Source organism: Streptomyces sp. NPDC014006, from assembly GCF_043088925.1.
In the GTDB taxonomy this organism is placed as follows: Bacteria; Actinomycetota; Actinomycetes; order Streptomycetales; family Streptomycetaceae; genus Streptomyces.
On record NZ_JBICAJ010000002.1, the window covers coordinates 913,601 to 969,786 of the forward strand.

48 protein-coding genes and 4 pseudogenes (2 of these 52 running past the window's edge) are annotated in these 56,186 nt (G+C 72.2%); 20 read left to right on the forward strand and 32 right to left on the reverse strand.

Annotated elements, in window-relative coordinates:
• Positions 1 to 263 carry the beginning of a TetR family transcriptional regulator gene (locus tag ACF1GV_RS10630; RefSeq protein WP_391679063.1) on the reverse strand. The gene continues 403 nt to the left of window position 1, outside the view, so 263 of the gene's 666 nt are visible here — the first part of the coding sequence; its start codon is at positions 261 to 263; its stop codon lies beyond the left edge, outside the window.
• Between the two features lie 137 nt (positions 264 to 400).
• Here ACF1GV_RS10630 and ACF1GV_RS10635 point away from each other — a divergent pair, with 137 nt between their 5' ends.
• Together ACF1GV_RS10635 and ACF1GV_RS10640 are read left to right on the forward strand one after the other, a co-directional pair.
• On the forward strand, positions 401 to 1,279 hold the full coding sequence (locus ACF1GV_RS10635) for a shikimate dehydrogenase (protein ID WP_391679061.1): 879 nt from the start codon (positions 401 to 403) through the stop codon (positions 1,277 to 1,279).
• 8 nt (positions 1,280 to 1,287) lie between these two features.
• Positions 1,288 to 3,087, forward strand: coding sequence for a bifunctional sugar phosphate isomerase/epimerase/4-hydroxyphenylpyruvate dioxygenase family protein (locus ACF1GV_RS10640; protein ID WP_391679059.1), 1,800 nt, complete (start codon positions 1,288 to 1,290; stop codon positions 3,085 to 3,087).
• Here ACF1GV_RS10640 and ACF1GV_RS10645 read toward each other — a convergent pair.
• Genes ACF1GV_RS10645 through tkt form a run of 8 tightly spaced genes read right to left on the reverse strand, consistent with a single transcriptional unit; the run spans position 3,079 to position 12,394 of the window.
• Complete coding sequence (locus ACF1GV_RS10645) at positions 3,079 to 3,537, reverse strand: SRPBCC domain-containing protein (protein ID WP_391679057.1); 459 nt, start codon at positions 3,535 to 3,537, stop codon at positions 3,079 to 3,081. The genes ACF1GV_RS10640 and ACF1GV_RS10645 overlap by 9 nt on opposite strands.
• A 10-nt stretch (positions 3,538 to 3,547) precedes the next feature.
• The gene (locus ACF1GV_RS10650) at positions 3,548 to 4,132 is read right to left on the reverse strand and encodes a histidine phosphatase family protein (protein ID WP_391679055.1); all 585 of its coding nucleotides are present in this window, start codon (positions 4,130 to 4,132) and stop codon (positions 3,548 to 3,550) included.
• Between the two features lie 6 nt (positions 4,133 to 4,138).
• Positions 4,139 to 5,020: a phosphogluconate dehydrogenase (NAD(+)-dependent, decarboxylating) gene (gene gnd / locus ACF1GV_RS10655; protein WP_391679052.1), complete on the reverse strand. Its 882-nt coding sequence runs from the start codon at positions 5,018 to 5,020 to the stop codon at positions 4,139 to 4,141.
• A 2-nt stretch (positions 5,021 to 5,022) separates the two neighbouring features.
• Positions 5,023 to 6,669, reverse strand: a complete 1,647-nt coding sequence (pgi, locus tag ACF1GV_RS10660) for a glucose-6-phosphate isomerase (RefSeq protein ID WP_391679051.1) — start codon at positions 6,667 to 6,669, stop codon at positions 5,023 to 5,025.
• Positions 6,662 to 7,597: a glucose-6-phosphate dehydrogenase assembly protein OpcA gene (gene opcA, locus ACF1GV_RS10665; RefSeq protein ID WP_391679049.1), complete on the reverse strand. Its 936-nt coding sequence runs from the start codon at positions 7,595 to 7,597 to the stop codon at positions 6,662 to 6,664. The genes pgi and opcA overlap by 8 nt, the downstream gene beginning before the upstream one ends.
• Positions 7,594 to 9,156 (reverse strand): glucose-6-phosphate dehydrogenase, encoded by a 1,563-nt coding sequence (gene zwf, locus ACF1GV_RS10670; protein WP_391679046.1) that lies wholly within the window; start codon positions 9,154 to 9,156, stop codon positions 7,594 to 7,596. Before zwf ends, opcA begins: the two co-directional genes overlap by 4 nt.
• On the reverse strand, positions 9,157 to 10,299 hold the full coding sequence (tal, locus tag ACF1GV_RS10675; protein ID WP_391679044.1) for a transaldolase: 1,143 nt from the start codon (positions 10,297 to 10,299) through the stop codon (positions 9,157 to 9,159).
• A gap of 19 nt (positions 10,300 to 10,318) precedes the next feature.
• A complete protein-coding gene (gene tkt / locus ACF1GV_RS10680) occupies positions 10,319 to 12,394 on the reverse strand; it encodes a transketolase (protein ID WP_391679042.1) in 2,076 nt (691 codons plus the stop codon).
• Between the two features lie 146 nt (positions 12,395 to 12,540).
• Here tkt and ACF1GV_RS10685 point away from each other — a divergent pair, with 146 nt between their 5' ends.
• From ACF1GV_RS10685 to ACF1GV_RS10695, 3 genes and pseudogenes are all read left to right on the forward strand, one after another.
• Complete coding sequence (locus ACF1GV_RS10685) at positions 12,541 to 13,446, forward strand: helix-turn-helix domain-containing protein (RefSeq protein WP_391679040.1); 906 nt, start codon at positions 12,541 to 12,543, stop codon at positions 13,444 to 13,446.
• A gap of 317 nt (positions 13,447 to 13,763) precedes the next feature.
• Positions 13,764 to 14,216: pseudogene (locus tag ACF1GV_RS10690) on the forward strand (MFS transporter); the annotation flags it as partial.
• 109 nt (positions 14,217 to 14,325) lie between these two features.
• Positions 14,326 to 15,078, forward strand: a complete 753-nt coding sequence (locus ACF1GV_RS10695) for an MFS transporter (protein WP_391679658.1) — start codon at positions 14,326 to 14,328, stop codon at positions 15,076 to 15,078.
• Positions 15,079 to 15,131: 53 nt separating this feature from the next.
• Here ACF1GV_RS10695 and ACF1GV_RS10700 read toward each other — a convergent pair whose 3' ends face one another.
• Positions 15,132 to 16,538, reverse strand: coding sequence for a glycoside hydrolase family 16 protein (locus ACF1GV_RS10700; protein WP_391679035.1), 1,407 nt, complete (start codon positions 16,536 to 16,538; stop codon positions 15,132 to 15,134).
• Positions 16,539 to 16,852: 314 nt separating this feature from the next.
• Here ACF1GV_RS10700 and ACF1GV_RS10705 point away from each other — a divergent pair, with 314 nt between their 5' ends.
• Complete coding sequence (locus ACF1GV_RS10705) at positions 16,853 to 18,361, forward strand: DUF4246 domain-containing protein (protein ID WP_391679032.1); 1,509 nt, start codon at positions 16,853 to 16,855, stop codon at positions 18,359 to 18,361.
• 53 nt (positions 18,362 to 18,414) lie between these two features.
• Here ACF1GV_RS10705 and ACF1GV_RS10710 read toward each other — a convergent pair.
• A pseudogene (locus tag ACF1GV_RS10710) lies at positions 18,415 to 18,742 on the reverse strand (MarR family winged helix-turn-helix transcriptional regulator).
• Between the two features lie 194 nt (positions 18,743 to 18,936).
• On the opposite strand from ACF1GV_RS10710, the gene ACF1GV_RS10715 reads away from it, so the two are divergent.
• Complete coding sequence (locus ACF1GV_RS10715) at positions 18,937 to 20,274, forward strand: 6-phospho-beta-glucosidase (protein WP_391679030.1); 1,338 nt, start codon at positions 18,937 to 18,939, stop codon at positions 20,272 to 20,274.
• Between the two features lie 237 nt (positions 20,275 to 20,511).
• Here the strand turns inward: ACF1GV_RS10715 and ACF1GV_RS10720 are convergent, their stop codons facing one another.
• Both ACF1GV_RS10720 and ACF1GV_RS10725 read right to left on the reverse strand, forming a co-directional pair.
• Entirely contained in the window at positions 20,512 to 22,206 is a 1,695-nt protein-coding gene (locus tag ACF1GV_RS10720; protein ID WP_391679027.1) for a carbohydrate binding domain-containing protein, read from the reverse strand.
• A 165-nt stretch (positions 22,207 to 22,371) separates the two neighbouring features.
• Positions 22,372 to 23,457: an ATP-grasp domain-containing protein gene (locus ACF1GV_RS10725; protein WP_391679024.1), complete on the reverse strand. Its 1,086-nt coding sequence runs from the start codon at positions 23,455 to 23,457 to the stop codon at positions 22,372 to 22,374.
• A gap of 281 nt (positions 23,458 to 23,738) precedes the next feature.
• On the opposite strand from ACF1GV_RS10725, the gene ACF1GV_RS10730 reads away from it, so the two are divergent.
• A complete protein-coding gene (locus ACF1GV_RS10730) occupies positions 23,739 to 24,599 on the forward strand; it encodes a metallophosphoesterase family protein (protein ID WP_391679022.1) in 861 nt (286 codons plus the stop codon).
• The gene (locus ACF1GV_RS10735) at positions 24,596 to 25,276 is read left to right on the forward strand and encodes a 4'-phosphopantetheinyl transferase (RefSeq protein ID WP_391679019.1); all 681 of its coding nucleotides are present in this window, start codon (positions 24,596 to 24,598) and stop codon (positions 25,274 to 25,276) included. The genes ACF1GV_RS10730 and ACF1GV_RS10735 overlap by 4 nt, the downstream gene beginning before the upstream one ends.
• Before the next feature lie 117 nt (positions 25,277 to 25,393).
• Here the strand turns inward: ACF1GV_RS10735 and ACF1GV_RS10740 are convergent, their stop codons facing one another.
• The 3 genes from ACF1GV_RS10740 to ACF1GV_RS10750 all read right to left on the reverse strand — a co-directional run bounded on the left by ACF1GV_RS10740 (position 25,394) and on the right by ACF1GV_RS10750 (position 26,937).
• On the reverse strand, positions 25,394 to 25,624 hold the full coding sequence (locus ACF1GV_RS10740) for a hypothetical protein (RefSeq protein ID WP_391679017.1): 231 nt from the start codon (positions 25,622 to 25,624) through the stop codon (positions 25,394 to 25,396).
• Between the two features lie 93 nt (positions 25,625 to 25,717).
• Positions 25,718 to 26,248 (reverse strand): toxin-antitoxin system, toxin component, encoded by a 531-nt coding sequence (locus ACF1GV_RS10745; protein WP_391679621.1) that lies wholly within the window; start codon positions 26,246 to 26,248, stop codon positions 25,718 to 25,720.
• Positions 26,249 to 26,280: 32 nt separating this feature from the next.
• Positions 26,281 to 26,937: a helix-turn-helix domain-containing protein gene (locus ACF1GV_RS10750; protein ID WP_391679619.1), complete on the reverse strand. Its 657-nt coding sequence runs from the start codon at positions 26,935 to 26,937 to the stop codon at positions 26,281 to 26,283.
• Between the two features lie 239 nt (positions 26,938 to 27,176).
• On the opposite strand from ACF1GV_RS10750, the gene ACF1GV_RS10755 reads away from it, so the two are divergent.
• The gene (locus tag ACF1GV_RS10755) at positions 27,177 to 27,845 is read left to right on the forward strand and encodes a hypothetical protein (RefSeq protein WP_391679015.1); all 669 of its coding nucleotides are present in this window, start codon (positions 27,177 to 27,179) and stop codon (positions 27,843 to 27,845) included.
• Positions 27,846 to 28,900: 1,055 nt separating this feature from the next.
• On the opposite strand, the gene ACF1GV_RS10760 is transcribed toward ACF1GV_RS10755, so the two are convergent.
• Positions 28,901 to 29,695, reverse strand: coding sequence for a cache domain-containing protein (locus ACF1GV_RS10760; RefSeq protein ID WP_391679014.1), 795 nt, complete (start codon positions 29,693 to 29,695; stop codon positions 28,901 to 28,903).
• Positions 29,696 to 29,727: 32 nt separating this feature from the next.
• Entirely contained in the window at positions 29,728 to 30,474 is a 747-nt protein-coding gene (locus ACF1GV_RS10765) for a FadR/GntR family transcriptional regulator (protein WP_391679011.1), read from the reverse strand.
• Positions 30,475 to 30,595: 121 nt separating this feature from the next.
• Here ACF1GV_RS10765 and ACF1GV_RS10770 point away from each other — a divergent pair, with 121 nt between their 5' ends.
• The 4 genes from ACF1GV_RS10770 to ACF1GV_RS10785 are packed head-to-tail and all read left to right on the forward strand — an operon-like array spanning position 30,596 to position 34,616.
• A complete protein-coding gene (locus ACF1GV_RS10770; RefSeq protein ID WP_391679009.1) occupies positions 30,596 to 31,675 on the forward strand; it encodes an ABC transporter ATP-binding protein in 1,080 nt (359 codons plus the stop codon).
• Positions 31,676 to 31,692: 17 nt separating this feature from the next.
• A complete protein-coding gene (locus ACF1GV_RS10775) occupies positions 31,693 to 32,886 on the forward strand; it encodes an ABC transporter substrate-binding protein (protein WP_391679006.1) in 1,194 nt (397 codons plus the stop codon).
• 4 nt (positions 32,887 to 32,890) lie between these two features.
• Positions 32,891 to 33,784: an ABC transporter permease gene (locus ACF1GV_RS10780; RefSeq protein WP_391679004.1), complete on the forward strand. Its 894-nt coding sequence runs from the start codon at positions 32,891 to 32,893 to the stop codon at positions 33,782 to 33,784.
• Positions 33,785 to 33,800: 16 nt separating this feature from the next.
• Positions 33,801 to 34,616, forward strand: a complete 816-nt coding sequence (locus ACF1GV_RS10785) for an ABC transporter permease (RefSeq protein ID WP_391679002.1) — start codon at positions 33,801 to 33,803, stop codon at positions 34,614 to 34,616.
• Positions 34,617 to 34,625: 9 nt separating this feature from the next.
• Here ACF1GV_RS10785 and ACF1GV_RS10790 read toward each other — a convergent pair whose 3' ends face one another.
• On the reverse strand, positions 34,626 to 35,912 hold the full coding sequence (locus ACF1GV_RS10790; RefSeq protein WP_391679000.1) for an MFS transporter: 1,287 nt from the start codon (positions 35,910 to 35,912) through the stop codon (positions 34,626 to 34,628).
• A gap of 169 nt (positions 35,913 to 36,081) precedes the next feature.
• On the opposite strand from ACF1GV_RS10790, the gene ACF1GV_RS10795 reads away from it, so the two are divergent.
• Together ACF1GV_RS10795 and ACF1GV_RS10800 are read left to right on the forward strand one after the other, a co-directional pair.
• Positions 36,082 to 38,136 carry a phosphocholine-specific phospholipase C gene (locus tag ACF1GV_RS10795; protein WP_391678997.1) on the forward strand — a complete coding sequence of 685 codons (2,055 nt, stop codon included), beginning with the start codon at positions 36,082 to 36,084 and terminating at the stop codon, positions 38,134 to 38,136.
• Positions 38,137 to 38,235: 99 nt separating this feature from the next.
• Positions 38,236 to 39,102 carry a phospholipid scramblase-related protein gene (locus ACF1GV_RS10800; RefSeq protein WP_391678994.1) on the forward strand — a complete coding sequence of 289 codons (867 nt, stop codon included), beginning with the start codon at positions 38,236 to 38,238 and terminating at the stop codon, positions 39,100 to 39,102.
• Between the two features lie 50 nt (positions 39,103 to 39,152).
• Here ACF1GV_RS10800 and ACF1GV_RS10805 read toward each other — a convergent pair whose 3' ends face one another.
• Both ACF1GV_RS10805 and ACF1GV_RS10810 read right to left on the reverse strand, forming a co-directional pair.
• A complete protein-coding gene (locus ACF1GV_RS10805; RefSeq protein WP_391678991.1) occupies positions 39,153 to 40,139 on the reverse strand; it encodes a hypothetical protein in 987 nt (328 codons plus the stop codon).
• Positions 40,136 to 40,975, reverse strand: a complete 840-nt coding sequence (locus ACF1GV_RS10810; RefSeq protein ID WP_391678988.1) for a phosphatase PAP2 family protein — start codon at positions 40,973 to 40,975, stop codon at positions 40,136 to 40,138. Before ACF1GV_RS10810 ends, ACF1GV_RS10805 begins: the two co-directional genes overlap by 4 nt.
• 165 nt (positions 40,976 to 41,140) lie before the next feature.
• Between ACF1GV_RS10810 and ACF1GV_RS10815 the strand changes: the two genes are divergently transcribed.
• Positions 41,141 to 41,755 carry a TetR/AcrR family transcriptional regulator gene (locus ACF1GV_RS10815; RefSeq protein WP_391678987.1) on the forward strand — a complete coding sequence of 205 codons (615 nt, stop codon included), beginning with the start codon at positions 41,141 to 41,143 and terminating at the stop codon, positions 41,753 to 41,755.
• 150 nt (positions 41,756 to 41,905) lie between these two features.
• Here the strand turns inward: ACF1GV_RS10815 and ACF1GV_RS10820 are convergent, their stop codons facing one another.
• A complete protein-coding gene (locus ACF1GV_RS10820; protein WP_391678986.1) occupies positions 41,906 to 42,889 on the reverse strand; it encodes a DUF2510 domain-containing protein in 984 nt (327 codons plus the stop codon).
• 395 nt (positions 42,890 to 43,284) lie between these two features.
• Here ACF1GV_RS10820 and ACF1GV_RS10825 point away from each other — a divergent pair.
• Positions 43,285 to 45,977: pseudogene (locus tag ACF1GV_RS10825) on the forward strand (ATP-binding protein).
• A 62-nt stretch (positions 45,978 to 46,039) separates the two neighbouring features.
• Here the strand turns inward: ACF1GV_RS10825 and ACF1GV_RS10830 are convergent.
• From ACF1GV_RS10830 to ACF1GV_RS10870, 9 genes and pseudogenes are all read right to left on the reverse strand, one after another.
• The gene (locus ACF1GV_RS10830; protein ID WP_391678985.1) at positions 46,040 to 46,846 is read right to left on the reverse strand and encodes an SDR family NAD(P)-dependent oxidoreductase; all 807 of its coding nucleotides are present in this window, start codon (positions 46,844 to 46,846) and stop codon (positions 46,040 to 46,042) included.
• A gap of 94 nt (positions 46,847 to 46,940) precedes the next feature.
• On the reverse strand, positions 46,941 to 48,062 hold the full coding sequence (gene pcaD, locus ACF1GV_RS10835; RefSeq protein ID WP_391678982.1) for a 3-oxoadipate enol-lactonase: 1,122 nt from the start codon (positions 48,060 to 48,062) through the stop codon (positions 46,941 to 46,943).
• Positions 48,059 to 49,393, reverse strand: a complete 1,335-nt coding sequence (gene pcaB / locus ACF1GV_RS10840) for a 3-carboxy-cis,cis-muconate cycloisomerase (protein ID WP_391678981.1) — start codon at positions 49,391 to 49,393, stop codon at positions 48,059 to 48,061. Before pcaB ends, pcaD begins: the two co-directional genes overlap by 4 nt.
• A complete protein-coding gene (gene pcaG, locus ACF1GV_RS10845) occupies positions 49,390 to 49,992 on the reverse strand; it encodes a protocatechuate 3,4-dioxygenase subunit alpha (RefSeq protein ID WP_391678979.1) in 603 nt (200 codons plus the stop codon). Before pcaG ends, pcaB begins: the two co-directional genes overlap by 4 nt.
• Positions 49,993 to 49,998: 6 nt before the next feature.
• Positions 49,999 to 50,772 (reverse strand): protocatechuate 3,4-dioxygenase subunit beta, encoded by a 774-nt coding sequence (gene pcaH / locus ACF1GV_RS10850; protein WP_391678977.1) that lies wholly within the window; start codon positions 50,770 to 50,772, stop codon positions 49,999 to 50,001.
• Between the two features lie 26 nt (positions 50,773 to 50,798).
• On the reverse strand, positions 50,799 to 51,524 hold the full coding sequence (locus tag ACF1GV_RS10855) for a thiolase family protein (RefSeq protein WP_391678975.1): 726 nt from the start codon (positions 51,522 to 51,524) through the stop codon (positions 50,799 to 50,801).
• 149 nt (positions 51,525 to 51,673) lie between these two features.
• Positions 51,674 to 51,997: pseudogene (locus ACF1GV_RS10860) on the reverse strand (3-oxoadipyl-CoA thiolase); the annotation flags it as partial.
• The gene (locus tag ACF1GV_RS10865) at positions 51,994 to 52,638 is read right to left on the reverse strand and encodes a CoA transferase subunit B (protein ID WP_391678973.1); all 645 of its coding nucleotides are present in this window, start codon (positions 52,636 to 52,638) and stop codon (positions 51,994 to 51,996) included. The gene ACF1GV_RS10865 and the pseudogene ACF1GV_RS10860, both read right to left, overlap by 4 nt.
• A complete protein-coding gene (locus ACF1GV_RS10870; RefSeq protein ID WP_391678971.1) occupies positions 52,638 to 53,393 on the reverse strand; it encodes a CoA transferase subunit A in 756 nt (251 codons plus the stop codon). Before ACF1GV_RS10870 ends, ACF1GV_RS10865 begins: the two co-directional genes overlap by 1 nt.
• Positions 53,394 to 53,566: 173 nt before the next feature.
• Between ACF1GV_RS10870 and ACF1GV_RS10875 the strand changes: the two genes are divergently transcribed.
• The gene (locus ACF1GV_RS10875) at positions 53,567 to 54,034 is read left to right on the forward strand and encodes a MarR family winged helix-turn-helix transcriptional regulator (RefSeq protein WP_391678968.1); all 468 of its coding nucleotides are present in this window, start codon (positions 53,567 to 53,569) and stop codon (positions 54,032 to 54,034) included.
• 77 nt (positions 54,035 to 54,111) lie between these two features.
• Here the strand turns inward: ACF1GV_RS10875 and ACF1GV_RS10880 are convergent, their stop codons facing one another.
• Entirely contained in the window at positions 54,112 to 55,188 is a 1,077-nt protein-coding gene (locus tag ACF1GV_RS10880) for a DUF3048 domain-containing protein (RefSeq protein WP_391678965.1), read from the reverse strand.
• Positions 55,189 to 55,383: 195 nt separating this feature from the next.
• Between ACF1GV_RS10880 and ACF1GV_RS10885 the strand changes: the two genes are divergently transcribed.
• On the forward strand, positions 55,384 to 56,186 hold the 5' portion of the coding sequence (locus ACF1GV_RS10885) for a zinc-dependent alcohol dehydrogenase (protein WP_391678963.1). The gene runs 388 nt beyond the window's last position; the window shows 803 of its 1,191 coding nt (coding positions 1–803); the start codon lies at positions 55,384 to 55,386; its stop codon lies beyond the right edge, outside the window.

Consider the following 56,186-nt stretch of genomic DNA (forward strand, 5'->3'; position numbering starts at 1 on the left):
TCGACGTCCAGCTGCTGCTCGGCCTCGCGGATCACCGCGTACGCCCGCTCCAGCACGGCCGTGAACAGCTGCTCCTTGCCGCCGAAGTAGTAGTAGATCATCCGCTTCGTGGTGCGGGTGCGGGCGGCGATCTCGTCGACGCGGGCCCCGTCGTAGCCGGCCCGGGCGAACTCCTGGGTCGCCACGTCGAGGATCTCGGCCCGGGTGCGGGCGGCGTCGCGGGTGCGTCCGCCGGTGCGTGCCGGTTCGTCGACGCTGGTCATGGGCTTCCCCCGGTGCGTTGGGCCAGTGCCGCAGATTGTAGAAGGCGGCGGGTCCGCGGCGGGCCGGGGCTTTTCGTGGGTCCGCTGGACTGGTATAGCTAACGTACTGGTTCGTACATTAGCTCCGGAGGTCAGCAGTGCCCGGTGACTCCTTCCTCGTCGGACTGATCGGTTCCGGCATCGGCCCGTCGCTCAGCCCGGCCCTGCACCAGCGGGAGGCCGACCGCCAGGGGCTGCGCTACCTCTACCGGCTCCTCGACCTCGACACACTCGGGCTGCAGCCCGAGGCCGTCGGCGACCTGGTCCGCTCCGCCCGCGACCTCGGCTACGACGGGCTCAACGTCACGCACCCCTGCAAGCAGCTGGTGATTCCCCATCTCGACGCCCTGGACCCGCAGGCCGAGGCGCTCGGCGCGGTCAACACCGTCGTCTTCGACGGCGGCCGGGCAGTCGGCCACAACACCGACGTCACCGGCTTCGCCGCCTCCTTCGCGCGCGGCCTGCCCGATGCCCCGCTGGAGCGGGTCGTACAGCTCGGTGCGGGCGGCGCCGGCGCGGCCGTCGCGCACGCCGCGCTCACCCTCGGCGCCGAACGGATCACCCTCGTCGACGCCCAGCCCGAGCGAGCCGCCGCCCTCGCCGCGTCCCTCACCGGGCACTTCGGCGCCGGCCGGGCCGTCGCCGCGGGCCCGGACGAGCTGCCCGCACTGCTCACCGGCGCCGACGGCGTCATCCACGCCACCCCGACCGGCATGGCCGCCCACCCCGGGCTGCCGCTGGCCGCCGAGCTGCTGCACCCCGGCCTGTGGGTCGCCGAGGTGGTCTACCGCCCCCTTCGGACCGAACTGCTGCGCATCGCGCGGGCGCTGGGCTGCACCACCCTGGACGGCGGCGGGATGGCCGCCTTCCAGGCCGCCGACGCGTTCCGCCTGTTCACCGGGCGGGAACCCGACAGCGCGGCGGTGCTCGCCGACCTCGCCGCCCTGACCGGCGCCGCCGCGACCACCACCCCGTGAGGCCACCGATGCGTACCTGTATCGCCACCGTCTGTCTGAGCGGCTCCCTCACCGAGAAGCTCACGGCCGCCGCCCGGGCCGGCTTCGACGGTGTCGAGATCTTCGAGAACGACCTGCTCGCCGGCCCGCTCGGTCCCGAGGAGATCCGCGCCCGCTGCGCCGACCTCGGTCTGACCGTCGACCTCTACCAGCCGATGCGGGACGTCGAGGCGCTGCCCGAGGAGGAGTTCACGCGCAGCCTGCGCCGCGCCCGGCACAAGTTCGAGCTGATGCGCCGGCTCGGCGCCGACACGGTCCTGGTCTGCTCCAGCGTCCACCCGCTCGCCGTCGACGACGACGCCCTCGCCGCCGCCCAGCTCGCCCGGCTCGCCGACCTCGCCCAGGACTTCGGCGTCCGCGTCGCCTACGAGGCACTGGCCTGGGGGCGGCACGTGTCGACGTACGACCACGCCTGGCGGATCGTCGAGGCCGCGGACCACCCGGCGCTCGGCACCTGCCTGGACAGCTTCCACATCCTGTCCCGTGGCTCGGACCCCAAGGGCATCGAGGACATCCCCGGCGACAAGATCTTCTTCCTCCAGCTCGCCGACGCGCCCCGGCTCGCCATGGACGTCCTGCAGTGGAGCCGCCACTACCGCTGCTTCCCCGGCCAGGGCGGCTTCGACGTCGCCGGCCTGGTACGGCACGTGCTGCGCACCGGATACACCGGCCCGCTGTCGCTGGAGGTCTTCAACGACGTCTTCCGGCAGGCCGACCCCGGCCCCACGGCCGTCGACGGCCGCCGCTCACTGCTGGTCCTGCAGGAGGAGACCGGCGCGGCGGCACCGCCCGCGCCCGTCGTGCCCACGGGCGTCGCCTTCGCCGAACTCCTCACCCCCGACCCCGCCCCCGCCGCCGCGGTGCTCGGCGCCCTCGGCTTCACCCGCACCGCACGCCACCGCGGCAAGCCGGTCGACCTGTGGGAGCAGGGAGACGCCCGGATCCTGCTCAACACCGGCCCGGCCGCCCGCCGTGACGGCACCCGGCTCGCCGCGATCGGCCTCACCTCGCCCGACCCGGCCGGCGCCGCCCGTCGCGCCGAGGCCCTGCTCGCGCCCGTACTGCCCCGCCGGCGCGCACCCGAGGACGCGCCGCTGGAGGCGGTGGCCGCACCCGACGGCACGGAACTGTTCTTCTGCGCCACCGGCCGGGCGCCCGAACTCCCCGACTGGCGCGCCGACTTCGCGGACGTGACGGCAGCCCCGCGGGACACCGGCATCCGCGGCATCGACCACCTCGCGCTCACCCAGCCCTGGCACCACTTCGACGAGGCCGCCCTCTTCCACCGCTCCGTCCTCGGCCTGGACGCCCAGGAGAGCGTGGACCTGGCCGACCCGTACGGCCTGATGCGCAGCCGCGCCGTAGCCACCGCCGACGGCAGCGTCCGCCTCGCCCTCACCGTGGGCGCGGCCCCCGGCGACGCCACCGCGCACGCCCGGCACATCGCACTGGCCTGCGACGACGTGGTCGCCGCGGCCCGGCGTTTCCGCGCGGCGGGCGGCCGATTGCTGCCGGTGCCCGCCAACTACCACGACGACCTGGCCGCCCGCTTCGACCTCCCCGAGGAGGACCTGGCGGCCTATCGCGACCTCGGCATCCTCTACGACCGCGACCAGCAGGGCGGCGAGTTCCGCCACTGCTACACCCGGACCGTCGGCCAGGTCTTCTTCGAACTGGTCCAGCGCGACGGCGGCTACGGCGGCTACGGCGCCCCGAACGCACCGATACGCCTGGCCGCGCAGCACACGGCACACGACGTCTCAGGGTGACGCAGCCGATGACACCAGTTCCTCGAGCTTGTCGAGGGCCTGGGTCCAGCCTTCCTCGTGGAGGGCTCGTCGCCGCTCGGTCAGGAAGTCGCCCTGGGTGAGGGTCAGTTCGGCAGACGCGGCACCGATGTCGCGAAGCGTCAGCCGCACGACCGTCTCCTGGTCCTCGGGATCGGGATCCTCCCAGCGGAAGGTGTAGGACAGGCCCACCGGAGGAGCGACCTCGAGGTATTCACCCACGAGGTGGAATGCGTCGCCCTCCGGTGGCTGCATCGCCATGCGATAACCGCCGCCCGGCCGCAGATCGCACTCCACGCTCGGGATGGTGAACCCCTCGGGTCCCCACCACCTGGCCAGCTCCCGTGGTTCGGTCAGGGCGCTGAACACGACAGGGGATGGCGCGGCGAGAACACGCCGCAGATGCAGTCGCAGACCACCGTCGTGCGTCATCACCGTCTCCTTACGCCCGCACGTTCCACTCCGCGACCACCGGTCGCCCGTGTTCCGTCGACAGCCGGCTCAGTGTGCCCGTCGCCAGCTGGAGCAGCCGCCCCTTTGACGGCGGCAGGCCCAGGCGGCGGGCCGTCAGGACGCGCAGGAAGTGGGCGTGGGCGACCAGGACGACGTCGCCGGCCGCCAGGGCCGGGACCACCCGGGACAGGACCCGGTCCGCGCGACGGCCCACTTCCTCCGGCGACTCCCCACGGCTGCCGGTGCCGGGCGGGACGCCGTCGGTCCACAGGTCCCAGCCCGGACGGGTGCGGTGGATGTCGACGGTGGCGACGCCCTCGTACCCCCCGTAGTCCCATTCGTGCAGGTCGGGCTCCGGGACGGCCCCGAGCACGCCCGCGAGTTCCGCCGTGCGGACGGCCCGCCGCAGCGGGCTCGTGAGAGCCAGCGCGAAGGGCCGTCCGGACAGGAGCGGAGCCAGGGACTTGGCCTGCTCCTCACCATGGGTGGTGAGGGGCAGGTCGGTGAAGCTGGTGTGCTGTCCCGTCAGGCTCCACTCGGTCTCGCCGTGGCGGACGAGGAGAAGATCACCCACGCAGGGTCACTTCTTCGAGGACTCGACGGCGTGGCCGCCGAACTGGTTGCGCAGCGCGGCGATCATCTTCATCTGCGGCGAGTCGTCCTGGCGGGAGGAGAACCGGGCGAACAGGGAGGCCGTGATCGCGGGCAGCGGCACCGCGTTGTCGATGGCCGCCTCGACCGTCCAGCGGCCCTCGCCGGAGTCCTCGGCGTAGCCGCGCAGCTTGTTCAGGTGCTCGTCCTCGTCGAGGGCGTTGACGGCGAGGTCCAGCAGCCAGGAGCGGATGACGGTGCCCTCCTGCCAGGAGCGGAAGACCTCGCGGACGTTCTCCACGGATTCGGCCTTCTCCAGCAGCTCCCAGCCCTCGGCGTAGGCCTGCATCATGGCGTACTCGATGCCGTTGTGGACCATCTTCGCGAAGTGCCCGGCGCCGACCTTGCCCGCGTGGACGTAACCGTAGGGGCCTTCCGGCTTCAGGGCGTCGAAGATGGGCTTGAGGCGGTCGACGTGCTCCTTCTCGCCGCCGACCATCAGCGCGTAGCCGTTCTCCAGGCCCCACACGCCGCCGGAGACACCCGCGTCGACGAAGCCGATGCCGCGCTTGGCGAGCTCCTCGGCATGCTTCTCGTCGTCGCTCCAGCGGGAGTTGCCGCCGTCGATGACGGTGTCGCCGGGCTTGAGGATGCCCGACAGCTGGTCGATGACGTTCTGGGTGACCGCGCCGGCCGGGACCATGACCCACACCGCGCGCGGTGCGGCGAGGCGGTCGGCGAGCTCGACCAGGTTGTCGACGTCGGAGAGCTCGGGGTTGGTGTCGTATCCGACGACTTCGTGGCCGGCGTTGCGCAGACGCTCGCGCATGTTGCCGCCCATCTTGCCGAGACCAACAAGACCGATCTGCATGGTTACTTCACTTCCTTGAGGTCGCGGTAGGCCGCGACGAGCGCTGCGGTGGACGGGTCGAGACCGGGCACGTCCGCGCCCTCGGTGAGGGCGGGTTCGACCCGCTTGGCGAGGACCTTGCCCAGTTCCACGCCCCACTGGTCGAAGGAGTCGATGTTCCAGATCGCGCCCTGGACGAACACCTTGTGCTCGTAGAGGGCGACCAGCTGGCCGAGCACGGACGGGGTCAGCTCGCGGGCCAGGACGGTGGTGGTGGGGTGGTTGCCCTGGAAGGTGCGGGCGGTGACCTGCTCCTCGGGCACGCCCTCGGCGCGCACCTCGTCGGCGGTCTTGCCGAAGGCGAGGGCCTGGGTCTGGGCGAAGAAGTTGGCCATCAGCAGGTCGTGCTGGCCCTTGAGGCGGTCGCTCAGCTCGGCGACGGGACGGGCGAACCCGATGAAGTCGGCCGGGATGAGCTTGGTGCCCTGGTGGATCAACTGGTAGTAGGCATGCTGGCCGTTGGTGCCCGGCGTGCCCCACACCACCGGCCCGGTCTGCCATTCCACCGGGCGCCCGTCGCGCTGCACCGACTTGCCGTTGGACTCCATGTCCAGCTGCTGCAGGTACGCGGTGAACTTCGACAGGTAGTGGCTGTACGGCAGGACCGCGTGCGACTGGGCGTCGAAGAAGTTGCCGTACCAGATGCCCAGCAGGCCCAGCAGGAGCGGGGCGTTGGCCTCGGCGGGCGCGGTGCGGAAGTGCTCGTCGACGGTGTGGAAGCCGTCGAGCATCTCCCGGAAGCGGTCCGGGCCGATGGCGATCATCAGCGACAGGCCGATCGCGGAGTCGTAGGAGTAGCGGCCGCCGACCCAGTCCCAGAACTCGAACATGTTGTCGACGTCGATACCGAACTCGGTGACCTTCTCCGCGTTCGTCGACAGCGCGACGAAGTGCTTGGCCACCGCCTTGTCCTCGCCGCCCAGGCCCTGAAGCAGCCAGGCGCGGGCCGAGGTGGCGTTGGTGATCGTCTCGATCGTCGTGAAGGTCTTGGACGCGACGATGAACAGCGTCTCCGCCGGGTCCAGGTCGTGCACGGCCTCGTGCAGGTCGGCGCCGTCGACGTTGGAGACGAAACGGAACGTCAGGTCACGGGCCGTGAAGGCGCGCAGTGCCTCGTACGCCATCGCCGGGCCGAGGTCCGAGCCGCCGATGCCGATGTTGACGACGTTGCGGATGCGCTTGCCGGTGTGGCCGGTCCACTCGCCGGAGCGGACCCGCTCGGCGAAGGCGCTCATCCTGTCGAGCACGGCGTGCACCTTCGGCACCACGTTCTCGCCGTCGACCTCGATCACGGCGTCGCGCGGGGCACGCAGCGCGGTGTGCAGCACCGCCCGCCTTTCGGTGACGTTGATCTTCTCACCGCGGAACATCGCGTCGCGCAGCCCGAACACGTCGGTGGCGGTGGCCAGTTCCCGCAGCAGGGCGAGGGTCTCGTCCGTGATCAGGTTCTTCGAGTAGTCGATGCGCAGGTCACCGACGCGCACCACGTACCGCTCGGCGCGCCCGGGGTCGCTCGCGAACAGCTCCCGCAGGTGCGCCTGCCACTGGGCGCGGTGGTCCTCCAGGGCGGTCCACTCGGGCCGCCGGGTCAGCAACGGGGTCTCAGACATGTGCGGGAGTCTCCTTGCTGCCCTCGCCGCGCAGGGCGATGGCGTACATCTCGTCGGCGTCCAGGCGGCGCAGTTCCTCGGCGATGAGTTCGGAGGTGGCGCGGACCTTCAGCGCCAGGGTGCGCGAGGGCTGGCCCGGCAGGGTCAGCGTGGCCAGCGGGCCCTCGGGCCGGTCGATGACGAGCTCGCCCTCGGCCGTGCCCAGGCGTACGGCGGTGACGACCGGACCGGCGGTGACGACCCGGTCCACGGTGACCCGGAGGCGGGCCTCCAGCCAGCGGGCCAGCAGCTCGGCGGCCGGGTTGTCGGCCTCGGCCTCGACGGCCGCCGAGATCACCTTCGCGCGGGCCTGGTCCAGGGCGGCGGCCAGCATCGAGCGCCACGGGGTGAGCCGGGTCCAGGCGAGGTCGGTGTCGCCGGGGGCGTAGGTGCGTTCCCGGGTCTGCAGCATCTCCAGCGGGTTCTCGACCGCGTACAGGTCGGTGATGCGGCGCTGGGCCAGCGCGCCGAGGGGGTCCTTGGAGGGGTTGTCCGGCGCGTCGACCGGCCACCACACGACGACCGGGGCGTCCGGCAGCAGCAGCGGCAGGACGACGGAGTCGGCGTGGTCGGACACCTCGCCGTAGGTGCGCAGCACGACCGTCTCGCCGGTGCCGGCCTCCGAGCCCACCCGGACCTCGGCGTCCAGCCGGGAGGCCTGGCGGTCGCGCGGGGTGCGGGCGTGCCGCTTGATGACGACCAGGGTGCGCGAGGGGTGCTCGTGCGAGGCCTCCTCGGCCGCCTTGATCGCGTCGTAGGCGTTCTCCTCGTCCGTGACGATGACCATCGTCAGGACCATGCCCACCGCCGGGGTGCCGATGGCACGGCGCCCCTGGACGAGCGCCTTGTTGACCTTGCTTGCCGTGGTGTCGGTCAGGTCGATCCTCATGGCCTGCGCCAGCTCCGTCCGTCTCGTGCGAGCATCTCGTCCGCTTCCTTGGGTCCCCAGCTGCCCGACGGGTACTGCGCCGGCCTGCCGTGCGCGGCCCAGTAGCCCTCGATCGGGTCGAGGATCTTCCAGGACTCTTCCACTTCCTGGTGACGCGGGAACAGGTTGGCGTCGCCGAGCAGCACGTCCAGGATGAGGCGCTCGTACGCCTCCGGGCTGGACTCCGTGAAGGACTCGCCGTACGCGAAGTCCATCGTGACGTCCCGGATCTCCATCGAGGTGCCCGGCACCTTGGAGCCGAACCGGACGGTCATGCCCTCGTCGGGCTGCACCCGGATGACGATCGCGTTCTGGCCCAGCTCCTCCGTCGCCGTGGAGTCGAAGGGGGAGTGCGGGGCGCGCTGGAAGACCACCGCGATCTCCGTGACCCGGCGGCCCAGCCGCTTGCCGGTGCGCAGGTAGAACGGCACCCCGGCCCAGCGGCGGTTGTCGACGCCGAGCTTGATCGCGGCGTAGGTGTCGGTGGTGGAGTTCGGGTCGATGCCGTCCTCCTCCAGATAGCCGCGCACCTTCGTACCGCCCTGCCAGGCGGGCGCGTACTGGCCGCGCACGGTGTGCTTGCCGAGGTCGTCGGGCAGCCGTACGGCCTTGAGGACCTTGAGCTTCTCGGTGAGCAGCGACTCGGCGTCGAACGCGGCCGGCTCCTCCATGGCGGTGAGCGCCATCAGCTGGAGCAGGTGGTTCTGGATGACGTCACGGGCCGAGCCGATGCCGTCGTAGTAGCCGGCGCGGCCGCCGATGCCGATGTCCTCGGCCATCGTGATCTGGATGTGGTCGACGTAGGACCGGTTCCAGATCGGCTCGAACATCTGGTTGGCGAAGCGCAGCGCCAGGATGTTCTGGACGGTCTCCTTGCCCAGGTAGTGGTCGATGCGGAACACCTGGTCCGGCTCGAACACCTCGTGCACGATCGCGTTCAGCTCACGGGCGCTGGTGAGATCATGGCCGAACGGCTTCTCGATCACCGCGCGCCGCCAGGAGTCCTCGGGGCCGTCCGCCAGGCCGTGCTTCTTCAGCTGCTGGACGACCTTCGGGAAGAACTTCGGCGGCACCGACAGGTAGAAGGCGTAGTTGCCGCTGGTGCCGCGGGCGGCGTCCAGCTCCTCGACGGTCTGGCGCAGCTGGTCGAAGGCGTTGTCGTCGTCGAAGTCGCCGGGGATGAACCGCATGCCCTCCGACAACTGCTGCCACACCTCCTCACGGAAGGGGGTGCGGGCGTGCTCCTTGACGGCGTCGTGCACGACCTGCGCGAAGTCCTGGTCCTCCCAGTCGCGGCGGGCGAAACCGACCAGGGAGAAGCCCGGCGGCAGCAGCCCGCGGTTGGCCAGGTCGTACACGGCCGGCATCAGCTTCTTGCGGGACAGGTCACCGGTCACGCCGAAGATGACGAGCCCCGAGGGGCCCGCGATCCGCGGCAGCCGGCGGTCGCGCGGATCGCGCAGCGGGTTGGCCCAGCCTGCGGCCGGAGCCGTCAGTTCCATCAGCGGTGTCGCGGTCATTTACGCTGCCACCCCCTTGCTGTCCATGGCCTTCGCCACGGCCGTCAGCAGGTCCTGCCAGGCCGTCTCGAACTTGGCGACGCCCTCGTCCTCCAGCTTCTGCACCACCGCGTCGTAGGAGATGCCGAGCTTCTCCACCGCCGCGAGGTCGGCGCGCGCCTGCGCATAGCCGCCGGACACCGTGTCGCCGGTGATCTCGCCGTGGTCGGCGACGGCGTTCAGGGTGCCCTCAGGCATCGTGTTGACGGTGCCCGGGGCGACCAGCTCGTCCACGTACAGGGTGTCCTTGTACGCCGGGTCCTTCACACCGGTCGACGCCCACAGCGGGCGCTGCTTGTTCGCCTTGGCGCCGGCCAGGGCGAGCCAGCGCTGACCGGCGAAGACCTCCTCGTAGGCCGCATAGGCGAGGCGGGCGTTGGCGAGGGCGGCGCGGCCCTTGAGCCCGAGCGCCTCGTCGGTGCCGAGGACGGTCAGGCGCTTGTCGATCTCGGCGTCCACGCGGGAGACGAAGAAGGACGCCACGGAGTGGATCGCGGACAGATCCAGGCCCTTCGCGGCGGCCTTCTCCAGGCCCGCGAGGTAGGCGTCCATCACCGCGCGGTAGCGCTCGAGGGAGAAGATCAGCGTGACGTTTACGCTGATGCCCTCGGCGATCACCTCGGTGATGGCGGGCAGACCGGCCTTGGTCGCCGGGATCTTGATCATGACGTTGGGGCGGTCCACCAGCCACGCGAGCTGCTTGGCCTCGGCGATCGTGGCCGCCGTGTGGTGCGCGAGACGGGGGTCGACCTCGATGGAGACCCGGCCGTCGCGGCCGCCGGTCGACTCGTACACCGGGCGCAGCACGTCGGCGGCGGCCCGTACGTCGGCGGTGGTCATCATGCGGACGGCCTCGTCGACCGTCACGCCGCGCACGGCCAGCTCGGTGAGCTGGGCCTCGTAGCCCTCGCCGGAGCCGATGGCGGCCTGGAAGATCGACGGGTTGGTGGTGACGCCGACGACGTGCTTCGTGGCGATGAGCTCGGCGAGGTTGCCGCTGTCGATGCGGGTGCGCGAGAGGTCGTCCAGCCAGATCGACACGCCCTCGTCGGAAAGGCGCTTGAGGGCTGCCGCGGGAGCGGTTGCTTCGGTCACAGTGATCATCTTCCTTCTGGCGATCGGATCAACCGCGCACGGCAGCCAGCGATTCCCGGGCTGCTGCGGCGACGTTCTCGGGGGTGAAGCCGTACTCGGCGAACAGGGTCGTGGCGTCGGCGGAGGCGCCGAAGTGCTCCAGGGACACGATGCGGCCGGCGTCGCCGATGTAGCGGTACCAGGTCAGACCGATGCCGGCCTCGACCGCGACCCGGGCCTTCACGGCCGGCGGCAGGACGGACTCGCGGTAGGCGCGGGGCTGCTCCTCGAACCACTCCACGGACGGCATCGACACCACGCGCGTGCCGATCCCCTCGGCCTCCAGCCGCTCCCGCGCGGCGACGGCGAGCTGTACCTCGGAGCCGGTGGCGATGACGATCACCTCCGGGGTCTTCGTGGACGACTCGCGCAGCACGTAGCCGCCCTTCGCCGCGTCCGGGTTCGGCGCGTACGTCGGCACGCCCTGGCGGGTGAGCGCGAGCCCGTGCGGGGCCGGACGGGTGGCGTGCCTCTTCAGGATCTCGGCCCAGGCGGCCGCGGTCTCGTTGGCATCGGCCGGGCGGACGACGTTCAGACCCGGAATGGCGCGCAGCGAGGCCAGGTGCTCCACCGGCTGGTGGGTCGGCCCGTCCTCGCCGAGGCCGATCGAGTCGTGCGTCCACACGTAGGTCACCGGCAGCTGCATCAGCGCCGACATCCGCACGGCGTTGCGCATGTAGTCGGAGAACACCAGGAAGGTGCCGCCGTAGACGCGGGTGTTGCCGTGCAGGGCGATGCCGTTCATCTCCGCGGCCATGGAGAACTCGCGGATCCCGAAGTGGACGGTACGGCCGTACGGGTTCGCCTCGGGCAGCGGGTTGCCCTCGGGGAGGAACGAGGACGTCTTGTCGATGGTGGTGTTGTTGGAGCCTGCCAGGTCGGCGGAGCCGCCCCACAGCTCGGGGATGACCCCGCCGAGCGACTGCAGGACCTTGCCGGAGGCGGCGCGGGTCGCGACGGCCCTGCCCTCCTCGAACGCCGGCAGGGCCTCCTCCCAGCCCTCGGGGAGCCGGCCGGCGACGATCCGGTCGAACAGCTCGGCGCGCTCCGGCCGCTCCTCGCGCCAGACGGCGATCTGCTTGTCCCAGGCGGCGTGCGCGTCGGCGCCCCGGTCCAGGGCGGCGCGGGTGTGGGTGAGGACGTCGGCGTCGACCTGGAAGGCCTGCTCCGGGTCGAAGCCCAGCAGGCGCTTGGTGGCGGCGACCTCCGCCTCGCCGAGCGCGGAGCCGTGGGCGGCCTCGGTGTTCCGGGCGTTCGGGGCGGGCCAGGCGATGACCGTGCGCATCGCGATGATCGACGGCCGTTCGGTCTCGGCCTGCGCGGCCTTCAGGGCGGCGTACAGGGCGTGTACGTCGACGTCGCCGTCCCCGGCGGGCTCGATGCGCTGGGTGTGCCAGCCGTAGGCCTCGTACCGCTTCAGCACGTCCTCGGAGAACGCGGTCGCGGTGTCGCCCTCGATGGAGATGTGGTTGTCGTCGTAGAGGAAGACCAGGTTGCCGAGCTTCTGGTGGCCGGCGAGGGAGGAGGCCTCGGCGGAGACGCCCTCCTGGAGGTCGCCGTCGGAGACGATCGCCCAGATCGTGTGGTCGAAGGGGGACTCGCCGGCCGGGGCCCCGGGATCGAACAGGCCGCGCTCGTAGCGGGCGGCCATCGCCATGCCGACGGCGTTCGCGACGCCCTGGCCGAGCGGGCCGGTGGTGGTCTCCACACCGGCCGTGTGCCCGTACTCGGGGTGGCCGGGCGTCTTCGAGCCGTGCGTGCGGAACGCCTTCAGATCGTCCAGCTCCAGCTCGTACCCGGCGAGGTACAGCTGGGTGTAGAGGGTCAGCGACGTGTGGCCGGGGGAGAGGACGAAACGGTCACGGCCGGTCCACTCCGGGTCGGCGGGGTCGTGCCGCATCACCTTCTGAAAGATCGTGTACGCCGCCGGGGCCAGGGCCATGGCGGTGCCGGGGTGGCCGTTGCCGACCTTCTGCACGGCATCCGCGGCCAGCAGCCGTGCGGTGTCGACGGCACGCCGGTCGAGTTCGGTCCACTCGAGGGTGTCGGGTGTCTGCGTGCTCATCTTCAAGAAGTCCTCGCAAGAAGCGCTGCTTATGCTCTGACGTGTTCAAACTTAAAAGTCTGACTTTTTCTCCGGAAGGTCTGCGTGTGTCAGCCTGTGGTGAAAGTGGGACACCGAGCGCGCGACCGGGACGGCACGAGAAGGACATGGCGGACACAACCAGGCAAGACGGCGACGCCGGCGAGGATGCGGACGGGATCAGAACGTTCCCCTTCCCGGTGGGTCTGAGCGTCGGCGGTGTGGGCATGCAGGTCGGCCCGATGGGCAGCGGTCGCACCTGGCACTCCGAGGCTCCTCTCGACCGCGTCCACCGCATCGACTTCCACGTCGTCATGCTCTTCACGCACGGCCCCGTCCGCCACATGGTCGACTTCGCCGAGTACGAGGCGAACGCCGGTGACGTCCTGTGGATCCGCCCGGGTCAGGTCCACCGCTTCTCGAAACAGAGCGAGTACCGCGGAACCGTCCTGACCATGCAGCCCGGCTTTCTGCCCCGCACGACCGTCGAGGCCACCGGCCTGTACCGCTACGACCTGCCGCCCCTGCTCCACCCCGCCGCGGCCCAGCTCACCGGGTTGCGCACGGCATTGGAGCAGCTCCGGCGCGAGTACGAGGACACGGACACCCTCCCGCTGAGCCTGCACACGGCGGTGCTGCGGCACACCCTGACCGCGTTCCTGCTGCGCCTCGCGCATCTCGCCGCCAGTTCCGCGGAGGCGGCGCGGCACCCGAGCGACACCACCTTCACCCGCTTCCGGGACGCGGTGGAGGGGGGCTTCGCCACCAACCACAGCGTCAGCGCCTATGCCGACGCCCTCGGTTACTCCCGCCGCACCCTGGTCCGCGCGGTGCGCGCCGCCACCGGGGAGACACCCAAGGGCTTCATCGACAAACGGGTCGTCCTGGAGGCCAAGCGGCTGCTGGCCCACACCGATCTGCCCATCGGCCGGGTCGGCGCGGCGGTCGGCTTCCCCGACGCGGCGAACTTCTCCAAGTTCTTCCACCAGCACACCGACCGGACGCCGGCGGCGTTCCGGGCGGAGCTGCGGTAGGGGGCGGTCGGCGGGCCGATCACGTGCCACACGTGCCACACGTGCACATGTGTCACGCGTGGTGTCGGCGTGGGAAGGCCGTCGGCGGCGGTCGCCGCCGGCCTGCCGCCCAGGCTCAACACCCAGGTGCGCAGGGCCCGTTTTGCCGCCACCGCAAAAACTCTCGGAGGGGGCCGCCACCCGGCCGCAGCATGGCCGGGCACCCGCCCCCGCATCCGAGAGGTGAAGCCATGACCATCACCGCGCCGGCGCTCTCCGCGCCGCCCTCGCTGAGCAGGCGAAGACGCCGGACCGTCCTGGCCGTCTGCTGTCTGAGCATGTTTCTGGTCGGCCTGGACACCACCATCGTCAACGTGGCGCTCCCCGCCGTCGGCGACGGCCTGGACATCGGCACCCGCGGCCTGGAATGGACCGTGGACGCCTACACCGTCGTCCTGGCCGGTCTGCTGATCTCCGCCGGCGCGCTGGCGGACCGGCTGGGCCGCCGCCGGGTGTTCCAGTGCGGCCTGGCCGTCTTCGGAGTCGCCTCCCTGGCCTGTGCTCTCGCTCCGTCGGCGGGCGTGCTCGTCGCGGCCCGTGCCGTGCAGGGCGTCGGCGCCTCGATGCTCAGCCCCGTCGCCCTGGCGATCGTCGTGAACGTGATGCCCGATCCCCGGGAACGGGCCCAGGCCATCGGCGTGTGGGCGTCGGTGTTCGGCCTCAGCATGGCCGCAGGACCGGTCACCGGCGGCGCGCTCGTCGCCGCGCTCGGCTGGCGGTCGGTGTTCTGGATCAATGCGCCGGTCGTCGTCGCCGCTCTAGTGCTCAGCGCGCTGCTGGTGCCCGAGTCCCGGGCGGCAGGGCGGGCGCGTCGGCTCGATCTGCCCCGGCCAGTTCCTGCTGACCGCGGTCATCGCCGTCACGATCGGCCTCCTCATCGAAGGGCCGCACATCGGCTGGACCTCGCCCTGGATCCTCGCGGGCTACACGTGCGCGGCCCTGGCGGCCGCGGCGTTCGCGTGGGCCGAGCTGCGGCGCGGCGAGCCGCTGATCGACCCACGGCTCTTCCGGCGCCCGGTGTTCACCGGAGCGGTCCTCGGAGCGGTGGCCGTGTTCGTCGCCCTCAACGCGACCCTGCTGCTCAACACCCTGTACCTCCAGCACACCCGGGGCTGGACTGCCTTTCAGGCCGGAGCGGCCACCCTGCCCATGGCCGTCGGCGCGACGCTGTGCGCCCCCTGGTCCGGGTACCTGGTCGGACGCGTCGGCCCCCGGCGTCCCCTCGCCCTGGGCGGCGCGTTCATCGCGGCCGGCGGTCTCAGCCTCGCCGCGCTCGACCGGGACACCGGCGTCCTCCTGCTGCTGACGGCCTATCTGCTCATCGGCACCGGATTCGGATTCGCCAACGCCCCCCTCACCAACACCGCGGTCGGCGCGCTGCCGCGCAGCCGCGCCGGCGTGGCGGGAGCCATCACCTCCACCGCACGCCAGCTCGGCTCCGCCCTCGGCATCGCCCTGGCCGGCGGCCTGGTGGCCGGCGCCGGTGCCGCCGAACTCGCGCACGCCTCCCGTCCGGGCTGGCTCATGGTCACCGCCTGCGGGCTGTTCCTGCTCCTGGTGGCCCGCACGGCCCGGCCGGGCAGTGGACCCTGAGCACCCGGGGATGGCGCTGGGCCGACCCCGGGCGCTCCTGGACCCGGGCGGACTCAGTGCCCGAAGTCGAACCAGTTCACGTTGACGAAGTCCGCGGGCTGCCCGCTGGTGAAGGTCAGATAGACGTCGTGGACACCGGTGACGCCGCCGATGTTCGCCGGGACCGTCCGCCAGGACTGCCAGCCGCCGGTGTTGGCCAGGGCGAAGCTGCCGATCGGAGCGTTGCTGCGGCTGTCGAGGCGCACCTCGACGAGCCCGCTCACACCGGACGCGGCACCGCTCGCCACCCGGGCGTAGAACTGACGGGCCGCCGTGGAGCCGAAGTTGACGCCCTTGTACAGGGTCCAGTCACCGTTCGCCACGGCGCCGATGTTCTGCCCGCCGCCGCTGTCGGAGGTGGCCTCGGTGATCGTGCCGGACTGGCTGTCGTAGGACTCGGCCTGCACGGGGCTGTAGGCGTCGCGGTTGCCGGACGGCGGGGGCGTGGGCGGGGGAGTGGTGCCGCCCCCACCGGACGACAGGACCTGGACGTAGTCCACGACCATCGGATGGCCGGGCTGGGTGTCGCCGTCCAGTCCGCCGCCGAAGGCGTCCGGGAAGCCGCCGCCCATGGCCACGTTGAGGATGACGAAGAAGCCGTGGTTCGTGGCGTTGGCCCAGGTGGCCGCGTCCATCTGGTTCGCCGTCACCGTGTGGTAGACGACGCCGTCGACCGAGAAGCGGATCGCCTCCGGGCTCACCGAGCGGTCCCACTCCATCGCGTAGGTGTGGAAGCCGGACTGGCAGGTGGTGTTCGGGCACGCGGTGGAGTTGCCGATGCCGGTGGTCTCGTTGCAGGGGCCGCCCGGGCTGGTGCCGCAGTGCATCGTGGCCCACACCTTGTTCAGGCCCTGCACGTTCTCCATGATGTCCAGCTCGCCGACGCCGGGCCAGTTCTGGTAGTTGCCCCGGTACGGCGCGCCCAGGGCCCAGAACGCCGGCCAGTAGCCCTCGGCGGCGGTGCCGGTGACGTTGGGCATCTGGATGCGGCCCTCGACGCGCAGCTTGCCGCCGGCCGGCGGCTGGAAGTCGGTGCGTACGGTCTCGATACGCCCGGACGTCCAGCGGCCGGAGGCGTCGCGGAGCGGGGTGACGCGCAGATTGCCGCTGCCGTCGAGCGAGACGTTGCTCGTGCTGCTGGTCATCGTCTCGACCTCGCCGGTGCCCCAGTTGGCGGGGCCGCCGGGGTAGGAGATGCCGGTGTCGTACTGCCAGTTGGCGGTGTTGACGCCGGAGCCCGCGGGGCCGTCGAAGTCGTCGAGGAAGACGCGCGTCCAGCCGGATGGGGGCGTTGGCGCGGCGGCGTCGGCGGACGGGACGGCGATGCCCGCCGCGGCGGCGGCCAGGCCGAGGGTGCCGAAGGCGGCGACGAGGGCCCGCCGCAGCGGGCGACGTCTGGGCGTGACGGGGGATTCGGTCATGGGGGGTGCCTCTCGGAGTCGCAAGCGGATGCCGTTTGAGAGCGCTCTCAAGTGCGGCCAATGTGCTCTCCGTCGCTGCGACCGTCAAGAGGTTGAAGGCAACAAACTCCATGCGGGGCGGGCAAGTTCGGGTCGCGAATACCGCGAAGGGGGTGAACGTCCCGGGATGCGCTGCCGTCGGAGGGCGGCCTGCGCCGCAACGCCCGCAACCTCCGGCCCTTCCCGGGTCGGCGAGGGCAGGGACCTGGGCCGCGGTGTCAGTCCGCTGAAGTATCCTTCCCGCCACCGCACACCGACTGGGAGGATCAAGAGAATTGACCGGCCTGTCCGCTTTCCCGCTGCCCTTTCATGCCTCCCGTTCCATATCGTTCGCAACGCCTAGAACGCTGCGGGAACTTCAGATGATGCAGTGCAGCGCGCACATTCGGGAGAAGCCCGGGTGGTTCGACAAGATGAACGATGCGGAAATCGTCGCGCGGTGGACGAAAGAAGCTCTCGCCCAGGGTCTCACCGAAGCGCAGGTTCGTTACGTGCTTGCCGAACTCGTGCATTATGCCGCGCTGCGGGACGAACGCACCGGCATCGAGGTGTCCGCCGTCGACGGGGTGTGGCAGTCGGACATGCTGGTCGACGACAAGCTCGGATCCCGGCTGCGCGAGGCGGTCCGGGTTCTGGAAGAGGTCCCCGAAGCAGAACTGGACTGGCACCCCGGATCCGACGGCCAGGTGCTGGATCTGGTTCATCCCTCACTTTTCTGCCTGGTGAGAGAGGCGAGCGGCGCGCCCGAGCGGGCGTGGCAGAACCCGACGGACCGCTACTCGAAGTACGAGTTCTCGGAGAAATTCCAGTGGCTGCCCACGGACGTCGACGTCAGTGACGACGGCGATGTCACCTTCCGTTCGTACGTCAACAACGTCCACCCCGAGACTCATCGCGAACTCGCCTCCGTCCTGCCGGACTTGTTCGCGTGCCTGCGCCCGCTGCTGGAGAACGTGCTCACCGATCTGCGCCATCCGCGGCCCCTGCGGATCGAGGCCGATCCTTACGGATGGTACGACTCGGAGCCGGAGCAGCCGGACCATTCCTCCTACAGCGATGACGAGGCCTACCAAGAAGCCGTCCGCGCATGGGAAGAGGCCACGGACGACTGGTGGGAGAACCGCCGCCCGGTCATCCCGGACGCCCCGGACTTCACCCCGCCCGAGGTGCCCGACGAATCCGCCCGGGTCGACCTGCGCGGCCGCCGTCTCCAGGTCATCGTCAAGCTCGCCACCATTCATCTCACCCCGGACAAGCCCGAGTACCCCGGCGGCTCCTGGCACGTCGAGGGGATGCTGAACGAGCGGATCGTCTCGACCGGCATCTACTACTGGGACAGCGAGAACATCACCGAGAGCCGGCTGAGTTTCCGGGCGGCACTCGACGATCCGGACTACGAACAGAACGACGACAACGGTGTGCGTGAGGTCTACGGCCTGGAGAACGAGGACGCACTGAACCAGATGCTGGGATCAGCCTCCACACCGGCCGGCCGCTGCCTGGCGTTCCCGAACATCCTGCAACACCGCGTCGGCTCGTTCCGCCTGGCGGACGCCACCCGCCCGGGACATCGGAAAATTCTCGCCTTCTTCCTGGTCGACCCGTCGGAAAAGATCGTCTCGACATCCGATGTGCCACCGCAGCAACCATGGTCCGACACCTCGACCATGACGCTCGAACAGGCCAAGAGCTACCGCGAACAACTCATGCAGGAACGCAAGTTCTTCGTCGACGAACACAACGAGCAGCTCTACGAACGAGAATTCTCCCTCTGCGAGCACTGAACCTCGTCTGCCCTCGCCTCGTCGGCAACCGGCGCTCGCCGTCGCCTCCCCGCTCAGTCGAGGCCGGCCTCCGCGACGCGCAGGAGCAGCGTGTGCAGGGTCTCGCGGTCGGCGTCGTCGAGCGGGGCGAGCAGTTCCGCCGTCACACGCCGGCCCGCCTCGTCGGTGCCGCGCAGGAAGGCGCGGCCGGCGTCGGTCAGGACGACGATCCGGCTGCGGCGGTCGTCGGGCGCCGGGCGGCGCTCGGTCAGGCCCTGCTTCTCCAGGTCGTCGACGAGGCCGCAGCCGGTAGAGCAGACAACCGGCGTCCGCGTGCAGCGCGCGCGTCCAGGGCTCGTCCGCGTCGATCGGGGTGGTCCGCTTCGTCTGCCGCGGGCTGATGGCGCTCTCCCCGGTACTCGGCCGCCGGGTGTCCCAGGATGCCGGATCCGGGAGGGTGCAACAACTATTGCAGGCTGCAATTATTGGGTCCGGCTGCCATCGTGCCGACCCGCACCGCGCCACCGCGGTGAGCGCGCCGGGAACGGCCGGGGTGCCGGGTAGGGTTCCCGCGTGGTGGACGAGGTGGGAGCGGTATGAGGCTGACGATTCTGGGCGGCGGCGGATTCCGGGTGCCGCTGGTGTACGGGGCCCTGCTGACGGACCGCGCCGAGGGCCGCGTCACCGCGGTGGTCCTGCACGATGTGGACGCCGGCCGGCTCGCCGCCGTCGCCCGGGTGCTGGCCGAGCAGGCGGCGGCCGTCCCGGACGCCCCGAGCGTGACGACGACCACCGACCTCGACGAGGCGCTGCGCGGCGCCGACTTCGTCTTCTCCGCGATCCGCGTCGGCGGACTCGCGGGCCGCGCCGACGACGAGCGGGTCGCGCTGGCCGAGGGCGTCCTCGGCCAGGAGACGGTCGGCGCGGGCGGCATCGCCTACGGGCTGCGCACGGTGCCGGTCGCCGTCGACATCGCCCGCCGTGTGGCCGCGCTCGCGCCGGACGCGTGGGTCATCAACTTCACCAACCCGGCGGGGCTGGTCACCGAGGCCATGTCCCGGCACCTCGGGGACCGGGTGATCGGCATCTGCGACTCACCGGTCGGTCTCGGCCGCCGTATCGCCCGGGTGCTCGGTGCGGACCCGGGGCAGGCGTGGATCGACTACGTCGGCCTCAACCACCTCGGCTGGGTACGCGGCCTGCGCGTGGCCGGGCGCGACGAACTGCCGCGGCTGCTCGCCGACGACGAGCTGCTCACCTCCTTCGAGGAGGGCAAGCTGTTCGGCGCCGAGTGGCTGCGCTCGCTGGGCGCGATCCCCAACGAATACCTGCACTACTACTACTTCAACCGCGAGACCGTCTCCGCCTACCAGCAGGCCGAGCGCACCCGCGGCGCCTTCCTGCGCGACCAGCAGGCCCGCTTCTACCACGAGGTGCGCGACCCGGCGACCCCCGCCCTGGCTGCCTGGAACCGCACCCGCGCCGAGCGCGAGGCGACCTACATGGCGGAGAACCGGGAGGCGGCCGGCGCGGGCGAGCGCGACGCCGACGACCTGTCCGGCGGTTACGAGAAGGTGGCGCTGGCGCTGATGCGGGCCATCGCCCGCGACGAGCGCACCACGCTGATCCTCAACGTCCGCAACCGCTCCACCCTGGCGGCGCTGGATACCGAGGCGGTGATCGAGGTGCCCTGTCTGGTCGACGCGAACGGCGCCCACCCGGTGGCGGCCGACCCGCTGCCCGGCCATGCCACGGGGCTGGTGTGCGCGGTGAAGGCCGTCGAACGTGAGGTGCTCGCGGCGGCCGCGTCCGGCTCGCGTACGGCGGCGGTGAAGGCGTTCGCGCTGCACCCGCTGGTCGACTCGGTGACCGTGGCCCGCCGCCTGCTCGACGGCTACCGTGCCGTCCACCCGGGACTGGCGTATCTGACCTAGCCGGCCCCCGGAACTGCTTGCGGGCCGGCCGGCCGCTCCCCCGCAGCGGCCGGCCGGCCCGGTCCCCCGTGCTTCCCCCCGGCAGGATCCCGGTGCTTCCCCCGTCCGGGATCCTGTGGTGCTTCCCCCGTTCCCCGGTATGGAGAGCACCGAGGCCGCCGTCTGATACACCCCCGCGGAAAAAAGTTCCCCCCGGCGCCGGAGGCCGGGGGGAACGCGGGAGGACGGGGGGTGGGCTCAGCCGGTGAAACCGGCCGTGATGGAGGTGAACTGCCAGTTCGTCTGGCTGGTCCCGGAGCAGTTCTCGGCCACGCCGCCGCCCGGGCAGGGACGGTCACGGTTGACCGACCAGAAGGCGAGCCGGGCGATGTGGTGGGAGTTGGCCCAGTCGCGGATCTGGGTCCAGATCTGCGGCGTGGTGTTCTCCTGCTGGTCCGACAGCCCGTTCATGCCGGAGATGCCGATGTGGGAGTAGGCGGTGGCGTCGTCCCACCCGAAGGTGGACTTCAGCTTGGCCTTCAGACCCTCGGCCGCGTTCACGGTGTTGCCGTACATGTCCGAGCCGCCGCCGAAGTCGAACGGCATGATGGTGAAGACGTCGATGTCGGCGCCCAGCGACTTGGCCTGCTCGATGAGCCGGTTGCCGTAGTACGTCGGGCCGGTGGTCGAGGTCCCGAAGGTCACGATGGTCTTCAGACCGGGGTTGTTCGCCTTGACCGTCTTCAGCGCGGTGAGGATCTTCGCCTGGACGGCCTCGTTCTCGAACTCGTCGGTGTTCTCGATGTCCATGTCGATCGCCTTCAGGCCATAGGCGTCGATCACCTTCTGGATCGCCCCGGCGAGCGCGCTCGCAGAGGAGCAGTTGGCGCCGAGCTTGCTGCCCTGCCAGCCGCCGAACGACGGGACGATGTCACCACCGGCCGAGCGGATCGCGTTGATGGCGGACTGGTCGGCCCCGCCGGTCAGCGCCCGCTGCCCGTCCCAGGCGGGGGTGCAGCCGCCCGAGTCCAGGACGAACGCCATCGTGAACCACTTCACGCCGGTCGCGCTCATCACCGTCGTCGGGCTCGGCGGGTCGCCCCAGCCCTCGTACAGGTACGGCGCGGCCTGCTTGAAGCCGCCGCCTCCGTTGCCGGTGCCGGCGTCGGTGGTGACCGTGACGGCATTGGAGGCGCCGGAGACGTTCCCGGCCGCGTCGCGCGCCTTCACGGTGAAGGTGTAACCGGTGCTCGCGGAAAGGCCGCTGACCGTGGCGCTGGTCCCGGAGGCGCTCGCCACCTTGCTCGCGCCGCTGTAGACGTCGTACCCGGTGACGCCGACGTTGTCGCTCGAGGCGTTCCACTTCAGCGACACGCTGGACGAGGTCTTGCCGGTGGAGGTGAGGCCGGAGGGCGCGGTCGGCGCCTGGGTGTCCGAGCCGCCTCCGCCGCCGCCCGGCCCGTCGAGGCTGATGTCGTCGGCGTAGTAGGTGCCCTGCGCGTACCACCCGTGGACGTAGATGGTGGCGCTGGTCTGGGAGGCGCCCGTGGTGAAGGACACCGACAGCGGGGTGTACGCCGACGGCGACGACGTCCACGTCGAGGCGCCTGAGTCGACGCCCAAGTAGACGTAGGAGCCGCGCACCCAACCCTGCAGTGAGTAGGTGGTGTTGGGCTGTACGGACACGGTCTGGCTGCACTTGGCGATGTCGCTCGACGTCACCGCGCCGGCGAGGGCCTTGCCGCCGCTGTGCACGGGGGAGTCGACGACCGAGCCGAGGTTGCCGGTGCAGGACCAGGGGGAGAGGGAGCCGGACTCGAAGCCGGCGTTGCCGAGGATGTTGGCCGCCTGCGCCGTACTGGGCAGGGCGATGGCCCCGGTCAGCGCGAGGGCGCCGGAGCCGAGCAGAGCGAGGAGGCGACGCACGGGGCGTCTGGGGGCTGTGGAGCGCACGCGATCTCCCTGAAGGAATGGGGGCGTTCGGGAGTGCACGGATGTGCGGGGGTGGTGCGCGCACCAATTTGGTATGGACCAATCCGCCCGTCAAGGCTCTGGACAGAATTGGTCCATACCGGTGAGGGAACGTCGCTCCGGCTGCCTCCGGTGGTGTGCCGGGGCCTACAGAGGCACTGCCTCGCCCACCCGGGCGCCGACGGAGTCGACCCGTTGCGCCGGCAGCGTGACCGACCGCAGCGCCCGCAGCCCCGCCACCACCGTGTAGTCCGGCCCCAGGAACGGCGGTTCGATCACCCCGGGGTCCTCGCCCAGCGCCAGCTTCACCGCCGCCCATGGCACGTTCACCCCGCACAGCGACAGCTGGTGCAGCCCTCCGGCGGGCCGCGTGTTGACATCCATCAGCACCGGCCGGTCACCGAACATACGGAACTGCACATTGGACAGGTGGTGCAGCCCGAAGCCCTCCGCGATACGCCGGGCGGGCTCCAGCCACTGCTCGTGCAGCGTGAAGCCCCGGCGGCGGCCGTTCTTGGTGCGGCCGACAGCGAGCCGGAGGCGGTTGTCGGGACCGGTGAGACAGTCCACCGACACCTCCGGCTGCTCCAGCCGCGGCATCACCAGCCAGTCCACCGGCTCCTCGGCCCGCCGCAGCGCGTCCACCACCAGGTCGAGGTTCACATACGGGCTCGGGAAGCCGCTGAGCTGGACGAGTGAGAAGGGGGCGCGGCTGACCACCCGGAAGCCGACCCCGCCGGCCCCGGACGCCGGCTTGAAGCATGCCTGGTGCCCGGCCGCCTCCAGCTCCTCGACGGCGGCGACGAATTCGTCGGGGCCCTGCACCCGCCACCACGGCGGCACCGGCACCCCGATCGCCTGCACGGCCTCGTACGCGACCACCTTGTCCTGGAAGACGGCGACGGCCTCCGGCGTCGGCGCGAGCAGTGCCGTGCCCGCCGCGGTGAACTCCGCGTGGCGCGCGGCGATCGCCGCCTGGTGCAGCCGGGGCACGAACACGTCGATGCCGCGCCGCCGGCACTGGTCGAGGGCGTACTCGACGTACGCCGCCGACGACAGGCCCTCCGGCTCGAGTTCGGCGGTGTCCGCGGCGGCCAGCACCGGGGAGTCGGGGTCGCCGTGGGTGGCGTGGATCGCGACGGCCCGGTCGTCGGGATTTCGCCGCAGCTGATCCATGAAGAACACGTTCTCCGCGTACGTGCGGTTGAGCCAGACGCGTACGCAAGAGACCATGCAGGCCGCCTTCCGGGTCGAGCGGGCAGGGCTCGGCGGCCCGTGCCCGGGCAGGAGTGAGGGAGGGACACCGAACCGCCCTGCGTTCAGGGAGCCTCGGCGGTGGTGTCGGGGGGATCATACGGCTTTCCCGGGGCCCCGCGTGCAACGCGTGTGTTACGGCTTCCGGGGCAGGTCCGGCCGCGATCAGGCGACCGGCGGACAGCTTCCGAGCTCGGCCTTGTCCGCCGCGTACGGATGTGTTCTGGTGGTGGCGTTCGCCTGACGAAGGGGGAAGACGCGTGACATCGGGGGCCCGGGGCGACGGCCGGCTGCTCGCCATCAGCGACCTGCACATCGGCTACCCGGAGAACCGTGCGCTGGTGCAGGAGATGCGCCCGGAGACCGACGACGACTGGCTCCTGGTGGCCGGAGACGTCTCGGAGACCGTGGCCGACGTCCGCTGGGCCCTGAAGACCCTCGCGAGCCGCTTCAGCCAGGTGGTGTGGGCGCCGGGCAACCACGAGTTGTGGAGCCATCCGAGCGACCCGGTCGCGCTGCGCGGCGTCGCCCGCTACGAACACCTCGTCGGCGTCTGCCGCGACCTCGGCGTCCTCACCCCGGAGGACCCCTACGCCCTATGGAAGGGTCAGGGCGGGCCGGTGGCCGTCGCCCCGCTCTTCCTGCTGTACGACTACTCCTTCCTGCCGGCGGGCTGCGCCACCAAGGAGGAGGGCCTGGCCTACGCGCACCGGACCGGGGTCGTCTGCACCGACGAGAACCTGCTGCACCCCGATCCCTACCCGACCCGGGAGGACTGGTGCCGGGCCCGCGTGGCGGAGACCGAGCGGCGGCTGGCCGAGCTGCCCGACGGCCTGCCCATGGTGCTCGTCAACCACTACCCGTTGCACCGTCACCCGACCGAGGTGCTCTGGCACCCGGAGTTCGCCATGTGGTGCGGCACCGCGCTCACCGCCGACTGGCACCGCCGCTTCGACGTCGCCGCCATGGTCTACGGCCACCTCCACATCCCGCGCACGACCCACCAGGACGGCGTCCGCTTCGAGGAGGTCTCGGTGGGCTACCCGCGCGAATGGCGCAAGCGGACCCAGCCACCGGGACGACTGCGTCGCATCCTCCCCGCGCAGGCGGGCCGGCCGTGATCGAGAAACTCCTGCCGTCCTGCGTCGTCGCCGTCGAGACCTACGACCTCGACGGCGCCGACGAGGCACTGCTGCACCCCGAGGAGGCGGCGGTCGTGGCGCGGGCGGTGCCCAAGCGGCGCCGCGAGTTCGCCGCCGTACGGGCGTGCGCCCGGCGCGCGATGGACAAGCTCGGCGTGGAGCCGCAGCCCCTGCTGCCCGGGGAACGCGGCGCGCCGCGCTGGCCCCGTGGGGTGACCGGCAGCATGACGCACTGCGAGGGCTATGCCGCAGCCGCGCTCGTCGACGCGGCGGACCTGGCCTCGCTCGGCATCGACGCGGAACCGCACGGGCCGCTGCCCGACGGGGTGTTGCCCACGGTGTCGCTGCCCACGGAGCGGCGGCGCCTGGCGGAGCTCGCCGTGGCGCTGCCCGGGCTGCACGCGGACCGGCTGCTGTTCAGCGCCAAGGAGTCCGTCTACAAGGCGTGGTTCCCGCTGACCGGCCGGTGGCTGGACTTCATGGAGGCAGACATCGACCTCCGTCCCGACCCCGGCGGCGGCCCGCACGGCACCCTGCGCGCCGAACTCCTCGTACCCGGCCCGTCGGTGGGCGGTCGCGCCGTACAGCAGTTCGAGGGCCGCTGGACGGCCGGCCGCGGCCTGCTCGCCACGGCCGTGACCGTGCCGTACGCGTGAGGCTCCGCCGCGCCCGGAGAGGCGCGGCGGCGCGTAGGGACCGCCGGTCGGCAGCCCCGCGGTGCGGTGTCACGGTGTGTGGCACCCCGCTGACGGCTGTGCCGCCCCTCGGCCGGGTCAGGGGTACCAGCCGCGCAGCAGGTGGAAGAACGCCTCCTCGTTGCCCGAAAGGCCCGCTTCGGCGAGCGCCCGTTCCGCCTCCGCCAGGACCGCGGGCGGGACCGGCGGCGGGCCGGGCACCCCGGGAGGGCCGGCGCCGTCGTCGTGGACGGCCCGAACGGTGTGCAGCAACCGCAGATAGGCCTGAACGGCGGTGCGCTCGCGGTCGGTCAGTACGGTGGTCGGCATCGGCCCTCCCCGTGTCGGCATGAGGGGACCAAGCTTGCCGTCCCCCACTGACAACCGGACTCAGCCGCTCCGACAACCCGGGAGAGACGCCTCCTAGCCCTGCGGGCCCCGATAACCGAGTGACGCCTCGATGCGGCCCGCCAGCCGGTCCCGCTGCACCGGGGCGCGCAGTGCCGAACCCGCCAGCCAGGTGCGGCACCGGCTGGCCAGCAGCATGCCGAAGGCCTCCGCCTCCTGCTCGTCGGCCTCGTCGAAACGGGTGCGCGCGGCCACCGAACGGACCGTGGCCTGCAGATCGACGCCGTCGCCCAGCAGCCGTGCGCCGACCGACGCACCGTCGACGGGGTGACCGCGGTGCCCGGCCTGCATGTGCCACAGCTCGTGCCCGAGGATCACCAACTGGTGGTCGGGAGCGGTGCGTTCCTCCAGTACGACCAGGTCCTGGTCGGCCATGTCGAGCCACAGCCCGCTGGCCGTCCCGGGCGGGAACGCGGCGGTGCGCAGCCGCACGGGGCGGCCCCGGCGCCGGCCCATCGCGGCGCACAGCGCGGTGTACAGCTCGACCGGCGCGGCCGGTGCCGGCAGGTCGAGTTCGGTGACCAGCGCGCCGCACAGGCGGCGCATGTCCCTGGCGATGCCCACGGTCCTCCCCCGGTTCACGACTCGGGCCGCTTGACGCTCTCCAGAAGCATGTCCAGCCATTCGGCGACCTTGTCGCGGTGCTGGTCGGTGGGCAGTTGGGCGGCCCGCCAGGCGATGCCGCGCACACCGTGGTCCTGCAGCAGCCGTTCCAAGGGGTCCTCGGCGGCCGCGGCAGCCGCCCGCTCCCGGCCGGCGAGCCGCTGCAGCAGGTCCTGCTCGGTGCGCTGCAGCGCGCCCGCCAGCGCCTCCGGGTCCTCCGCGGTCAGAAAGCCGGCGTGCACCCGGAAGAAGCGCTGCAGGGCGTCGCAGTGCTCCATGGTGGGGCGCCTGTCGCCGTTGATCAGCGCGCCCGCCTGCTGCCGCGACATGCCCGCGCCGTCGGCGATCTCCTGCTGGGTGTAGCGGCGGCCGTTGGGCTTGAGCCGGGTGCGGCGCAGCAGGTCCAGGCGTTGCAGGAACCGCGCCTGGACGTCCGGCTCACCCGCCGGGCGGCCGCTGAGCAGGGCCTTGACCACGGGCTCGGGGACACCGCAGGCCACGGACAGGCGGGTGGTGTCGAACACCTCGGAATGCGGCACGCCGAGCCGGTCGGCGAGTGCGGTGACCCGGGTGACGACGGCGGACAGCACAGCGGACGGAGTGGCGTCCGGAACCTCGAAGCCATCCGTCACCGACAGGTCTCCCACGTCTCTCACAGCCCTCTCACAGGCGTGTCGTGCCGCACCGGCAGTCGTGAACTGCCCGGAGATTATCCGCTGGTTCGAACTTCCATCCAGGTCTCGCCACAACTGTGGCCAATTTCAGCCGTCAACGAGCGCGGAATGCCACGATAGTTGACACGGCAAGTGTCCGGGCACCAGGATCGAGGCGCCGCGTGAAAGGCCGCAGAGTCATAAGGGGTGACCTCCCGATGGCATATCAGGCAGGTGGGCAGCGGCCGGCGCCGCGGCCCGTCCCCGACTCTCCCGAGGCCCAGGCCTATCTCCAGGACTGCGCCACGCTCATGGCTGCGCTCTCGCTGCCGTCCCTGGTGGTGGACCACCGCTGGGACGTGGTGCTGGCCAACACCGCTTATCAGTCACTTTTCCGGGCGGTCGCCCCGCATCCGACGGCGATGCCCGGCGACAACTTCCTGCGTTTCGTGCTCTTCCACCCGGACGCGGGTGCCGTCCTCGGTGACCACGAGACGAGCTGGTGTCTGCCGATGCTGGCGCAGTTCCGCAGCGCCCTGGAGCGGCACGCGCACGATCCGGTGCTGCAGGCGGTGCGCCGGGACATCGCCCAGGACCCGATCATGGAGGCCGCGTTCCGCCAGGGTCTGCCGCACTGGATGCGCGCGGTGGGGGAGGAGGGCCTGCGGCAGGACGGCGCGGTGCGGCCCCTGCTGCACCCCGATCCGCGCCGGGGCGCCACCGAGTGCCGGCTGATCGACGAGACGACCCCGATGCTGCGCGAGATGGGCTGCACCCGGCTGACCCTGGTCCTGCGCGAGCCCCGCCGCACGGCCCCGCCCCCACGCGGCCGCCGCCGAGCCCGCTCGGCGGCCCACCTCACGGTGGTCCCCACCCCCGGCCCCTGACCGGACACCGCCGGCGTTCAGGTCGCCGACGGCGCCCGGCCCGCCGGGGGAGGGGACGGCCACGGGGGCCGTCCGGCGGCACAACAAGTGCACTCCGGCCGGGGTTCGACACGTACTCTCCGGCCGGGGCTCGTCCCTCGGCGCTGCCCTGCGCCGGCCGGGCGCGGGGTGCCGTCCGGCGATGCAGCGGCCCGGGCCCGAGCTCGTGCCCGCACCGGAATCCCGCGCCGGGTGTGGTCCCGCACGCGCCGCCGCGCCCACCGCGGGTCGCGATGCCACGGCCCGGCCCCGCCCGGCTCACCCCACCGCGGCAGGCGGCGGCGCTCCGGCGCTGCCCCCTCCTCGTTGCCGGACGCCGCCGCGGGCGTGGTGGAGGGTGGCCGCGGTGGCCGCCGGCGGGTGAGTGCGTGGTCTCCGCCCGGGCGGGTGCTGCCGGGCCGAACTGTGGCACGGGAGACGCTCTCCGGCAGGCGATGCGGCAACCCTGCGCCGCGCGGCGCCCCGCATGCCCGGTCACCGGGTTCCTCACGCCGCGTCGGGCGCGCTGCCCCGGCGCCGTCCTGCCGGCGCCGTCGTCCGGCTCGTGCGCTGAGCTCCCACCCGCTCGCAGACCGCACCGCGCGCAATGCGGCACCGCGCGCAATGCGGCACCGGGCACAATGCGGCACCGGGCACAATGCGGCGCCGGGCGCGCGCACCGGCCGGGCCGGACCACTCTTGCGCTGGGCGCGATGCCTCGCCGACCGGACCCGGGGCGATGCCCTCGCCGAGTACAAGCCCCCGGGCGCGATGCTTCGCCGGGCGCGAGCTCTCCCCGAGCGCTGATAGACCCGCCGGGGCGCGAGCCTCCCCGAGCGCCAATGCACTTGCCGGGCGCGAGCCCCTTCCACCGGGCCCGCGATTCTCGTGCCGAGCGCGATGCCTTTGCCGAGCACGCCCCGGCCGGGCCGCCCCACCGCCGGACACGAGGCCCCCGCCAACCCGCTCCCAGCCGATCCACGCCCCAGCCGATCCGCGCCCCCCAACCGCCCCCCCCGCACCAGGCGCCGTGCGCCTCAGTCGTCCGGCAGGGCGAGGGTCAGGGCCAGCAGCAGGGGTACCTCGCCGCACGGCAGCAGGTGCAGGCCCGGCAGCGCGAGTTCGCGGCCGTGTTCCAGTGCGGTCGCGAAGTCCGGGCCCTTGGTGAGGGAGCCGGCCAGGTGGGCGGGGTCGGCGGAGGCGGCAACGCGGCCGCGGGCGTTGACCAGGCGGGCCGGTACCGGCAGGGCGCGCAGCAGGGGCAGGACCGCTGCCTCGAAGTGCCGCAGGTAGACGTCCGCCGCGGCCACGCCGGCGAAGCGGCCCGCGACCGTGACCGGCGCGGACAGCGTGAGGCTGTACTCGTCCGAGCAGAGATAGTCGACGTACGGCCCGGCCGCCGCGCGGCGCCCGGTGTCGCGGGGCAGCGCGAACCAGTCCCAGTGCGTGTAGTCCGAGTACGCCGACTGCTCGGGGTCCAGGTCCGGCAGCAGCGGCCGTACGTCTCCCTCGGGCCCGCACTGCCACCATTCCAGCCACGCGGGTACGTCCGCCAGCAGCCCCGGCGCCGCGACGAAGCCGATGCCCGAAACCAACTCCTGCCGACGCAGCCGAAGATGGAGGGCGGGCCGCAGCGCGGCGAGGTCCGCGCTGGTGGGCCTGTGGCCGGCCGCGGCCAGCGTGGTCAGCAGGGCCCCCGTCTCGTCGGCGGTCGCGGCGACCGCCGTGAACACCGCCTCCAGGGTGCCGCCCGCGAGGTGTGCCACCCGCCGTGCGGCGCCGAGGTCCGGCGCGGGCGGAGCGGTCGCGACGAGGCCGGGGCTCGAGCTCATGACGCCCTCCAGCAGCCGGGGCCGTGACAGGCCTACAGGGCGAGCCGTACGGCGATCAGCCGTGCCGTCGACTCCCGTACGCACCGCTCGGCCAGTGCGCCGGCCGAGTCGTGGGCCCCATCTTGCACCGCCGAGATCACGGCGCGGTGTCGGTCCGCGACTTCTTCACGACATGTGCCCGCGTCGTCACCGAGCACCAGGCACAGCAGTGCCCCGATCTCCGTCTGCAGCGCGACCTGTTCGCGGGTGAGCCGCGCGGACTGCGCCGCGGCGGCCAGCTCCACATGGAAGCGGCCGTACATCCGGGCGCGGGCGGCCGCGTCCTCGGCGGCGGTGAACTCCTCCACCGTGCGTCGCAGCTGCGTGAGGTCCTCCGGCTCGGTGCGCTGCGCCGCGAGCCGCGCCGCCGCCCCCGACAGCGCCGCCCAGTGGTCGCCGAGATCGCGCAGCTCCTCGGTGCTCCAGCCGCGCAGCCGGGTCCGCAGGCGTTCCTCTGCGGGCACCTCCGGCAGGGAGACGAAGCTGCCGCCGCCCCGGCCGCGCCGGGTGGTGACCAGGCCCTGCTGGCGCAGCGCCATCAGCGCCTCCCGCAGGGTCACGGTGGACACACCGAGCTGCCCGGCCAGCTCGCTCTCGCCGGGCAGTTGCTCTCCGTCGGCGAGCAGGCCGAGCTCTATGGCGTCGCCGAGCCGGCGGACGACCGTCTCCACCCGTGCCCGGCTGTCGAGGGGCGCGAAGACGGCCGCGCGGGCGCCCCCGGCGATCTGCTGCTGATTCACGGCCACCACCTTGTGCGTTGACTCAAGCTTTACCCTAAGGGGGCCTTGAGATTTGAACTATGACTTCATATGTTTTCGCTCCATCGGTCAACGCTCGAAGGCGTCAGAAAGGTTCCCGCCCATGGAGGGGATTGCTGAAGGAAGGGCCGGCGGGACCCGGGGGGAGCCGGCCACCGGGACGGCCGTCCGGCTGCAGGACCTGCGGAAGTCGTTCGGTGACACGACCGCCGTGGCCGGGGTCGACCTGGACATCCGCGACGGCGAGTTCTTCTCGATGCTCGGCCCGTCCGGCTCGGGCAAGACGACGGTCCTGCGCATGATCGCCGGGTTCGAGACCCCCACCGCGGGCCGGATCGAACTCGCCGGGCAGGAGGTGACGCGCCGCGCGCCCTTCGAACGCGATGTGCACACCGTCTTCCAGGACTACGCCCTCTTCCCGCACATGACGGTCGAACAGAACGTCGCCTACCCCCTGAGGATCCGCAAGGTCCCCAAGCCCGAGCGCCTGGTCCGCGCCCGCAAGGCCCTCGCCGAGGTCCGCCTGGAGGGCTACGGCAAGCGCCGCCCCGCCCAGCTCTCCGGCGGTCAGCGCCAGCGCGTCGCCCTCGCCCGCGCCCTCGTCGGCCGCCCCCGGGTGCTGCTGCTCGACGAGCCGCTCGGCGCCCTCGACCTGCGCCTGCGCGAGCAGATGCAGGTCGAGCTCAAGGCGATCCAGCGCGAGGTCGGCATCACCTTCGTCTTCGTCACCCACGACCAGGAGGAGGCCCTGACGATGAGCGACCGCATCGCCGTCTTCCACCAGGGCCGCATCGAACAGGTCGGCACCCCCGCCGAGATCTACGAACGCCCCGCGACCGGCTTCGTCGCCTCCTTCGTCGGCATCTCCAACCTGCTGAACGGCGAGTCGGCCCACCGCATCGTCGGCGCCCCGGGCACCTACAGCATCCGCCCCGAGAAGATCCGCGTCCTGAAGGAGGCCGACGGCGCCGACGAGCCGGAGCACTCCTCGGCCACCGGCACCGTCGCAGAGGTCGTCTACCTGGGCGACGCCACCCGCTTCCTCGTCGACCTCGACGCCGGCGGCCGCCTCACCGCCCTCCAGCAGAACCTCGAGACCTCCTCCGAGGACGTCGCCGCCTACCGCGGCATGCGGATCCGCCTCCAGTGGCACCGCCGCCACGCCGTCCACGTCCCCCACTGACCTCCCAGGAGTACGTCGTGCGCTTCACCCCCGCATGGAAGGCCGCGGCCGCCGCCGCGGTGCTGCTCGCCGCCACCGCCTGCGGCTCCTCCGGCACCGAGGCAGGCCCGGGCGGCCTCAACCCGCCCGACCTCCAGGCCCCCGCCAAGCTCGGCGCGCCGGAGGGCCAGGTCAACCTGATCGCCTGGGCTGGCTATGTCGAGGACGGCTCCAACGACCCCAAGGTGAACTGGGTCGGCGACTTCGAGAAGCAGACCGGCTGCCAGGTCCACTCCAAGGTCGCCGCAAGCTCCGACGAGATGGTCAAGCTGATGAAGACCGGCGAGTACGACGCCGTCTCCGCCTCCGGCGACGCCTCGCTGCGCCTCATCGCCTCCGGCGACGCGGCCCCCGTCAACACCGCTCTCGTCCCGAACTACAAGGACATCTTCAGCGGTCTGAAGAACGGCGCCTGGAACTCCGTCGACGGGAAGATGTACGGCATCCCGCACGGCCGCGGCGCCAACCTGCTGATGTACAACACCCAGAAGGTCAGCCCCGCCCCCACCTCCTGGTCCGCCGTCTTCGACGGCGCCGCGAAGTACAAGGGCCACGTCACCGCGTACGACTCGCCGATCTACATCGCCGACGCAGCCCTGTATCTGAAGGCCACCAAGCCGGAGCTGAAGATCGAGAACCCGTACGCGCTGGACCAGAAGCAGTTCGACGCGGCCGTAGACCTGCTGAAGAAGCAGAACGCGAACGTGGGCGAGTACTGGAGCGACTACCTCAAGGAGGTCTCCGCCTTCAAGAGCGGTGACTCCGTCGTCGGTACCACCTGGCAGGTGATCGCCAACCTCACGGCCGACGAGGGCGCCAAGGTCAAGGCGTTCGTCCCCAAGGAGGGCTCCACCGGCTGGTCCGACACCTGGATGGTCTCCGCCAAGGCCAAGCACCCCACCTGCGCCTACAAGTGGCTCGACTGGATCGTCTCACCGAAGGTCAACGCCGAGGTCGCCGAGTACTTCGGCGAGGCCCCGGCCAACTCCAAGGCGTGCACCGTCACCAGCGACAAGAACTTCTGCACGGTCTACCACGCCGCCGACGAGGCCTACTGGAAGAACATCGCCTTCTGGAACACCCCCATCGAGCAGTGCCTGGACGGCCGCACCGACGTGAAGTGCGTGCCGTACGCCAAGTGGGTCCAGGCCTGGACCGAGATCAAGGGCTGACGCCATGACCGCCGTCATCCCCGAGACCGCCGGACGCGACCGTGTCCGGCGGCTCGCCGGGGCGCTGCACCGGCGCCCCCGCCTGCGTCTGTCCCTGCTGCTGACCGCGCCGCTGCTGTGGCTGGCCGTGCTCTACCTCGGCTCGCTCACCGTGCTGTTCGTCTCCGCCTTCTGGACGACGGACTCCTTCACCTCCCAGGTCGTCAAGGTCTTCTCGACCGACAACTTCCAGGAACTGCTGACCACCCCGGTCTTCCGTCAGGTGATCGTGCGCAGCATCGGCGTCGCCCTCGCCGTCACCGTCTGCTGTGCGGTGATCGCCTTCCCGCTCGCCTTCTACACCGCCCGCGTCGCGCGGCCGAAGTGGCGGCCGCTGCTGGTCGTCGCGATCCTCACCCCGCTGTGGGCGAGCTATCTGGTCAAGGTGTACGCCTGGCGGCTGATCCTGTCCGAGGGCGGCCTCGCCGACTGGATGCTCAGGCCCTTCGGCCTGGCCGGACCCGGGTTCGGACTGCCGGCGACGGTACTGACCCTGACGTATCTCTGGCTGCCGTACATGATCCTGCCGGTCCACACCGCGCTGGAGCAGTTGCCCGGCGGTCTGCTGGACGCCTCCGCCGACCTCGGGGCCCGGCCCTGGCGGACCTTCCGGTCCGTGGTGCTGCCGATGGTGCTGCCGGGCGTGGCCGCCGGCTCCGTCTTCACCTTCTCGCTCAGCCTCGGCGACTACATCACCGTGCAGATCGTCGGCGGGAAGACCCAGCTGATCGGCAACCTCGTGTACTCCAACATCGAACTCAACCTGCCCATGGCCGCGGCCCTCGGCACGGTCCCGGTCGTCGTCATCGTGCTGTACCTGCTGGCCATGCGCCGCACGGGTGCGCTCAGCAGCCTGTAGAGGAGGTGCCCGACTCGTGCAACTGTCCCGTCCCGCGCGCATCGCGCTGCGCGTCGCCGCCGGGCTCGGCTTCGCGGTGATCTACGTGCCGCTGCTGCTGGTCCTCGTCAACTCCCTCAACCCCGACCGCAGTGCGAGCTGGCCGCCGCCCGGGCTGACCCTGCACTGGTGGTCGGTCGCCTGGGAGAACTCCGGGGCCCGCGCGGCCCTGTGGGTGTCGGTCAAGGCCGGCCTCGGGGCGACCGCGATCGCCCTGGTGCTGGGCACGCTGATCGCCTTCGCCGTCGCCCGGTACCGCTTCTTCGGCCGCGACGCGCTGTCCTTCGTGGTCGTCCTGCCGATCGCGCTGCCCGGCATCGTCACCGGCATCGCGCTCAACTCCGCCTTCGGCACGGTGCTTCAGCCGCTCGGCGTGGGCCTCGGCCTGTTCACCGTCGTCGTCGGGCACGCCACCTTCTGCATCGTTGTGGTGTTCAACAACGTGGTGGCGCGTCTGAGGCGCACCTCGCGGTCGTACGAGGAGGCCGCGGCGGACCTCGGCGCGCACACCCTCCGGGCTTTCGCCGACGTCACCTTCCCGCTGGTGCGCACCGCGCTGCTGGCGGGCGGGCTGCTGGCGTTCGCGCTGTCCTTCGACGAGATCGTGGTGACGACGTTCACCGCCGGGCCAGGCGTGCAGACCCTGCCGCTGTGGATCTACGAGAACATGACCCGCCCGCAGCAGGCCCCGGTGGTGAACGTGGTGGCGGCGGTCCTGGTCCTGCTCTCCGTCGTCCCGATCTACGTCGCCCAGCGGCTGTCCGCGGACACGGCGACCGGCAGCCGGGTGTGACACCCCTCGTCAGCGGTCGAGTTCCCGGTGGGCGGTCTCCGGCAGCCGCAGGTACACCAGCGAGGACAGCAGGCACAGCACGGCGACGTACCAGGGGAAGAGGCCCGCCCGCCCCCACTGCTTGAACAGCGTGCCGACGTACGGCGCCGTGCCGCCGAAGAGGGCGACCGTGAGGGAGTAGGGGAAGCCGATGCCGGCCGCGCGCACCCGGGGCGGGAACACCTCGGCGTTGACCGCGGCGCTGATCGACGTGAAACCGGTCAGCAGGACCATGCCCGCCAGCTGCACGAGCAGCAGCACAGTGAAGGAGTCGCGCAGCGCGTGCAGCAGCGGCACGCACAGCAGCGCGAAGCCCAGCCCGAAGAACAGCAGCAGCGGGCGGCGGCCCAGCCGGTCGGAGAGCATCCCGCCGAGCGGCTGCAGCAGGGCGAAGAACGCCAGCGAGATCGTCCCGGCGAGCAGCGCGTCGGACTTGGTGACGCCCGCGTTGAGTTCGGCGTAGGTGGGCAGGTACGACGTCCAGGTGTAGTAGGCGAGGGTGCCACCGGCGGTGATGCCGGCGATGCGCAGTGACGCGCGCGGGTGGCGGCGCAGCGCCTCGAACAGACCGGGCCGCGGGGCCCGTTGCAGTGCGGCGCTGCGGGTCTCCTCGGCGCCGCGCCGGATCCAGAACCCGACCAGGCTGAACAGACCGCCGAGCCAGAAGGGCACGCGCCAGCCCCAGCCGTCCATCGAGGACTCGGCGAGTGTGTCCACGAGCAGCGTCGCGATCCCGGAGGCGACGAGCTGCCCCGCGGTGGTGGAGACGTACTGGAAGCTGGAGAACAGCCCGCGCCGGCCCGGCCCGGCCGACTCCACCAGGAAGGTCGTCGAGGCGGCGAACTCGCCGCCCACCGACAGCCCCTGCAGCAGCCGGGCCGCGACCAGCACCACCGGCGCCAGGAGTCCGGCCGAGGCGTAGGTCGGGGTGAGGCCGACCAGCAGGCTGCTGCCGCCCATCAGCAGGATGGTGACCGTCAGCGCGGCCCGCCGTCCGCGCCGGTCGGCGATCGCGCCCATGACCAGGCCGCCGACGGGCCGCATGAAGAAGCCGACGGCGAACACGGCGAACGCCGACAGCAGTGGCAGCAGTGAGTTCCCCGCGCCCTTGGGGAAGACCGCCCGCGCGAGGTAGGTCGCCAGAAACGTGTAGGCGTACCAGTCGTACCACTCGACGGCATTGCCCACGGATGCCGCAAGAAGCTGCCGTACGGGGCGTTTTGTCCTGGCCGGTACCGTCGTCTGCGTCCCTGTCATGATCGCGACCTCCCCGTGTGGCCGGTTCCGCACACCTGCCGTAGCGATGAGTTCACATGAGTGCCACCAGACCCTTCCCTGACGTTTGATGCTCTTGGAACACTCGCTCCGCGCACATTGCGTCATTCAGCGGCGAGTTGCCGTCGCCAGACGAGAGGTCTGTCCCCCCATGTCCGATGTGAACCGGCGTCGCTTCCTCCAACTCGCGGGCGCCACCACGGCGTTCACCGCGCTGTCCGCCAGCATCCAGCGGGCCGCCGCCCTCCCGGCGAACCACCGCACGGCCTCCGTCGAGGACGTCGAGCACATCGTCGTCCTCATGCAGGAGAACCGGTCCTTCGACCACTACTTCGGCACCCTCAGAGGCGTCCGCGGCTTCGGCGACCCCCGCCCGGCCACCACCCGTCCCGGCGCCAAGTCCGTCTGGTACCAGTCCGACGGCACCAAGGACATCCTCCCCTTCCATCCGGACGCCGACGACCTGGGCATGGCGTTCCTCCAGGACCTCCCGCACGGCTGGAACGACGGACACGCCGCCTTCGATGGGGGCAAGTACGACAAGTGGGTGCCGTCCAAGGGCTCCACGACGATGGCGTACCTGAACCGCGACGACATCCCGTTCCACTACGCGCTCGCCGACGCCTTCACCATCTGCGACGCGTACCACTGCTCCTTCATCGGCTCCACCGACCCCAACCGCTACTACATGTGGAGCGGCTACGTCGGCAACGACGGCTCCGGCGGCGGGCCCGTCCTCGGCAACGACGAGAAGGGGTACGGCTGGACGACGTACCCCGAACGCCTGGAGAAGGCCGGGGTGTCCTGGAAGATCTACCAGGACGTCGGCGACGGCCTCGACGCGAACGGCAGCTGGGGATGGATCCCGGACGCCTACCGGGGCAACTACGGCGACAACTCGCTGCTCTACTTCAACCAGTACCGCAACGCCGCGCCCGGCGACCCGCTGTACGACAAGGCCCGCACCGGCACCGACTACCGCAAGGGCGAGGGCTACTTCGACCGGCTGAAGGCCGACGTGGCGACCGGGAAGCTGCCCCAGGTGTCCTGGGTCGTCGCCCCCGAGGCGTTCACCGAGCACCCGAACTGGCCGGCCAACTACGGCGCCTGGTACGTCGCCCAGGTGCTGGACGCGCTCACCTCCAACCCGGAGGTGTGGGCGAAGACCGCGCTGTTCATCACGTACGACGAGAACGACGGCTTCTTCGACCACCTGATACCGCCGTTCCCGCCCGGCTCCGCCGCCCAGGGCAAGTCGACCGTCGACGCCTCCCTCGACGTCTTCAAGGGCGACGCGAGCCACGTCGCCGGCCCCTACGGGCTCGGCCAGCGGGTGCCCATGCTGGTGGTCTCGCCCTGGAGCAAGGGCGGCTACGTCTGCTCCGAGACGCTGGACCACACCTCCATCATCCGGTTCATCGAGAACCGCTTCGGCGTGCGCGAGCCGAACATCTCGCCCTGGCGGCGGGCCGTCTGCGGCGATCTGACCTCCGCCTTCGACTTCTCCCGCCCGGACACCCGGCCGGTCGCGCTGCCCGACACGGCCGGCTACGAGCCGCCGGACCGCCTGCGCCACCCCGACTACAAGCCCACACCGCCGGCCACCGGGGCGCTGCCCAAGCAGGAGCGGGGCCTGCGGCCCGCCCGCCCCCTGCGGTACAACCCGGCCGTGGACGGGTCGGTCGACGCGGCGGCAGGGAAGTTCACCCTCGCCTTCGCCTCCGGAGCCGCCGCCGGCGCGGCCTTCCTCGTCACCTCCGGCAACCGCACCGACGGCCCCTGGACCTACACCACCGAGGCCGGGAAGACCGTTGCGGACACCTGGAACTCGGTGTACTCGAGCGGTTCCTACGACCTCACCGTGCACGGCCCGAACGGCTTTCTGCGCGCCTTCAAGGGCCGCAACAAGGTCACCGGTCCCGAGGTCAAGGCCCGGCCGAGCGGGGACAACCTGGAGCTGACCTTCACCAACTCCGGCTCGGGCACCGCACGTCTGACCGTGACCGACGGCTACGGCGGGGCCAAGCGGTCCGTGAGCGTGCGGCCGGGCGCCACCGTGAAGCAGCTCGTCGACCTCACGGCGAGCCGGCGCTGGTACGACCTGACCGTGACGGCCGACGGCGACGCGGCCTATCTGCGGCGGTTCGCCGGACATGTCGAGAACGGGCTGCCAGGGTTCAGCGACCCGGCCATCGCGACCGTCTGACGGACGCTCGGACGACGGGTGCCCGCCGCCTTCGAGCCCTGTGGCGGCGGGCGTCCGGACGCCGGTTGCTTTCCGGCCGGTGCGCGATAGTGTGCCCCGGTGACCACGCAATCGAACACACCTGCAGGGTGGTACCCCGACCCGCACGGGGCGCAGCAGACCCTGCGGTACTGGGACGGTACCCAGTGGACCGAGCACACCCACGCCGACCAGCAGGGCCGGCCCCCGGCTCAGGGCCACCACCCGCAGGCCCAGGTACAGGCCCCAGCCGTCCCGCAGGTGCCGGCGCAGCAGGCCGGCCCCGACCCGCGCGTCCAGCGTCAGGTCCAGCAGCAGGCCGGTGTCGCCGCGGGCGGCGCCGGTGGCGGGACCCTGTTCTCCGAGCCGGTCCTGGTGGTGAACCAGAAGGCCAAGCTGATCGAGCTGACCAACGAGTACAAGGTCATGGACCAGCACGGCCGGGAGATCGGTGCGGTCGTCCAGGTCGGTCAGAGCATCCTGCGCAAGATCGTGCGGTTCCTCTACAGCATCGACCAGTTCATGAAGGTCAAGCTGGAGATCCGCGACGCCTACGGCCAGCCGGTGCTGCTGCTGACCCGCCCGGGCAAGATCTTCAAGTCCCGGGTGATCGTCGAGCGCCCGGACGGCACGCCGGTCGGTGAGATCGTCCAGCAGAACGTCTTCGGGAAGATCAACTTCGCGATGATGGTGAACGGCCAGAAGGTCGGCGCCATCAAGGCGGAGAACTGGCGCGCGTGGAACTTCGCGATCGTCGACCACGCGGACAACGAGGTGGCCCGGATCACGAAGACCTGGGAAGGCCTCGCCAAGACGATGTTCACGACGGCGGACAACTACGTCCTGCAGATCCACTACCAGCTGCCGGACCCGCTGCTCACCCTCGTCGTCGCGACGGCCCTGACCGTCGACACGGCACTGAAGCAGGACTCCCGCGGGCTCGGCTGAGGCCGGTCGTCACCGTCTCACCGCCACGTCCCCACCGCGGTTTCCCTGCCTCACAGCACGCTCAGGTGCCCCGGTTCGCTCGTCGGCCGGGGCATCGCCGCGTTCGGGTCCAGGGCGAGGACGGCCGCCACCGGGTGCTCGTCGTCGTGGACCGCGGGTGCGGGTGCGGGTGCGGGTGCGGGTGCGGGTGCGAGTGCGGGTGCCGGGTTCGCGGCCGGTTGCGGGGTCGCGCGGGACAGCAGCAGCACACCCCACGCCGCGCACCCCGCGCCCGCGAGCGCGAGCAGGATGCCGAGCACCCCGCCCTGGAGCCGCTCGCCCAGCAGGGACACACCGATCACCGCGGCGGCCACCGGGTTCGCCAGCGTCACCACCGCCAGCGGAGCGCCGAGGCCGCCTCGGTAGGCGGTCTGCGACAGCAGCAGCCCACCCGTCGCGAAGGCCGCGACCAGCACCGCCACCCCGATCACCTGCACGCTCAGCAGCGGACCCGAGCGGTCCGTCGCGGCCACCGTGACGGTCTGGGTGAGCGCGGAGGCGACACCCGAGGCCAGCCCGGACGCCGTCGCGTGCCTGAGGCCCGGCCGGGCGCCCGGCCGGGACAGCGCCCCGATCAGCGCCGCCGTCGCACCCGCGACCGCCAGCGCCTCCGGCACGCTCAGCACGTCGTCCGGCGCGGGACCGGACGCGGTGACGAGGATCGCGCCGAGCCCGAGGAGTGTGAACCCGGTGCCCCGCCACTCGGTCGCGCTGACCCGGCGCCCCGCCATCCGCGCCCCCAGCGGTACCGCCGCCACCAGGGTCAGCGCCCCGAGCGGCTGTACGACGGTGAGCGGACCGTACTTCAGCGCGACCACGTGCAGCAGCGCGGCGCCGGCGTTCAGTCCGACCGACGACCACCAGGCGCGGCTGCCCAGCATGCGCGGCAGCCCGGCCCCGGAGGACCGGGACGCCAGCCGTTCCTGGGCGACGGCCGCGGTGGCGTAGGCGGCGGCCGAGAACAGCGAGAGCACCACGGCGATCAGGGCGGCGTTCATCGGGCCGCTCCCACGAGCTCGCGGTCCTCGGTGGGCAGCAACTGCTCGCGCCCCCGCCCGGCGGTCGTCGCCGTGCGGTGCGGCAGATGGATCACCGCGAGGGCGGCACCGAGCAGCGCCGTCGCGACGATCACGTCCAGCCAGTAGTGGTTGGCCGTGCCGACGATCACCAGCAGCGTCAGCGCCGGATGCAGCAGCCACAGCCAGCGCCACCGGGAGCGGGTCGCGGCGATCAGGCCGATCGCGACCATCAGGGCCCAGCCGAAGTGCAGCGACGGCATCGCCGCGAACTGGTTCGACAGATGGTCGGTCTGCGGCGGCCCGTACACCGAGGGGCCGTACACCCGCGCGGTGTCGATCAGCCCGGTCTCGGCGAGCATCCGCGGCGGGGCCAGCGGGAACGTGAGATGCAGCACCAGCGCGGCGGTGGTGAGCACGGCCAGCACCCGGCGGGCCCAGACGTAGTGGGCCGGGCGGCGCAGGTACAGCCAGATGAGGAAGGCCGCCGTGACGGGGAAGTGCACGGTCGCGTAGTAGGTGTTCGCGACGTGGATCAGCGTGTCGCCGTGCAGCAGCAGCGACTGCACCGCGCCCTCGCCCGGCAGCCGGAGGGTCCGCTCGAAGTGCCACACGTGGTGGGCGTCGCGGAAGGCCTCACCGGTGTGGCCGGTGGCCAACTGGCGGCCGAACTTGTACACGAGGAAGAGACCGGCGACGAGCAGCAGCTCGCGCACGAGCGGCGGCCGCGCCGTGCGCGCGGCTATGTCACCCGGCTCTGCCTGCCCGGGCTCGGCTTCTTCCGGCTCTGCTTCTTCAGGCTCGGTGCGGGCGTTCATCCCCCGGCCCCTTCACTGACGGCGGTGCGGTGGTTCTCATCGATACGACAGCGTACCGATACGCCAGTGTACCGATACGGGGGAGTACCGGTACACTGGCGTATCGATTGAGGTGCGACACACTGGAAGTCAGCGCCCCACGGATCCCAGCGAGGTGAAGCCCCGATGACGTCGCAGGCCGCGGACGGACCGGAGACGGCCGCCGCATCGCGCCGCTCCAAGCTCACGCCCGAGCGCGAGCAGGAGTTCTTCGACGCCGTCCTCGAGCAGATCCGCTCGTGCGGGTACGACGCCGTCACCATGGAGGGCATCGCCGCCAGCACCCGGTGCAGCAAGTCCACGCTGTACCGGCAGTGGAAGACCAAGCCGCAGTTCGTGGCGGCCGCGCTGCGCTCCAACCGGGCGTGCCGGTTCGCCGGCATCGACACCGGTTCGGTCGCCGGGGACCTGCGCGAGGCGGCCCGGCAGGCCGGCGCCTGGTCCGGGCCGGACACCAGCCTGCTCCAGGCCCTCGGACACGCGGTGATGCAGGACGAGGAGCTGCGCAAGGCCCTGCGCGAGGCGCTCGTCGAGCCGGAGATGGGCGCGCTGCGCGCGATCCTGCGCCGCGGCGTCGAACGCGGCGAGGTCGCCGCGGACCATCCGGCGCTGGAGTTCGTCCCGGTCCAGCTCTACGGCGTCCTGCGGGTGCGGCCCGTCATCGACGGGCAGTACGCGGACTCCGACTACCTGGTCCGGTTCGTGGAGGCCGTGGTGCTGCCGGCACTCGGCCTCACCTGAAGACTCAGGCCGCCGTCCATGGGATGACTGGACGGTGACCTGACCGCGCCGCACCGTGGGGACGGGGGCGGCGCGCACCCCCCGGCCGGGTGGGACCCTTCTTGAGCGGAGGGGGTCCCACCCGGCCGTCGTCCGTTCCCGGCCGCCGGTTCAGACGCTCTGCCCGCTGCCTCCGCCGGCGGCCTGCTTGATCCCCTGGGTGATCCGGTCGATGACCGACACTTCCTGGTCGGCGTCCACGCCGAACCGGACCAGGACGATCATCCGGGGGCCGGCCGGGGAAGGGAACGCCAGGGACTCGACGTAACCGTCGGCGCCCTTGCTGGTGACCGCCTTCCAGCGGACCAGATAGCCCTTCTGCCCCGCCACGGTGACCGCCTGGGAGGCGAGCACCTGGTGCGAGGTGATCGCGCCGTAGGTGGCACCGCCGTAGGACTCCTTCGCGTTCTTCGCGATGTCCGCCTTGGCCACCTCCTCCGGGGTGGTGCCCCGGACCCCCAGCATCGCCGCCGGCGCCGCGTACGCGCCGCCCTTGGTGCAGGTCTGCGAGGTGACACCGGGGCACGGGTAGGAGGAGTCGGAGGTCACCGCGGCACTGGTGCCGTACTCCTGGCCGTACCAGCCGTCCGGGATGGGCAGGCTGATACCGCCGGCCGCGTCGGTCACCGAACCGCTGTCGATCTTCGGCGGCTCGCTCTGCCCCGGTGACGGCGCCTGCCCGCCGCCACCGCCCTCACCGCGCTCGCCCGGGCCGCCGTTACGGCCGTCGGGTCCCGGCGCCTGCTGCGCGTCGGTGCGACGGCTGCTGCCGCCACCGCCGTCGGTCAGGGCGTAGACCCCGACACCGATGCTCGCCAGTACGGCTGCGGCCGCGGCGACGGCGATACCGATCCGCAGCCCACGCCGCCCACGCCGGGCGGGCGGCTGCCCGGGGTATCCGGGGTACGCCGGATACCCCGGATACCAGGGGTGGGCCGGCGTCGCCGGTCCGTCGGCCGGGGGCCCCCAGGCGGCCGTCCCCGCCGGGCGCGTCCGGTCCGTCCACGCCCCGCCGTCCCACCAGCGCTCGGTGGCGGGACCGTCACTGCTTTGCCCGGGGTCGGGATACCACCCGGGAGGAGTCACCTGCGTCATGCCCCCACCGTATGAGCCCACCCTGAAAGCCGGATGAGAACCCCCACCGCGGACTCCCCGCCGGGGCCGCCGGCCGAGTCGTCCGCGGCCCACGCACCCGGGGAGTTGCCCCGTGGCCCGCTGCCACCGCGGTCGGCCCATCCGTGAGGGCGTTCGCGGACTGCCCCCGCGATCCCCCCGGCGGCCCCCCGTCAAACTCCGGCCGACCCCGCGTCAATTCAGGGTCCGCAGCACTCCGTTGACGGTGTCGTCGCACCCCGCAGGCCCGGCCGTCGTCTCCCATACCCCCTTTCACTCTCCACGGCAACACCTGCGGTCGCGGAGCACCGTCCGGTGGCCGAGGGGGCTAGGCTCGAGGTCGGTACGTCGTTCGGGCGACTTGGGGAGGTAGCGGGATGACGGAGGTACGGCCCACGACGGCCGCCTCGGCTTCCCTGTGGGAGCGCGATCAGGAATCGCCGTCGTCGCACGGGCGGTGGACGACCTGTGCGCGGACCGGATGACCTCCGGCACCCTGCTGGTGTTCCGGGGCGAGGCCGGCCTGGGCAAGACCGCGGTGCTGGCCGAGACCCGCCGGATCGCCGAGGCCCGCGGCTGCACGGTCTGGTCGGCCCGCGGCGGCGAAACCCTGCGTTCCGTCCCCTTCAACGTCGTACGGCAGTTGCTGCAGCCCGCCCTGGTCCCGATGCTTCCGGAGGAGGCCCGCGAGTACCTCGGCGACTGGTACGACATAGCAGGCCCCGCCCTCGGCATAGCGGAACCCGGGGAGGGCCACGCCGACCCGCAGGGCGTGTGCGACGGCCTCGTCGCCGCCGTACGCCGCCTCGCCACCCGGGACTGGCCGCTGGTGCTGCTCATCGACGACGCCCACTGGGCCGACCAGGAGACGCTGCGCTGGCTCGCCGCGTTCACCGAGCGCCTCGACGACCTGTCCGTCCTCGTGGTCGTCGCCCGCCGGCCCGGCGAGATCGCGGGGGAGAGCGCCCGCCTGCTGGAGGCCGTCGCCGCCGCCGGACGGCCCGCCACCGTCCTCAGCGCCCTTACCCCCGACGCCGTCGCGGGCCTCACCCGCGCCGAGCTCGGCGCGCACGCCGACGCCCCCTTCTGCCGCGAGGTGTGGGCCGTCACCGGCGGCAACCCGTACGAGACCGTCGAGCTCCTCGCCAAGGTCCGCGACAGCGAACTCCTGCCGGCCGAGTCCTCCGCCGCCGAACTGCGCGACCTCAACCGCTCCGCCCGCGGCGGCGGCCTCGTCGCCCGCCTCGAACAACTCGGCGTAGACGCCACCCGGTTCGCCTGGGCCGCCGCCATCCTCGGCGACGCCATCACCGTCGACCTGGTCTCCCGGCTCGCCACCATGAAGCGCGAGGACGCCCTCCGCTGCGCCGAACTCCTCAAGAACGCGCGCATTCTCACCGCGCCCGACCCGGCCGCCGGCCCCGCGCGGGACGGCGCCCTGGAGTTCGTCCACCCGCTGATCGCGACTGCCGTCTACAACTCCATCCCCGACGCCCTGCGCCGCGCCATGCACGGCATCGCCGCCGAGCTCGTCACCGACCTCGGCCTCGGCGCCGCGGCCGCCTCCCGCCATCTTCTCCAGGTCCACCCGGACGACGACGAGGAACTCGTCGGCCAACTGCGCGAGGCCGCCCGCGAACACCTCGCCGTCGGTGCCCCCGACGCCGCCCAGCGCTGCCTGGAACGCGCCTTGGAGGAGCCGCCGCTGCCCGAGGTGCGGGCGCGCGTGCTGTTCGAACTCGGCTGCGCAACCCTGCTCACCGCCCCCGCGAAGACCATCGGCCACCTGCGCCAGGCCCTCGCCCTGCCGGGCCTGGGCGAGGACGTCCGCGTGGATGCCGTCGTACGCCTCTCGCAGGCGCTGCTCCACAACGACCAGCTGGAGGAGGCCGTCCGCACCGTCGGGGCCGAAGCGGCCCGGCTGCCGGACGGACCGGCGAGGATGCGCCTTCAGGCCGTGCAGTTCATGTGGGAAGGCGTCCACGCCGGTGAGGCGCCGACCCCGGGCCGCTCCGAACGGCTCGCCCAGCTCGCGCGCACCTGCACCGGTCGCGACAACTCCGAGCGGGCCCTGCTCATCCTGCGCGGTTTCGACGCCATGAGCCGCGGCGAGAACGCCGAGGAGGTCGTCGAGGTGTGCGACCGCGCCCTCGTCAACGGCCGTCTCGCCCCCGGCCTCGGCTGGACCGACACCCAGTGGGGCCTCGAACTGCCGATGATGCTGGCGAGCGCCTACGCCTACACCGACCGCCTCGACCGCGCCGAGGCCCTCTTCACCGACGCCCTGCGGGCCTACGAGTCCGCCGGCTGGAGCGGCGGCCACCTCGCCCTCGCCCACGCCTACGTCGGGTTGGGGCACCGCAGGCGCGGCCGGCTCCGGGAGGCCGAGGAGTCCCTGCGCGAGGCGCTGCGGCTCGCCGAACGCGTCGGCCGCGGCCTGCCCCTGTACTGGTCGGCGACCTGCAACCTGGTCGACACCCTCCTGGCCCGCGGCCATGTCGAGGAGGCCTGGTCGATCGCGGAGCAGTACGGCTTCGCGCCGCCTTATCCGTCCACCATCGTGCTGCCCGACCCGCGTTCCCTGCGCGGCCGGCTCCTGCTGGCCGTCGGCCGCACCAAGGACGGCATCAACGAACTGGAGGCCGCGGAGAAGGCGGCCGCCGCGCGCGGCCACCACAACCCGGTGATGGTTCCCTGGGCCGGCGACCTGGCCCGCGCGCTGGCCACCGAGGACCCCGCCCGCGCCGCCCGGCTCGCCGCGGACGCCCGCACGCGCGCCGAGCGCTTCGGTACCGACACCGCCATCGGGGAGGCGCTGCGCTGCGCGGCCGCCCTGGAGACCGGCCGTCGCGCGGTCGACCTGGCCGCGCAGGCGGTGACGTATCTCGCGGCCTCGCCCGCGCAGTACGAGCACGCCGCCGCGCGGATCGAGTACGGCATCCTGGCCCGCTCCGGGGCCGAGCTGGAGCGCGGCCTGGCGCTGGCCCGCTCCTGCGGCGCGGACGGGCTGGCCGCGCGGGCGACACAGGCACTGGAGACGGTCCGCGGACTGAGCGGTGTCAGCCCATGAGCGGTGCGCCGCCGCGTGACACCCGCATGAGCCTGCCCCTCACGCCGTGAGCCGCTCCTCCGTCACATCGTGAGCAGCTGCTCCGTCACCGCGGCCAGCCGCTCCCGCACCCGCGGGTCGTACGCCGCCTCGTGCGCCCGTGCCGGACGCGTCCCGTCGAAGTAGCCGCCCGTGCCCGCCGCCCCGCTCTCCAGGTCCCCGGTCGCCAGGGCGAGCACGCCGGGCGCGCCGTCCGCGACGGAGTTCCACGGCGAGACGCCCGCTTCGCGGACCATCGCGGTGTCCATGTAGGTGGCGGGGTGCAGCACGTTCACCGCCACGCCCGTGCCGGCCAGCTCCTCGGCGAGGGCGAAGGTGTGCGCGGCCAGCGCGAACTTGCTGCGGCAGTACGCCGACATCCCGTCGTAGCGGCGCGTCATCTCGGGGTCGTCGGGGTCCAGGGGCTCCTGCCCGCCCGAGCCGACGTTGACGATCCGGGCGGGGGTGTTCTGCCGCAGCACCGGCAGCAGGGCGCGGGTCAGGGCGACCGGCGCCAGATAGTTGACCGCGAGGCGCAGCTCGTGGCCGTCGGCGCTCACCTCCCGTCCGCCGCCCGGCGATCGGGCACCCACGCCCGCGTTGTTGATCAGCACGTCGAGGTCCGGACGGGCGGCGGCGACCCGCGCGCCCAGCTCACGTACCTGCGCCAGCGAGGCCAGATCGGCGACGAAGCCGTCGGCGTCGCTCTCCGTGCGCAGCTCCTCGACCAGCCGCTCGGTGCGGCCCGCATCACGCCCGTGCGCGAGGACGCGGTGCCCGGCGCGCACCAGCTCGAAGGCGACGTACCGCCCGAGACCCGAGGTCGCCCCGGTGATCAGAACAGTGGACATGCCCCCACCGTAGGCCCGCCGCGCACCCCCGTGGGAGATGCGGCGGAGCCTACGACCGGCAGGGACACCCTCAGCCGGCCCGCGCGCGGCGCCCTCAGTCCTCCTCCTGCGCGAGCACCCGCTGGGCCGCCGCGAACGCCGAGTTCGCCGCCGGCACCCCGCAGTACACGGCCGTCTGCAACAGCACCGCGCCGATCTCCTCTGCGGTGAGCCCGTTGCGCCGCGCCGCCCGTACGTGCATCGCCAGCTCGTCGTAGTGGCCGTGCGCCACCAGCGCGGTCATGGTGATCAGGCTGCGCTCGCGACGGGACAGCGTCGGGTCGGTCCAGATCTCGCCCCACGCGTAGCGGGAGATGAAGTCCTGGAACCGCGCCGTGAACGGCGTCTGCCGTTCCTGCGCCCGGTCCACATGCGCGTCGCCGAGCACCTCACGCCGTACGGCCATGCCGAGCCGCGCCCCGCCGCCGCCGAGGTGTGCGCGCAGCGCGGTGAGTACCGCCTGCGGGCACTGTGCGGGCGCCAGGTGCGAGGCGCCGGGCAGCTCCACCAGCGTGGAGCCGGGCACCGCGTCCGCGATCTGACGCAGATGCGCGGGCGGCGTCGCCGGGTCCTCCCGGCCGGCGACCAGCAGCGTCGGTACAAGTATCCCGCCGAGCCGGTCGGTGAGGTCGAAAGCGGCGAGCGCGTCGCAGCAGGCGGCGTACGCGTGCGGGTCGGCCTCCCGGTGGTCGCGCACCAGGCGCGGGACGGTGAATCCCTGGGTGAACCAGCGGGCGTCCGCGCTCTCCACCAGCCAGTCGAGCCCCTCGCGCCGCACCCGCTCGGCCCGCTCCTGCCAGGGGCTCGCCCCGTTGAAGTGCGCGGAGGAGCAGATCACGGCCAGGGAGGAGAGCCGCTCCGGGTGGTGCACGGCGAGGTGCAGCCCGACCGCGCCGCCCAGCGACACCCCGGCGTACGCGAACCGGTCGGCGCCGAGGGAGTCGGCCAGCGCCAGTACCAGGCCGGCCAGGTCGCCGACGGTGGCGCCCGGACCGACCAGATCGGCCGCCGACCCGCCGTGCCCCGGCAGGTCCCAGCGCACCACGCGGTGCCCGATCGACAACTCGGGCGCGATGGTGTCCCACAGGGCGTACGACGTGCCGAGCGAGGGCCCCAGCAGCAGCGGGGGAGCGGTGGCGGGCCCTTCGATGAGGTGGTTGAGGAGTGTGTCGGTCAACGTCGCTCCAGCGCACGGTCGGTGAGGGCTCCGGCGGAGCCGGTGTAACGGGCGGGGTCCGGCAGCTCGTCCAGGTCGACGCCCTGCAACTGCGGCTCATGGGCGAGGAGTTCGCCGAGCGGACGGCCCTCTTCGGCTGCTCTCCGGGCGAGCGCGGTGAGCAGCTCCTTGGCGCGGGCGCGGCCGAGCAGCGGGGCCAGTTCCGCCGACAGCCGTTCGGAGACGATCAGACCGTGGGTGAGGTCCAGGTGGGCGCGCATGGCATCCGGGGCGACCCGCAGGTTTTCGGCCAGTTCGGCCGCTTCCCGGGCCGCGCCGCCCACCAGGCGCAGCAGGTCCCGCAGCGGCTCCCACTCCGCGTGCCAGGCCCCGGCCGGCCGCTCGTCCTCGGCGGCCATCGCCCCGTACAGGGTGGCCGCGAGCTGCGGGGCACGCCGGGCGGCGGACGCGACCAGCGTGGCGCGCACCGGGTTCGCCTTGTGCGGCATGGCCGACGAGCCACCCCCGCTGCCCTCCGCCACCTCGGCGATTTCGGTGCGGGACAGGGTGAGCACGTCCGCGGCCGCCTTGCCCAGCGCCCCGGCCGTGAAGGCCAGGCACCCGGCGAGATCGGCGACCGGCGTGCGCAGGGTGTGCCACGGCAGCAGCGGCGCACGCAGGCCCAGTTCGCACGCGTACTGCGCCGGCAGTGCGGTCGCGTCCTCGGCGCCGTATGCCGTGAAGGCGGCCAGCGTACCGGCTGCCCCGCCGAGTTGGGCGGGCAGCGCGTCCCGTACGGCCGTCACGCGGTCCCGCGCGTCGAGCACCAGCGACCGCCACCCGGCCGCCTTCAGCCCGAACGTCGTCGGTACGGCGTGCTGGGTGAGCGTCCGCCCCGGCATCGGCGTGTCGCGGTGCTCCGCCGCGAGCCGGGCCAGCTCCCGCTCGGTGCGGGTCAGGTCGGCGAGGACGAGGCCGAGGGCGCGAGCGGCGACCAGCATCGCCGCGGTGTCCATGATGTCCTGGCTGGTCGCGCCCCGGTGGACATAGGGGCCGTACTCCTCGCCGACCGCCTTCGTCAGGTCCGCGACTAGCGGGATCACCGGATTGCCGCCGCCGCGGGCCCGCGCGGCCAGCGAGGCGATGTCGAAGGCGCCCCGGTCGGAGGCCGCGTCGGTCACCGCGGCCGCGGCCTCGCGCGGCGCGAGCCCGAGGGCGGCCTGGGCGCGGGTCAGGGCGGCCTCGGCGTCGAGCAGGGCGCGCAGGAAGGCGGCGTCGTTCGTCGCCGCGGCCGCCGGGGAGCCGAACCAGCCGGGGGCGAGCAGGCCGGTGTCCGTTGCCTCGGATGTCACTGGAACTCCAGGAAGACCGTCTCGCCTTCGCCCTGAAGGCGGATGTCGAAACGGTACGTCCCGTTGCCCTCGTCCCCGGCGATCAGCGTGTCGCGCCGGTCGCCCACCTGGGCGAGCAGCGGGTCGGCGGCGAGCGCCGCGTCGTCGCCGGGCAGGTAGATCCGCGTGAACAGGTGCACCAGCAGACCCCGGGCGAACACGCACGCACTGAGACAGGGCGCACTGCGTCCGCGCGCGCCGGGACGGAGTGTGCGCGCGTACCAGTGGCCGTTCGCGTCCGTCTGCATCCGGCCCCAGCCGGTGAACTCCACGCCGTTGCGGCCGAGATGGCCGCCGGTCGCCGGGTCGCGCCGGAGGGAGCCGTCCACCTGCGGGATGTTCCCGTCCGGGTCCGCGCCCCACAGCTCCACGAAGGCGTCCGGCAGCGGCTTGCCCTCGCCGTCGAGGACGTATCCGTGCACGGTGACGGTGTCCGGGTGGCCGAGCGGCGCGATCTCCTCGCCGCCGCGGAAGGGCAGCGCGTAGCCGTAGAAGGGGCCGACCGTGTGCGACGGCGTGGGCAGCACGGTCTTTGGCCGGCTCGTGTCGATCTTCGTCATGTCGCCTCAGCGTCCTTCTTCGATCCAGGTGGCGTTCGGGCCGTCCAGCACGATGTCCCAGCGGTAGCCGAGGGAGAACTCCGGCACCGACAGAGCGTGGTCGTAGGTCGCGACCAGCCGCTGCCGGGCGGCGTCGTCCGTCACGGACTGCAGGATCGGGTCGTACGGGAAGAGCGGGTCGTTGGGGAAGTACATCTGCGTGACGAGCCGCTGGGTGAACGCCGTGCCGAAGAGCGAGAAGTGGATGTGCGCCGGACGCCAGGCGTTGACGTGGTTGCGCCACGGGTACGGGCCGGGCTGGATCGTCGTGAAGTGGTAGCGGCCCTCGTCGTCGCTGAGGGTGCGGCCCACGCCGGTGAAGTTCGGGTCGAGCGGCGCGTCGTGCTGTTCGCGCAGATGGGCGTAGCGGCCGGCCGAGTTGGCCTGCCAGATCTCGATCAGCTGGCCGCGCAGCGGGCGTCCGTCGCGGTCGAGCAGCCGCCCGGAGACGGTGATGCGCTCGCCGACCGGCTCACCGGTGTGCTGCCGGGTGAGGTCGTTGTCGATCTCCGTGACGTCGCGCTCGCCGAAGGCGGGGGAGGCCAGCTCCATCAGCTCGGGGTCCTTGGTGACGTCGATGGTGAGCGGCGGTTGCTTCGGGTGACGCAGGACGGAGGACCGGTAGGGGGCGTAGTCGCGCCGCGGGTGGTGCTCCACGGGCGCGCCGTCGGCGAGCCGCTTCTCGTACGCGGCGTGCTCGGCCGCGATCTCCTGGTCGATGTCGTGCTGGGTGAGAGTCATGTCAGTCCCCGGGATGGTGGGATCTTCTAGCGTTCGAGGAGGAGGGCGAGGCCCTGGCCGACACCGATGCAGAGGGTGGCGACGCCGACTCCGCTGCCCTTGCAGGCGAGTTGGTGGGCGAGGGTGCCGGCGAGGCGTGCGCCGGAGGCGCCGAGCGGGTGGCCCAGGGCGATGGCACCGCCCTGCGGGTTGAGCACGGCCGGGTCGAACTCCGGCCATTCGGCGAGACAGCCGAGGACCTGCGCGGCGAAGGCCTCGTTGAGTTCGAGGACGTCCAGGTCGGCATGGGTTCTGCCGGCTCTGTCCAGAGCCCGGTTGACCGCTTCGACAGGAGCGAGGCCGAAGTACTGGGGGTCGATGCCGCAGACGCCGGTGGCGGAGATCCGGGCCAGCGGCTCCCGGCCGGTGGCTTCGAGGCTTTCCTCGTCGGCGAGGAGGAGGGCGGCGGCGCCGTCGTTGAGCGGGGAGGCGTTGCCGGCCGTCACCGTGCCGTCGTCCCGGAACGACGGCTTCAGCTTGGCCATCGCCTCCAGGGAGGCGGTGGGGCGTACGCATTCGTCGGCGGCGAAGGGAACCGGGTCGCCCTTGCGTTGCGGGACGGGGACGGGGGTGATCTCGGCGTCGAAGAGACCCCGCGCCCGGGCTTCGGCGGCCTTGTGGTGGCTGTGCAGGGCGTACTCGTCCTGCTGCTCGCGGGTGATCTTGTGCTTGTCGGCGATGAGTTCGGCCGACTCACCCAGGGAATGGTCCACTGCGGGTCCATCCTCGGGTTGACCATCCGCCAGCCGAGCGTGGTCGAGTACAGCTCGGTGTGCGCGGCCGGAAAGGGCTTGTCGCTCTTGGGCAGGACGTAGGGGGCGCGGGTCATGGACTCCACGCCGCCGGCCACGGCGATGCGGGCGTCACCGACGGCGATGGCGCGGGCGGCCTGGACGACGGCCTCGAGGCCGGAGGCGCACAGGCGGTTGACGGTGACGCCGGGGACGGTGGTGGGCAGTCCGGCGAGCAGGGCGGCCATGCGGGCGACGTCGCGGTTCTCCTCGCCGGCGCCGTTGGCGTTGCCGAGGTACACGTCGTCGATGCGGGCCGGGTCCAGCTGCGGGGTGCGGGCCAGGAGTTCGCGCAGGGCGTGCGCGGCCAGGTCGTCCGGGCGGACACCGGCCAGGGCGCCGTTGTACTTGCCGAACGGGGTGCGTACGGCGTCGACGATGTAAACCGGCTTCACAGCGCATTCTCCGGAACGGTCAGCGGTGCGTCGGTCTTGGCGGTGATCTCGTCGACACTCACGCCGGGCGCGGTCTCGACGAGAACGAGCCCGTCGTCGGTGACGTCCAGGACGCCGAGATCGGTGATGACGCGGTTCACGCACGCCTTGCCCGTGAGCGGAAGCGTGCACTGCTTGAGGATCTTCGGGCTGCCGTCCTTGGCGGTGTGGGTCATCACCACGATCACCGTGCGCGCCCCGTGCACCAGGTCCATCGCGCCGCCGATCCCGGTGACGAGCTTGCCCGGGACGGCCCAGTTGGCCAGGTCGCCGCCGGCGGAGACCTGCATGGCGCCGAGCACGGCGACATCGATGTGGCCGCCGCGGATCATCGCGAACGACAGCGCGGAGTCGAAGAAGGAGGCCCCCGGCAGGACGGTCACGGTCTCCTTGCCCGCGTTGATCAGGTCCGGGTCGACCTGGTCCTCGGTGGGGTAGGGGCCGGTGCCGAGGATGCCGTTCTCGGATTCGAGGACGACCTCCACACCCGGCGGGAGGTGATTCGGGATCAGGGTGGGCAGGCCGATGCCGAGATTGACGTAGCTCCCGTCCTTCAGTTCTCGCGCCGCGCGGGCGGCCATCTCCTGGCGCGTCCAGGCCATCAGCTGCTCACCGTCCGCTGCTCGATCTTCTTGTCCGCCACCTGCTGTGCGCTCAGCGCCACGACCCGCTGCACGAAGATGCCGGGCAGATGCACCGCGTCGGGGTCGAGGGCGCCGGGCTCGACGAGTTCCTCGACCTCGGCGACGGTGATCCGTCCCGCCATGGCGGCCAGCGGGTTGAAGTTCCGGGTGGACTTGTTGAACACCAGGTTCCCGTGCCGGTCGCCCTTCGCCGCCCGCACCAGCGCGAAGTCGGTGCGGATGCCGCGCTCCAGCACGTACGCGGTGCCGTCGAACTCGCGGACCTCCTTCGGCGGTGAGGCCAGCGCGACCGCGCCGGAGCCGTCGTAGCGCCAGGGCAGGCCGCCTTCGGCGACCTGCGTGCCCACCCCGGCCGGCGTGTAGAAGGCGGGGATGCCGGCCCCGCCCGCACGCAGCCGCTCCGCGAGCGTGCCCTGCGGGATCAGTTCCACCTCCAGCTCGCCCGCCAGATACTGCCGGGCGAACTCCTTGTTCCCGCCGATGTAGGAGCCGGTCACCCGGCCGATCCGTCCCGCGGCCAGCAGCACCGCGAGACCCGTCTCCATGGCACCGCAGTTGTTCGAGACCACGCTCAGACCGCTGACCCCGCGCTCGTACAGCGCCTGGATCAGCACGTTCGGCACACCGCTCAGCCCGAACCCGCCGACCGCGAGCGACGCACCGTCCGGCACGTCACCCACCGCCTCCAGGGCCGAGGCGACCACCTTGTCCATCCGGGGAGCCTCCAATTAGTCAGCGAACTGAGTAATTCAGCGAGATGCCGTCACGCTGCCATCGGTCGGTTGAGCCGTCAAGACCTGGGCTTCGTGGGAGAGGCCGCTGAAGGCGGGAGGGGAGTGTGCAGGTATCGTTCAGTGCACCAACGAAAACGACCAGGGGAGCGCACATGGCCGCGGTGGACCTCTCGACGCACCCCGGGCACCTCGCCCGGCGGCTCCAGCAGGCCCACTACCTGCTCTGGAACACCATGGTCTCGGAGGAGATCACCTCACCGCAGTTCGCGGTGCTCAACGCGCTCGTCGGCGAGCCGGGGCTCGACCAGCGCACGGTGGGGGAGCGGGTGGGCCTCGACCGCTCCACGATCGCCGAGGTGATCAGCCGGCTCGGCCGCCGCGGTCTGATCGACAAGGTGCGCGACCCGCAGGACGGCCGTCGCTCCCTGCTCCGTCCGACCGACGAGGGCCTGCGCACCCACCGCAAGCTGACCGTCCGCACGGCGCGGATGAACCAGGTCTTCCTCGCGCCCCTGTCCGCCGAGGAGCAGACCCGGTTCCTGGACCTGATCCGCCGCGTCGCCGACGCGGCGGAGGGGCTGCGCAACCCCGCGGAGCCGGTCGCCGCCTCGCAGAGCTGACCGGCGAGGGGGGCAGGGCTGGCGGGCGAGGGAGTCGCCGTGCTGACCCGGCGAGGGAAGGCGCCGGGGCGTACCGGTCAGGCGGCCTTGGCGAGGACCACCCAGACCTGGCCCTGGGCGAAGGTCATCGGCTTCCCGTCGTTCGTCTCGAAGCGCGTGCCGTCCGTGGCCGTGGGGCGCTTCCAGGTGGCCCGGTAGGCCCGCCCGTCGCGCATCACCGTCGCCGCCCCCGCGCCGACCGTCTGCGTGTACGGCGTGGCGTGGCCGAGGAAGTCGTGGAATCGGGACGGGTGCACCTTGACGTACTGCACGACGACCGTCGCCGGTGCCACCGGTCCCGCGTCGGTCGTCACGGCGGGCGTGCCGTCCATGGCGACCAGGTAGCGGTGCCGGCCCGGGGACCAGGTGAAGGTGAAACTGGCGAGCGGGTAGCGCACGGTGCGCGACGCCGACGGGTGCCCGCCCTCGGGTGCCGCGCCGAAGCGGAAGCCGGTGGTCAGCGCCGTCGCGCCGGGCTCGCGGCTCAGCAGGGCGCGCGGGCGCAGGAAGAGGTTGTGCGGGGCGGGGCGGCCGGCGCCGCGTTCGAAGGCACCCCTGGTGTGGCCCGGGGTCTCCGCCCGCAGCGGGGCCCGGTCGATCAGCGGCAGCAGTTTGCTCTGGGCGCCGGAGAAGGCGAGGGTGGGCCGGTCGAACTGGCGCAGCAGCTCAAGGTCCGACTCGCGGGCGCTGCGCACCGGGCCCACCACGGACGGGACCGCGGTCGCGTACACCGCCATCAGCCGGCTCAGCCCGCCCTCGACCTGCTCGACATAGACGATGTCCGCGGCGTTGAGGCCGGTCTGCGGCCGGGCCGCCGACGAGTTGTCGATCTTCACCGCGATCACGGAACCCCGGGCGGTGTGCTGACCGCTCGGCGAGGGTCCCGAGATCTGGCCGCTGGGCGTGGGCCCCGTCCCCTGGCCGCTCGGCGTGGGTCTCGTTTCCTGCCCGGTCGGCGAGGGTGCCGTCGCCGTCCCGCGGCTGTGATCGCGCCCGTCGTCGACCTCTTCGCGCCCCGTCGTGCAGCCCGCGGCCGACGCGATCGTCAGCGTGACGGCCAGGAACGCCGTCGTCGTCACCGCGCGTCGTGCGCGCGCCCCACGTCCTCTGGCCACCGTCGCCACCCGCCCAGCTCGGTCATTGATCGTCCGCTTATCGGATCATCACTGGACATACCCGGTCGTCCTCCCTCGGTCGGGCCGGCTCGGCCGATCGGCTCAGCGAACCGCCCCCAACGGTTCGCCGGGGGCCGTCCGGGTACCCGGACGCAGTTCCCCGGATGCGCACACACGGCGGAGGGAGCCGGCGCGATGAAGGCAGTGACGTGGCAGGGCAAGCGGGACGTGCGGGTGGAGACGGTGCCCGATCCGACGATCCAGGAACCCACCGACGCCGTCATCCGCGTCACCTCCTCCGGGCTGTGCGGCTCCGACCTGCATCTGTACGAGGTGCTGACCGCGTTCATGACGCCCGGCGACATCCTCGGCCACGAACCGATCGGCATCGTCGAGGAGGTCGGCGCCGGAGTGCCGGACCTGATGGCCGGCGACCGGGTCGTGGTGCCGTTCCAGATCGCCTGCGGCGGCTGCTGGATGTGCCTGAACGGGCTGCCCACCCAGTGCGAGACCACCCAGGTCTCCGCCGAGGGCATGGGCGCCGCCCTCTTCGGCTACACCCGCCTGTACGGCTCGGTACCCGGCGCGCAGGCCGAGTATCTGCGCGTCCCGCAGGCCCAGTTCGGTCCCATCAAGATCCCCGAGGGGCCGCCCGACGACCGCTTCGTCTACCTCTCCGACGTGCTGCCCACGGCGTGGCAGGCCGTCGCCTACGCCGACATCCCGCAGGGCGGGAGCGTTGCCGTGCTCGGGCTCGGCCCGATCGGCGACATGGCCTGCCGTGTCGCCCAGGTGCGCGGCGCCGGGCGGGTGTTCGGGGTGGACCGGGTCCCGGAGCGGCTGCGCCGGGCGAAGGACCGCGGGGTGGAGACCTTCGACCTGAGCAGCTTCGACAGCGAGAAGGAGCTGGTCACCGCCATCCGCGACCAGACCGACGGGCGCGGACCCGACGCCGTGATCGACGCGGTGGGCACCGAGGCGCACGGCAGCGCGCTCGC

Excerpts from the sequence above, each read along its gene's own strand:
- ACF1GV_RS10640 (WP_391679059.1), top strand. The coding sequence starts at position 1,288 with ATGCGTACCTGTATCGCCACCGTCTGTCTGAGCGGCTCCCTCACCGAG.
- ACF1GV_RS10645 (WP_391679057.1), bottom strand. The coding sequence starts at position 3,537 with ATGACGCACGACGGTGGTCTGCGACTGCATCTGCGGCGTGTTCTCGCC.
- gnd (WP_391679052.1), bottom strand. The coding sequence starts at position 5,020 with ATGCAGATCGGTCTTGTTGGTCTCGGCAAGATGGGCGGCAACATGCGC.
- pgi (WP_391679051.1), bottom strand. The coding sequence starts at position 6,669 with ATGTCTGAGACCCCGTTGCTGACCCGGCGGCCCGAGTGGACCGCCCTG.
- opcA (WP_391679049.1), bottom strand. The coding sequence starts at position 7,597 with ATGAGGATCGACCTGACCGACACCACGGCAAGCAAGGTCAACAAGGCG.
- zwf (WP_391679046.1), bottom strand. The coding sequence starts at position 9,156 with ATGACCGCGACACCGCTGATGGAACTGACGGCTCCGGCCGCAGGCTGG.
- tal (WP_391679044.1), bottom strand. The coding sequence starts at position 10,299 with ATGATCACTGTGACCGAAGCAACCGCTCCCGCGGCAGCCCTCAAGCGC.
- tkt (WP_391679042.1), bottom strand. The coding sequence starts at position 12,394 with ATGAGCACGCAGACACCCGACACCCTCGAGTGGACCGAACTCGACCGG.
- ACF1GV_RS10685 (WP_391679040.1), top strand. The coding sequence starts at position 12,541 with ATGGCGGACACAACCAGGCAAGACGGCGACGCCGGCGAGGATGCGGAC.
- ACF1GV_RS10700 (WP_391679035.1), bottom strand. The coding sequence starts at position 16,538 with ATGACCGAATCCCCCGTCACGCCCAGACGTCGCCCGCTGCGGCGGGCC.
- ACF1GV_RS10715 (WP_391679030.1), top strand. The coding sequence starts at position 18,937 with ATGAGGCTGACGATTCTGGGCGGCGGCGGATTCCGGGTGCCGCTGGTG.
- ACF1GV_RS10725 (WP_391679024.1), bottom strand. The coding sequence starts at position 23,457 with ATGGTCTCTTGCGTACGCGTCTGGCTCAACCGCACGTACGCGGAGAAC.
- ACF1GV_RS10740 (WP_391679017.1), bottom strand. The coding sequence starts at position 25,624 with ATGCCGACCACCGTACTGACCGACCGCGAGCGCACCGCCGTTCAGGCC.
- ACF1GV_RS10745 (WP_391679621.1), bottom strand. The coding sequence starts at position 26,248 with ATGCGCCGCCTGTGCGGCGCGCTGGTCACCGAACTCGACCTGCCGGCA.
- ACF1GV_RS10755 (WP_391679015.1), top strand. The coding sequence starts at position 27,177 with ATGGCATATCAGGCAGGTGGGCAGCGGCCGGCGCCGCGGCCCGTCCCC.
- ACF1GV_RS10760 (WP_391679014.1), bottom strand. The coding sequence starts at position 29,695 with ATGAGCTCGAGCCCCGGCCTCGTCGCGACCGCTCCGCCCGCGCCGGAC.
- ACF1GV_RS10770 (WP_391679009.1), top strand. The coding sequence starts at position 30,596 with ATGGAGGGGATTGCTGAAGGAAGGGCCGGCGGGACCCGGGGGGAGCCG.
- ACF1GV_RS10780 (WP_391679004.1), top strand. The coding sequence starts at position 32,891 with ATGACCGCCGTCATCCCCGAGACCGCCGGACGCGACCGTGTCCGGCGG.
- ACF1GV_RS10790 (WP_391679000.1), bottom strand. The coding sequence starts at position 35,912 with ATGACAGGGACGCAGACGACGGTACCGGCCAGGACAAAACGCCCCGTA.
- ACF1GV_RS10795 (WP_391678997.1), top strand. The coding sequence starts at position 36,082 with ATGTCCGATGTGAACCGGCGTCGCTTCCTCCAACTCGCGGGCGCCACC.
- ACF1GV_RS10805 (WP_391678991.1), bottom strand. The coding sequence starts at position 40,139 with ATGAACGCCGCCCTGATCGCCGTGGTGCTCTCGCTGTTCTCGGCCGCC.
- ACF1GV_RS10810 (WP_391678988.1), bottom strand. The coding sequence starts at position 40,975 with ATGAACGCCCGCACCGAGCCTGAAGAAGCAGAGCCGGAAGAAGCCGAG.
- ACF1GV_RS10815 (WP_391678987.1), top strand. The coding sequence starts at position 41,141 with ATGACGTCGCAGGCCGCGGACGGACCGGAGACGGCCGCCGCATCGCGC.
- ACF1GV_RS10820 (WP_391678986.1), bottom strand. The coding sequence starts at position 42,889 with ATGACGCAGGTGACTCCTCCCGGGTGGTATCCCGACCCCGGGCAAAGC.
- ACF1GV_RS10830 (WP_391678985.1), bottom strand. The coding sequence starts at position 46,846 with ATGTCCACTGTTCTGATCACCGGGGCGACCTCGGGTCTCGGGCGGTAC.
- pcaG (WP_391678979.1), bottom strand. The coding sequence starts at position 49,992 with ATGACGAAGATCGACACGAGCCGGCCAAAGACCGTGCTGCCCACGCCG.
- pcaH (WP_391678977.1), bottom strand. The coding sequence starts at position 50,772 with ATGACTCTCACCCAGCACGACATCGACCAGGAGATCGCGGCCGAGCAC.
- ACF1GV_RS10865 (WP_391678973.1), bottom strand. The coding sequence starts at position 52,638 with ATGGCCTGGACGCGCCAGGAGATGGCCGCCCGCGCGGCGCGAGAACTG.
- ACF1GV_RS10870 (WP_391678971.1), bottom strand. The coding sequence starts at position 53,393 with ATGGACAAGGTGGTCGCCTCGGCCCTGGAGGCGGTGGGTGACGTGCCG.
- ACF1GV_RS10875 (WP_391678968.1), top strand. The coding sequence starts at position 53,567 with ATGGCCGCGGTGGACCTCTCGACGCACCCCGGGCACCTCGCCCGGCGG.